The sequence below is a fragment of the Bradyrhizobium sp. LTSP857 genome (genome assembly GCF_000938285.1).
Classification (GTDB): Bacteria; Pseudomonadota; Alphaproteobacteria; order Rhizobiales; family Xanthobacteraceae; genus Bradyrhizobium.
The window spans coordinates 172,709-222,366 of record NZ_JYMS01000032.1; the positions used below are offsets into that span (position 1 = coordinate 172,709).

At 63.6% G+C, this 49,658-nt stretch carries 35 protein-coding genes (1 of these 35 cut by a window edge); 12 read left to right on the forward strand and 23 right to left on the reverse strand.

What is annotated here, in order from left to right; translation table 11 throughout:
* From UP06_RS21640 to UP06_RS21665, 6 genes are all read right to left on the reverse strand, one after another.
* Positions 1-41, reverse strand: partial view of an amidase gene (locus UP06_RS21640; protein ID WP_045005585.1) — the 5' portion only. The gene continues 1,375 nt to the left of window position 1, outside the view; only the first 41 of its 1,416 coding nucleotides appear in the window; its start codon is at positions 39-41; its stop codon lies off the left edge, out of view.
* On the reverse strand, positions 38-235 hold the full coding sequence (locus UP06_RS21645; RefSeq protein WP_045005586.1) for a hypothetical protein: 198 nt from the start codon (positions 233-235) through the stop codon (positions 38-40). The genes UP06_RS21640 and UP06_RS21645 overlap by 4 nt, the downstream gene beginning before the upstream one ends.
* Positions 232-1,293, reverse strand: a complete 1,062-nt coding sequence (locus tag UP06_RS21650; RefSeq protein WP_045005587.1) for an ABC transporter ATP-binding protein — start codon at positions 1,291-1,293, stop codon at positions 232-234. The genes UP06_RS21645 and UP06_RS21650 overlap by 4 nt, the downstream gene beginning before the upstream one ends.
* A 2-nt stretch (positions 1,294-1,295) precedes the next feature.
* Positions 1,296-2,201 carry an ABC transporter permease gene (locus tag UP06_RS21655; RefSeq protein WP_045005588.1) on the reverse strand — a complete coding sequence of 302 codons (906 nt, stop codon included), beginning with the start codon at positions 2,199-2,201 and terminating at the stop codon, positions 1,296-1,298.
* Positions 2,202-2,363: 162 nt separating this feature from the next.
* The gene (locus UP06_RS21660; protein WP_045005589.1) at positions 2,364-3,317 is read right to left on the reverse strand and encodes an ABC transporter permease; all 954 of its coding nucleotides are present in this window, start codon (positions 3,315-3,317) and stop codon (positions 2,364-2,366) included.
* A 198-nt stretch (positions 3,318-3,515) separates the two neighbouring features.
* A complete protein-coding gene (locus UP06_RS21665) occupies positions 3,516-5,171 on the reverse strand; it encodes an ABC transporter substrate-binding protein (protein ID WP_045005590.1) in 1,656 nt (551 codons plus the stop codon).
* Positions 5,172-5,372: 201 nt separating this feature from the next.
* Between UP06_RS21665 and UP06_RS21670 the strand changes: the two genes are divergently transcribed.
* Positions 5,373-6,968: an ABC transporter substrate-binding protein gene (locus UP06_RS21670; RefSeq protein WP_045005591.1), complete on the forward strand. Its 1,596-nt coding sequence runs from the start codon at positions 5,373-5,375 to the stop codon at positions 6,966-6,968.
* A 188-nt stretch (positions 6,969-7,156) separates the two neighbouring features.
* Here the strand turns inward: UP06_RS21670 and UP06_RS21675 are convergent, their stop codons facing one another.
* The gene (locus UP06_RS21675) at positions 7,157-9,391 is read right to left on the reverse strand and encodes a CHASE2 domain-containing protein (protein WP_045005592.1); all 2,235 of its coding nucleotides are present in this window, start codon (positions 9,389-9,391) and stop codon (positions 7,157-7,159) included.
* A gap of 160 nt (positions 9,392-9,551) precedes the next feature.
* Positions 9,552-20,291, reverse strand: coding sequence for a VCBS domain-containing protein (locus tag UP06_RS21680; protein WP_045005593.1), 10,740 nt, complete (start codon positions 20,289-20,291; stop codon positions 9,552-9,554).
* Between the two features lie 618 nt (positions 20,292-20,909).
* On the opposite strand from UP06_RS21680, the gene UP06_RS21685 reads away from it, so the two are divergent.
* Positions 20,910-21,662, forward strand: a complete 753-nt coding sequence (locus UP06_RS21685) for a transglutaminase-like cysteine peptidase (protein ID WP_045005594.1) — start codon at positions 20,910-20,912, stop codon at positions 21,660-21,662.
* Positions 21,663-21,853: 191 nt separating this feature from the next.
* Positions 21,854-22,978, forward strand: coding sequence for a lysozyme inhibitor LprI family protein (locus UP06_RS21690; protein WP_045005595.1), 1,125 nt, complete (start codon positions 21,854-21,856; stop codon positions 22,976-22,978).
* A 174-nt stretch (positions 22,979-23,152) separates the two neighbouring features.
* Here the strand turns inward: UP06_RS21690 and UP06_RS21695 are convergent, their stop codons facing one another.
* From UP06_RS21695 to UP06_RS21720, 6 genes are all read right to left on the reverse strand, one after another.
* A complete protein-coding gene (locus UP06_RS21695) occupies positions 23,153-24,352 on the reverse strand; it encodes an ABC transporter substrate-binding protein (protein WP_045005596.1) in 1,200 nt (399 codons plus the stop codon).
* Positions 24,353-24,427: 75 nt separating this feature from the next.
* A complete protein-coding gene (locus UP06_RS21700; protein WP_045005597.1) occupies positions 24,428-26,266 on the reverse strand; it encodes an AMP-dependent synthetase/ligase in 1,839 nt (612 codons plus the stop codon).
* A 91-nt stretch (positions 26,267-26,357) separates the two neighbouring features.
* A complete protein-coding gene (locus UP06_RS21705; RefSeq protein ID WP_045005598.1) occupies positions 26,358-27,146 on the reverse strand; it encodes an ABC transporter ATP-binding protein in 789 nt (262 codons plus the stop codon).
* A 4-nt stretch (positions 27,147-27,150) separates the two neighbouring features.
* The gene (locus tag UP06_RS21710) at positions 27,151-27,909 is read right to left on the reverse strand and encodes an ABC transporter ATP-binding protein (protein ID WP_045005599.1); all 759 of its coding nucleotides are present in this window, start codon (positions 27,907-27,909) and stop codon (positions 27,151-27,153) included.
* Positions 27,906-29,057 (reverse strand): branched-chain amino acid ABC transporter permease, encoded by a 1,152-nt coding sequence (locus UP06_RS21715; protein WP_045005601.1) that lies wholly within the window; start codon positions 29,055-29,057, stop codon positions 27,906-27,908. The genes UP06_RS21710 and UP06_RS21715 overlap by 4 nt, the downstream gene beginning before the upstream one ends.
* A 5-nt stretch (positions 29,058-29,062) precedes the next feature.
* The gene (locus UP06_RS21720) at positions 29,063-29,938 is read right to left on the reverse strand and encodes a branched-chain amino acid ABC transporter permease (protein ID WP_045005604.1); all 876 of its coding nucleotides are present in this window, start codon (positions 29,936-29,938) and stop codon (positions 29,063-29,065) included.
* A gap of 263 nt (positions 29,939-30,201) precedes the next feature.
* Here UP06_RS21720 and UP06_RS21725 point away from each other — a divergent pair, with 263 nt between their 5' ends.
* The 4 genes from UP06_RS21725 (at position 30,202) to UP06_RS21745 (ending at position 34,866) form a co-directional block, all read left to right on the forward strand.
* Positions 30,202-30,951 (forward strand): ABC transporter ATP-binding protein, encoded by a 750-nt coding sequence (locus UP06_RS21725; protein ID WP_045005798.1) that lies wholly within the window; start codon positions 30,202-30,204, stop codon positions 30,949-30,951.
* Positions 30,948-32,474, forward strand: a complete 1,527-nt coding sequence (locus UP06_RS21730; protein ID WP_045005606.1) for a hypothetical protein — start codon at positions 30,948-30,950, stop codon at positions 32,472-32,474. Before UP06_RS21725 ends, UP06_RS21730 begins: the two co-directional genes overlap by 4 nt.
* Before the next feature lie 400 nt (positions 32,475-32,874).
* Positions 32,875-33,687: an MBL fold metallo-hydrolase gene (locus UP06_RS21740; protein WP_045005610.1), complete on the forward strand. Its 813-nt coding sequence runs from the start codon at positions 32,875-32,877 to the stop codon at positions 33,685-33,687.
* A gap of 126 nt (positions 33,688-33,813) precedes the next feature.
* A complete protein-coding gene (locus tag UP06_RS21745; protein WP_045005612.1) occupies positions 33,814-34,866 on the forward strand; it encodes an amidohydrolase family protein in 1,053 nt (350 codons plus the stop codon).
* A 73-nt stretch (positions 34,867-34,939) separates the two neighbouring features.
* Here UP06_RS21745 and UP06_RS21750 read toward each other — a convergent pair whose 3' ends face one another.
* Positions 34,940-35,395: a cupin domain-containing protein gene (locus UP06_RS21750; RefSeq protein WP_045005614.1), complete on the reverse strand. Its 456-nt coding sequence runs from the start codon at positions 35,393-35,395 to the stop codon at positions 34,940-34,942.
* 236 nt (positions 35,396-35,631) lie between these two features.
* Here UP06_RS21750 and UP06_RS21755 point away from each other — a divergent pair, with 236 nt between their 5' ends.
* Positions 35,632-36,186, forward strand: coding sequence for a hypothetical protein (locus UP06_RS21755; RefSeq protein WP_045005616.1), 555 nt, complete (start codon positions 35,632-35,634; stop codon positions 36,184-36,186).
* Positions 36,187-36,200: 14 nt separating this feature from the next.
* On the opposite strand, the gene UP06_RS21760 is transcribed toward UP06_RS21755, so the two are convergent.
* Positions 36,201-37,457 (reverse strand): aminopeptidase, encoded by a 1,257-nt coding sequence (locus tag UP06_RS21760; protein WP_045005617.1) that lies wholly within the window; start codon positions 37,455-37,457, stop codon positions 36,201-36,203.
* Positions 37,458-37,570: 113 nt separating this feature from the next.
* Complete coding sequence (pcaB, locus tag UP06_RS21765; RefSeq protein ID WP_045005618.1) at positions 37,571-38,932, reverse strand: 3-carboxy-cis,cis-muconate cycloisomerase; 1,362 nt, start codon at positions 38,930-38,932, stop codon at positions 37,571-37,573.
* A 436-nt stretch (positions 38,933-39,368) separates the two neighbouring features.
* On the opposite strand from pcaB, the gene UP06_RS21770 reads away from it, so the two are divergent.
* Together UP06_RS21770 and UP06_RS21775 are read left to right on the forward strand one after the other, a co-directional pair.
* Positions 39,369-39,770 carry a BA14K family protein gene (locus UP06_RS21770; protein ID WP_045005619.1) on the forward strand — a complete coding sequence of 134 codons (402 nt, stop codon included), beginning with the start codon at positions 39,369-39,371 and terminating at the stop codon, positions 39,768-39,770.
* A 219-nt stretch (positions 39,771-39,989) separates the two neighbouring features.
* The gene (locus tag UP06_RS21775; protein ID WP_045005621.1) at positions 39,990-41,546 is read left to right on the forward strand and encodes a winged helix-turn-helix domain-containing protein; all 1,557 of its coding nucleotides are present in this window, start codon (positions 39,990-39,992) and stop codon (positions 41,544-41,546) included.
* A gap of 53 nt (positions 41,547-41,599) precedes the next feature.
* Here the strand turns inward: UP06_RS21775 and UP06_RS21780 are convergent, their stop codons facing one another.
* Together UP06_RS21780 and mddA are read right to left on the reverse strand one after the other, a co-directional pair.
* Positions 41,600-42,022 (reverse strand): GFA family protein, encoded by a 423-nt coding sequence (locus tag UP06_RS21780; protein ID WP_045005622.1) that lies wholly within the window; start codon positions 42,020-42,022, stop codon positions 41,600-41,602.
* A gap of 77 nt (positions 42,023-42,099) precedes the next feature.
* Complete coding sequence (gene mddA, locus UP06_RS21785; protein ID WP_045005624.1) at positions 42,100-42,888, reverse strand: methanethiol S-methyltransferase; 789 nt, start codon at positions 42,886-42,888, stop codon at positions 42,100-42,102.
* Positions 42,889-43,022: 134 nt separating this feature from the next.
* Here mddA and UP06_RS21790 point away from each other — a divergent pair, with 134 nt between their 5' ends.
* Entirely contained in the window at positions 43,023-44,573 is a 1,551-nt protein-coding gene (locus UP06_RS21790; RefSeq protein WP_045005625.1) for a winged helix-turn-helix domain-containing protein, read from the forward strand.
* A gap of 6 nt (positions 44,574-44,579) precedes the next feature.
* On the opposite strand, the gene UP06_RS21795 is transcribed toward UP06_RS21790, so the two are convergent.
* The 4 genes from UP06_RS21795 to UP06_RS21810 all read right to left on the reverse strand — a co-directional run bounded on the left by UP06_RS21795 (position 44,580) and on the right by UP06_RS21810 (position 47,746).
* A complete protein-coding gene (locus tag UP06_RS21795) occupies positions 44,580-45,419 on the reverse strand; it encodes an alpha/beta fold hydrolase (RefSeq protein WP_050031913.1) in 840 nt (279 codons plus the stop codon).
* A gap of 143 nt (positions 45,420-45,562) precedes the next feature.
* Complete coding sequence (locus UP06_RS21800) at positions 45,563-46,144, reverse strand: DUF2147 domain-containing protein (RefSeq protein ID WP_045005626.1); 582 nt, start codon at positions 46,142-46,144, stop codon at positions 45,563-45,565.
* A gap of 35 nt (positions 46,145-46,179) precedes the next feature.
* On the reverse strand, positions 46,180-46,842 hold the full coding sequence (locus tag UP06_RS21805; protein ID WP_045005627.1) for a DUF3313 domain-containing protein: 663 nt from the start codon (positions 46,840-46,842) through the stop codon (positions 46,180-46,182).
* Positions 46,843-47,092: 250 nt separating this feature from the next.
* Positions 47,093-47,746 (reverse strand): TetR/AcrR family transcriptional regulator, encoded by a 654-nt coding sequence (locus tag UP06_RS21810; protein ID WP_045005628.1) that lies wholly within the window; start codon positions 47,744-47,746, stop codon positions 47,093-47,095.
* Positions 47,747-47,962: 216 nt separating this feature from the next.
* Between UP06_RS21810 and UP06_RS21815 the strand changes: the two genes are divergently transcribed.
* Positions 47,963-49,513 carry an ABC transporter substrate-binding protein gene (locus tag UP06_RS21815; protein ID WP_045005630.1) on the forward strand — a complete coding sequence of 517 codons (1,551 nt, stop codon included), beginning with the start codon at positions 47,963-47,965 and terminating at the stop codon, positions 49,511-49,513.
* Positions 49,514-49,658 lie beyond the last annotated feature (145 nt).

The following is a 49,658-nucleotide window of genomic DNA, read 5'->3' on the forward strand; positions in this document are numbered from 1 at the left end:
GCAACCTCGGTGAGCGTCATCAATGCAGGCTCGGTGCTCATTTCGACACCTTGGTGGTCTGTGCGAGCACGTAGAGCGCGGGCTCGAGATCGAACGGCAGCGTGCCGGCGATGGCCGCAAAGCCTTCGAAGGCGGGTCCGATGGAATTGGAGATGCGCGTCGCAATCTCATCGTCGACGGGAATGCCGGCGACTTGCGCTGTCGCCTTGATCTCTTTGGTCGTGGGTCTCGTCATGCGATGTCCTCTCGGGGCGCACGGCTATGGCCTGAACCAGGGATTGCCATGTAGCACGCGGCCTCGTGGCCCATTCTATCGACGGCGGTGAGCTTTGGTGCAGCATTTGCGCAGAGCGGCTCCGCAAACGCGCAACGGGTGTGGAAGCGACAGCCCGGGGGCGGATCGATCGGATTGGGCGGATCGCCGGTGATCGGCGGTTTTTCGGTGCGGCGGTCCGGGTCAGAGGACGGCATCGCGGCCAGTAGCGCGCGCGTATAGGGATGCGCCGGCTTGTCCCAGACCTGGTCGACCGGGCCGAGCTCGACGACCTCGCCGAGATACATCACCAGCACACGATCGCTGATGTAGCGGACGACGTTGAGGTCGTGGCTGATGAAGAGATAGGTCAAGCCGAACTCGCGCTTGAGATCGGCAAGCAGATTGAGCACCTGCGCCTCGACCGATTTGTCGAGCGCGGAGACGGCCTCATCGAGGATCACCAGCCGCGGCGACAGCGCCAGCGCGCGTGCGATGTTGACGCGTTGGCGCTGGCCGCCGGAGATCTCATGCGGATAGCGATTTGCGAAGTTTGCAGGGAGCAAGCCGACCTTGCCGAGCAGCTCGCGCGCCAGTGCGCGCGCCGCACCATCGGCCATGCCATGGACTTTTGGGCCGAATGCGATCGATTCCTCGATGGTCAGGCGCGGATTAAGCGAGGCGTAAGAGTCCTGAAACACCATCTGCATGCCGCGGCGCAGTTCGCGCAGCGACAAAGCCTGCCCGACGGCCATGCCGTCATAGATGATGTCGCCGGTATCGCGCGGCATCAGATGCATCAGCAGCCGCGCAGTGGTCGACTTGCCGCAGCCGGATTCGCCGACGATGCCGACGGTCTCGCCCTTGGCGATGGAGAAGGAGACATTGTCGACGGCGCGCACGGTGCGTTTGGCGGCGAACAGTCCTCCGCGCACGGGGAAATGCTTGGTGAGTCCGTTGACCTGGAGCAGCGGCTGCGCGACGCCGCCGACGTCTTCGACCGGCTCCAGCATGGCGATGGAAGTATTGCTCTCGCTCATGGCTAGTTCCTGATGTCCATGGCGCTGCGCAGGCCGTCCGAGAGAAGGTTGAAGCAGATCGAGACCGCGAAGATCATCGCGCCGGGGAGAGCTGCGACCCAGGGATTGACGTAGATCGCGGTGCGCAAGGTGTTCAGCATCAGCCCCCATTCCGGCTCCGGCGGCTTGGTGCCGAGGCCGAGGAAGGAGAGGCCGGCGGCCAAAATCATCGAGACCGAGATCAGGCTGGTGGCATAGACGAAGATCGAGCCCAGCACATTGCCGAGGATGTGCACGCGCATGATGGTGAAGGGCCCGGCGCCGGAAGCGCGCGCGGCCTCGACGAAATCCATGTTGCGCACGCCGGTGGTGACGCTTTCGGCGACGCGGGTGATCTGCGGCACGAACACGACGGTCAGCGACACGATGGAGTTGAGGATGCCGGCGCCCAGCGCGCCGGAGATCGCAATCGCAAGCAGCACGGAGGGAAAGGCGTAGAACACGTCGATCGTGCGCATGATCGCTGTGTTGAGCTTGCCGCCGACATAGCCCGCGACGAGACCGAGCGAGGTGCCGATGCCGAAAGCCAGGACCACGGGCAGAATGCCGATAACGAGCGACAGCCGCCCGCCATAGATCAACCGCGCCAGCATGTCACGGCCGAGTTCGTCGGTGCCGAGCGGATAGCCTGATGTGCCGATGTGGCGCAGGCGGCGGATCATCGAGCCCTTGTAGGGGTCTTCGAGACCTAGCCACGGTGCGAGGATCGCGGAGAGGAAGATCAGCAGCAGCACCAGCGCACAGGCCATGCTGACCTTGTCGCGACGAATACGGCGGCCGACGGTCGCCCAATAGCCGCGCGCCTTGGTCGCGGGCGCGGCCTGGAGCGCGGCGTCGGTGGTGGTGGCGGACAACGGAAGCTCGCTCATTGCCGCAATTTCCAACGTCGTCCCGGCGAAGGCCGGGACCCATAACCACGAAAGGTCATTTGGCGAGGACTCGTGGTTGCCATCTCGTCCCACAACCGCTTACTGGGGTTATGGGTCCCGGCCTTCGCCGGGACGACACTGAATGTGTGGCACCTCATCCCGCTAGCCCCGCTTGATGCGCGGATCGATCGCGGCTTGCGCGATGTCGACCAGCAGATTGAGGAAGACGAAGAACAGCGCCAGCACCAAAATCGTGCCCTGCAACAGTGGCAAATCGCGCTGGAAAATCGCCGAATTGAGCAGGAAGCCGGAGCCCGGCCACGAGAATACGGTCTCGATCAGGATCGAGCCGCCGAGCATGTAACCGAGCTGGAGGCCCATCACCGCAAGCGCGGTGGGCGCGGCGTTCTTGATGATGTGGCGGAACACCCCTCGTTCGTGCAGACCCTTTGCACGCAGCGCTTCGACGAAATCCTGCGAGAGGATGTCACCAGTCAGCGCGCGCACGGTACGGGTGACGATGCCCATCGGGATCACCGAGGTCGTAATCGCCGGCAGAACGAGATATTTCAGATGCTCCCAGTCCCAGGCCCAGGCTGTGGAGCCGCCGGATCCGGCGCCGACCGCGGGCAGCCAGTTCAGCTCGACCGAGAAGATGATGACGAGCACCATGCCGAGCCAATAATGCGGCACCGAGACGCCGGCGATGGCAAAGGACGTCGCGACCTTGTCGATCCAGGTCTCGCGAAAGTAGCCGGCGATCAGGCCGAGCAGGATGCCCATCGTGAAGCCGATGATAGCCGCCGCAATCGCAAGCGTGACGGTGTTGCCGACCGCGCGCATGACTTCGGCGAGCACGGGGCGTCCCGTCGCGATGGAGTTGCCGAGATCGCCATGCAGCGCGCGCAGCAGCCACAGGCCGAACTGCACGGGCAACGGGCGGTCGAAACCGTAGGCTGTGCGCAACTGCGCCGCGAGCTCCTGCGAGGCATCGGCCGGCAGCACCGCAACCAGCGGATCGCCCGGCGTGATGTGCACGAGCAGAAAGCACACCAGCGCGACGCTGATGACGATCGGAATGACATAGACGATGCGTCTGGCGATATAGGCGAGCACGTCGGATTCTTTCTTCCCTTCTCCCCTTGTGGGAGAAGGTGGCGCGAAGCGCCGGATGAGGGGTTCTATCCGCGGATGAAATTGCTTCTATTGAGAGGTCCGCATCCGCGGAGAGAGACCCCTCACCCGGCTTCGCTTGCGCGAAGCCACCCTCTCCCGCAAGGGGAGAGGGTGCACTGAGCGTGTTGCGCGAGCTTACTACTGCATCGACACCAGCGAGAAGTCGATGAACCAGCTCTTCGGCTGGATCACGCCGGTGATCTTCGGGCTCATGGCGCGCGGACCGACGTCGTGGGCGACGTAGAGGAAGGCTGCGTCGTCGACGGAGGCCGCGTGCAGTTCGGCGAGCGCGGCATCGCGCGCGGCGGGATCGAAGGTCTGCCGCGCCTTCTTTACCAGCTCGTCGAACTTGGGATTGTTGATGAAACCCCAATTGTTCGAGACCGGCGGCGCCATGCTCGATTGCAGGAAGCGCACCAGCGCGAAGAACGGGTCCATCGCCGCGTAGGTGACGTTGGTCGCATTCGAGCCGTTGGCGCTCGGGTCCTTGGCGCCGCGGCGCCAATTGGTGAACAGCGTATTCCACTCGATGACGTCGAGCTGCACGTCGAAATAGCATTCGGCGAGCGCCTGCTGGAGATATTCGTTCATTGGCAGCGGCTGCATCTGGCCCGAGCCCGAGGCCGAGGTCTGGATCTTCACCGTCAGCTTCTTGTTCGGACCGAAGCCTGCCTCCTGCATCAGCTTTTGCGCAGCCGGCTTGTCGTACTTGATCTCGAAGGTCGGCTTGCCGCGCCAGGGATGGCCGGGCTCGAAGGTGCCGGTCGCCGGCACCATGAGCCCCGCAAGCAGGCCGTCCTTGAGGCCTTCGCGATCGACGCAGAGATTGGCGGCCTTGCGCACGCGGATGTCGTTCCAGGGCGAGCCCTCGACCCGCGAGAACTGCCACGGCCAGACATGCGGCTGTTCGTTGGCATAGAGCTTGAAGCCGCGCTGCTTGATCTCGGGCAACGCATCCGGCGCGGGTGCCTCGACCCAATCGACCTGTCCGGAGAGCAACGCTGCCGTGCGCGCATTCGCTTCCGGCATCGGCAAGAGCACCATCTTGTCGATCTTCGGCACGCGCGCCTTGTCCCAATAGCTCGCGTTCTTGACCAGCTCGAGCCGCTCGCGCGGGGTGAAGCTCGCCATCTTCCACGGGCCGGTGCCTGCGGCATCCTTGGCGAACGCAGTCCAGGCGGCCTGCGACTTCGCCTTGGCGTCGGCGCCGTCCGCCTTGTCATAGAAATGCTGCCACTTCGCCGGGCTCGCCATGAAGAGGTTGGTGAGGTTGATCGGCAGGAAGCTGTCGGGCTCCTTGGTGGTGAGCTCGACCGTCATGTCGTCGATCTTCTTCGCAGACGCCAGCGTCGGCATGCGCGAGGCGGTGACGCCGACCTGGCTCGGATCGAATTGCGGCGCGTCCTGCTTCAGCACCTTCTCGACGTTCCACACCACGGCATCGGCGTTGAACGGCGAGCCGTCATGGAAGGTCACGCCGGGGCGCAGCTTGAAGGTCCATTTGGTCTTGTCGGCATCATCGACCTTCCACTCGGTGGCGAGGCCGGGGATCACCACGCTGGCCTTGTCGGCGGAGGACAGGTCCCAGCCAGTAAGTGCGTCATACATGGTGACGCCGGTGAAGCGGTTGCCTTCAAAACCCTGATCAGGCTGGCCAAGCGTGCGCGGAATGTCGGCAGCGGTCATGCCGATGCGCAGCACCGTTTCGGCACTGGCCATGCGCGGCCATGCGGCCGCAGTCGTCAGGGCCAGCGCAGCAATCAGCGCCGCGCGGGTAGTCGTCTTGATAAACATTACTTTCGTCCTTTTACGGCTTTCGATGACTAATTTTGATGCAAACGTATGCAATGCCTATGCCAATGGGGAAACTTATTCTGCGAATTGGCCCTGCGACGACAAGTCCTTGTGATCAAATGGTCGCATGGGCACTTCGCTGCCTATTCTGGCATCAAGATTGCAGGTTCTGCTCCGATTTCTCCCTGGGAGCTTTAGGCCATGCGTATCCGATTATCGACCTGTCTCGCCGTGCTTGCGCTGGCGTTGTCCGCAATCTCGGCGCGCGCCGAAACGGTGGTGCGCTACGGCATCTCGATGGCGGACATTCCGCTGACGACCGGCCAGCCCGATCGTGGCGCCGGCGCCTATCAGTTCACGGCCTATACGATCTACGATCCGCTGGTGGCCTGGGAGATGGACGTCGCCGACCGGCCCGGCAAGCTGGTGCCGGGCCTCGCCACCGAATGGAAGGTCGACGATACCGACAAGACCAAATGGCGCTTCACGCTGCGCAAAGGCGTGAAGTTTCATGACGGCAGCGAGTTCAACGCCGATGCGGTGATCTGGAATCTCGACAAGGTGCTCAACGACAAGGCGCCGCAATTCGACAAGCGGCAGAGCGCGCAGGTGAAGACGCGGCTTCCGTCGGTCGCGAGCTACGCCAAGATCGACGACTCCACGGTGGAGATCACCACCAAGACGGTCGATTCCTTCTTCCCCTATCAGATGCTGTGGTTCCTGGTCTCCAGCCCCGCGCAATATGACAAGCTCGGCAAGGACTGGGACAAGTTCGCAAGCCAGCCCTCCGGCACCGGCCCGTTCAAGCTGACAAAGCTGGTGCCGCGCGAGCTCGCCGAGCTCACCAAGAACCCGGACTATTGGAACACCAAGCGCATTCCGAAGGTCGACAAGATCGTGCTGGTGCCGATGCCGGAAGCACTGACGCGCACCAATGCGCTGCTCGCAGGCCAGGTCGACCTGATCGAAACGCCAGCGCCGGACGCCGTGCCGCAGCTGAAAGCGGCCGGCATGAAGATCGTCGACAACGTCACGCCGCATGTCTGGAATTATCATCTGAGCGTGCTGCCGGGCTCGCCCTGGACCGACATCCGCCTGCGCAAGGCACTCAATCTCGCCATCAACCGCGACGAAGTCGTCGGGCTGATGAACGGGCTGGCAAAACCCGCGAAGGGACAAGTCGACCCGTCGAGCCCGTGGTTCGGCAAGCCGACATTCGACATCAAGTATGATCTCGCCGCCGCGAAGAAGCTGGTCGAGGAAGCCGGCTACTCCAAAGCAAAACCGCTGAAGGCCACCTTCATCATCGCGCAGGGCGGTACCGGCCAGATGCTGTCGCTGCCGATGAACGAGTTCCTGCAACAGAGCTTCAAGGAGATCGGCATCGACATCGACTTCAAGGTGGTCGAGCTGGAGACCCTCTACACGCATTGGCGCAAGGGCGCAGCCGACGAGATGAACGCCGGCATCACCGCCAACAACATCGCCTATGTGACGTCAGACCCGCTCTACGCCATCGTCCGCTTCTTCGCCTCCGACCAGATCGCGCCGGTCGGCGTCAACTGGGGCGGCTACAAGAACCCGAAGGTCGACGCGCTGATCAACGAGGCCAAGCAGACCTTCGACACCGCCAAGCAGGACGATCTGATCGCGCAGGCGCATGCCCTGATCGTCGACGATGCCGTGCTGGTCTGGGTCGTCCACGACACCAACCCGCACGCGCTGTCGCCGAAGATCAAGCAGTTCGTCCAGGCGCAGCACTGGTTCCAGGATTTGACGACGATTGGGGTGGAGTGAGTGAGGCCACAAACGCAGCAATCGTAGGGTGGGCAAAGCGAAGCGTGCCCACCACTTTAAGCCTCACGCGAGGAGAGATGGTGGGCACGGCGCTCGGGCGCCTTTGCCCACCCTACGAGAGCTATTGATGCGGCCGCACTGGCGCCAAACACTCCGCCGTCGTCCCGGCGACGGCCTCAAAAGCCCCACTACTTCGTCAGCAGCGCAAACGCCCCGTTCCAACCCTCCGGCGGCGGATCGAGCTGGAAATCCTTGATGCGCGCTTCGTAGAGTCCAAACAGCTTTTCCAGCGTATCGGCGTCCTCGCTCCGGCGGCCGCGCTCGATGGCGTCCAGCGCGCCCTGCCAGTAGCGGCTGCGGTAGCAGCCGAGCATCTCGATGGTGATGTTGCGCAGGCGCTGGAACGCGGCCGAATGCATCACGTCCTCGCGGCCGGCGATGGCGTAGATCACCTCCGGTTCGGTCTTGCCCTTGACCATGATGAAGTCGAGCTCGAGGATTGCGAACTTGTCCTTGGCGGCAAGCGCCGTCCGTGAACCGACGATGATCGGAAAACCGTATTCCTTGGTCTGGCCTTCCAGGCGTGAGGCCAGGTTGACGCTGTCGCCGAGCACCGAATAGTTCTTCTTCAGATCGGAGCCCATGTTGCCGACCACGCCGATGCCGGTGTTGAGACCGATGCCGACATTGAGCGGGATATAGACGTGGCCGCCGTCGGCTGCCTCCTGCTCGCGGTCCTTGTTGACCACGTCGATCTTCTCGAGCATCTGGATCGCGGCCTCGCAGGCGTTGACCTCGTGCGCCTTGTCGTCGAGCGGCGCGTTCCAGAACGCCATGATGGCGTCGCCCATGTACTTGTCGACATAGCCCTTCTCTTCGATGATCACATCGGTGAGCGGCGTCAGGAAGCGGTTCATCAGCGCGATCAGGCCTTGCGGATCGTGCTTGTAACTCTCCGAGATCGTGGTGAAGCCGCGCACGTCGGAGAACATGATCGTCATCTCGCGCTCTTCGCCGCCGAGCACGACCTTTTCCGGCGACTGCGCCATCTGCTCGACCAGAACGGGCGACATATACTGCGCGAAGATGCCGCGGATCTCCTTCCGCTGCCGCTGCTCGCGCACGAAGCTCGAGAAAATGAACGTCAGGTAGATCGCGGTGGTCGACAACAGCGGATAGGTGAAGTCAATGAGGTAGCGGTACTTCCAATAGAAGAACCAAGAGGTGCCGATCAGGATAGCGGCAAACATCGCGCCCGCGATCACCAGCCGCACCGGCCCGAGATTCGGCGTGAAGATGATGACGAGAATGCCGATGATCAGCGCGGCGAGCAGTTCGACGCCAAGCGCATAGTTCGGCTGGGAGATGACCGCGCCACTCAGCACGCTTTCGAGCACCTGGGCGTGGATCTCGACGCCGGGCATGGTCGAGGACACCGGCGTGGTCTTGAGGTCGTTCAGCCCGGCCGCGGAGGTGCCGATCAGCACCAGCTTGCCGGCAAGTTTGGCCGGCGGCACCGTGTTGTCGAGCACGTCGGCTGCCGACACATAGATCGAGGGATCGCGGCGGGCGTAATGCACCCAGAGCTGGCCGTTCTTGTCGGTCGGGATCTCGACGCCCTTGATGCGGATGGCCCGAACTCCGGTCTTGTCCGTCCTGACCAGCAGGGTCGGTGTGCCGGTGATGACGCGCAGGATCTCGAGGCTGAGCGAGGGCATGATGTTGCCCTGGGCGCGCATGATCATCGGCACGCGGCGGATAAAGCCGTCGCGCTCGGTCTTGATGGAGAACAGGCCACGACCGGCGGCAACCTTCTCAATGACGGGCACGTTGCGCAGCAGGCCAGGGAATTCGAACAGGAATTTTTCGGCATTCTCTTCGCCGACAGTCGCGACACCGGTGAAGGGAAGCGTCTTGTCGAGCTCGGATCCGACCTCCGGCAGTCCGGTTTCGCCGAGGACGACGCGCGAGCGCTTGATCGCTTCCGAGAGAATCTGGTCGTTGCTCGGCAGCTCGCGCAGCTTCGTCCGCGTGGCGTCGTCCAGATAGCGCATCTGGTTGGCGACCAGATCCGGGTTGAGCCGATCGGCCTCGGAGAACACGACGTCGAAGCCGATCGCCACCGCGCCGTTGTTGGTGAGGTTGATGATCATGTCCGCGATCCGCGTCCGCGACCACGGCCATTGGCCAAACTTGGCAAGGCTCTTGTCGTCGATGTCGACGATGGTGACCGGCCGCACCCCCTTCTTGTCGCGCGGGTCGATCAGCTGAAACATGTCGAAGGTGCGCAGCCGCAGCTCCTGGACCGGCGGCGGATCCCAGACGCGCAGGCCTGCAAAGACGATCAGCAGCCCAAGGCACAGCATCCGCGCAAAGCCGAACTTTCGCGCGAACCATCGCCGCCAGATACTGAGACGTTTCATGTCAGTCGAGCTTCCTGCCGCGCATCACGTCCTCGGGACCGATCATGGAGCGCCGGCGCGCGAATGGCTATTCCTCAGGCGAAGGATTACCGATTTTTTGCCACGGTCAAGATGCCCGCCGATCGCCGGGAGGCCAGCCGCGCGCCAGCGCCACGCGGCATCAGGTGATGTGGAAGATGAAATCGCTGGCCTTGAGCGTGGCGGTCACGCTCTTCAGCAACAACTGCTCATGCTCGGTCACCGAGTCCTCGCCGACGCCGACCTGCTGCTGCCACGCGACCAGCGTATCGCCGGACTGCTGGGTGATGGTGAGATTGTTGATGGAGCTGACATCCGAGAACTGCCGCAGGTCGATTTTGTCACCCGTTGCGAAATCGCTGACGGTGTGGGCGGCGTTAGTCCCGCTCCCGTCCGGCGAAAACACGAACTGATCCAGGCCGCCGCCGCCGGTCAGCGTGTCATTCGTACTGGCCGAGAAAATGACGTCCTTGCCGCTGGTGCCGGTCAGGGTGATGCCGTTCTCGGTATTGCCGTTCTCGTTGAAGATGAAGTTGACGGTATCGTAAGCGCCGGTGGTCTTGTCCGTCACCGTCAGAGTGATCTGGTCGGTGTCCGGCGGCGTTTCGCCGGAACTGTAGGTGACGCCGTTCTCGAAGGCCGTGTTGATGTCGTCGAGCAAGCCGGATGTCGGCGACAGATCGACGCTGCTGCCCGGCGCATGCGCGGTCGACGCCGTGGCGGTAAAGTCATCCGTCGACGCGCCGGAGTCGGTATCGGTGACCGAGAGATTGGTGATGGTGTCGGTGCCGAGCTCACGATCATGCGAGACGTAGAAATGGGTGGTGTCGATCACGGGCCCACCGGCGGGCGCGGCGGGAGCCGAAACGCTGGTGCTGATCGTGGCGGCGTTGGCCGACACCGGGGCCGTCCCATCGGGGCTCATGGCCGTGATGTCGATCGTCGCCGGCGATCCGGAAGCCGTGACGGCGCCGGTATAGGTGTTGTCGAGGGCATGGACGCCGAGCGGATCCGGCGTACCCGTAAAGCCGTCGGCCGGCACGAAGCGGATTTGCGTATCGGTGCCCAGCACCAGCGCACTCGTGTCGCTGACCGATTCGATATCGACCCACTGATGGGTGCCGGCAACTTCGTATTGCCAGACACCTTCGGTGGCCGTGGCAGCGTCCGACGTCACCGCGATGGCATGGAAGCTCGCGCCATCGTCGACGTCGTGGAACTTGTCGGCGAAGAGATGGCTGACGGTGTCGCCGGCCGGATTGCTGTCGTTGCCGGCGACGGAGCCCAGCGTCGCGTTGTCCAGCGTCGGCGCGTCGTTGCTGCCGGCGATATTGATGGTGACGGTCTCGCCTGTGCCGGTCGTGTGACCGTCGCTGGGCACGATGGTGTATTGCAGCGACAGCGTGTGGCCGGCGGCGAGGAAGTCGAAGGGCTGCTCGCCCGAATTGAAGTCCCACGAGAACTGGCCGTGGGTGGCGGTGCCGTTGAGGATGTCGCCGGACTGCACGGTCAGATAGTTCAGCAGGTCCGCATTCGACAGCCCGTCGATCCCGTCGGTCTGCAAGACGCCGTCGAGAGAGATGGAGACGTGATCGAGCGCCACCGTCACGTGATCGGTGGCGTCGGCATCGGACACGGTCAGCGTGCCGGTCTTGCTCAGCCCGGCGTTGGTCTCGGTCAGGTTCGCGCTGGCGGTGTCGCTGGTCCCGGTCGTGATCGACGGCGCGTCGTTCTTGCCCGTGATCGTGACGGTGACCTCGGCCGTGTCGGTCTTGTGGTGATCGTCGCAGATCGTGATGGTGGACACCACCGTCACGGTCTGGTTCTCGCCAAGGAAATCCAGCCCGCTGTCGGCGATCGAATAGCTCCAGCCGACCGTGCCGTTGTTGTTGCCGGTCTGCTGAAGCGACAGCGCGTTTTCCAGCGCCGTGATCTCGGCCGGCGTCAGCGTCAGCGGCGTGGTGCCATCGGCAGCAAACCCGGTCACGGTGTGGTCGGTGATCGTCGCCGTCGGCCGATCGGTCAGGTCGATGTCGGTGAAATGGATCGTGCCGCTCGCAGGCGTCGACTGGTCCATCGTCGCCGTGGCGCCGGTAAGATCCGGCTGCTCCGCCACGACCGCGCTCTGCGAGGTCTCGGCGGCGGTGAACGCAGGCGCGTCGTCATGGGCGTTGAGTGTGATCAGCGTACCGCCGTGGCCGTCGCTGCTGCCGGCGAAATGCGCATTGGTGTAATCCTCGCCGGTGAGCTTCACCGAGATGCTGTGACCGTAGGCATCGCTCACGACGAGATCGCCGGTCTCAGAGTCGTAGGTCGCCGAGGTGCCGCCGTCGAACTTGATGGTCGACAGATCCAGCTTGTCGGTCGCGGCGAAGCCTGCAACCGACCCGCCGAAGCTCGTGGTGTCGATCTCGAGTTCGCCACCGCCACCATTGAAGGTGATCGTCTGCGCCACCGTGCCGTCGACATCGAGCGTCGTGCCGGCATCGATCGTGACTGAACCTGAGCCCGACAGCGAACCGAACAGCGTCAGGGTCCCGCTATTGACCTCGATGGCGCCGGCATTGGTGATGGTGCCCGAGATCGACGCCGTGCCCCAGCTGTCGATGTCATTGTGATTGGCGATGCTCAGCCCGGCCCCGGAAATCGAGGCGCCATGCAGATCGATGACGCCGTCGTTTGTGATGGTGGACATGCTGCCGAAGACGCTGGTGCCGGAGACCGTCCAGGTGCCGTCAGCTTTATTGTTGAACGTGGCGGTGGCGACCGAGATGTTGCCGTCGATGTCGCCGGTGTTGTTGATGGTGATGGCGCCGCCGGTCTCGAAGATCGCGTAGGTCGTCGAGGTCACATGCGCGGCGTCGGGCCCGATCGTGCCGGAATTGTCGATCAGCGCGGTGCCCGCGGCGTTCTCTTGAACGTAGATCGCCGCATGGCCATCGGCGCCGACGACCGTGCCGGTGTTGGTGATGTGCGTCGAGCCGGTCGCGCCCGCAGAGTTTTGCGTGACGGTGATTCCGGTCCCGCTCGTTCCGGTGAGACCGCCATCGTTGGCGATGGTGACGTTGCCCGCGCCGGTGGCAAGCGCGGACAATCCAACAGCGCCGGTGGCGGAGCCTTCATTGGTGACACTGACATCGCCGCCGCCATGATCGAAGACGCCGATCGCGGTGCCCGCGGCGGTGATCGACGATGTCTCACCGGTCGTGACCGTAACGTCGCCGGCACCCCAGGTGAACGCCTCGATGCCGTAGCCCGCATCCGCGGTGATCGTCGCATCGCTGTCGACTTCAACGTCGCCATGGACCGCGCTCGAGAAGGTGGCGTTGCCGCCCGGCTTGTAGCCGGCGATGATCCCGCCCGGCGTCGTGCCGTCGTTGTTGGCGGTCGAACCGGAATGAATCGTGCCATTGACCTTGACGGAGATCGTGCTGTCCAGGCCGCTTGCGATCCCGGTCGCGTAGTTGACGGCCACGATACCGGAGCTGCCGGACGTGATGCTGTCGCCCTTGACCACGGTGACGCTGATGTCGCCAGCATCGATGCTGTAGGCCTTGATGCCGTAGGCCGTTGCACCCGAGATCGTGACATTCGTGCCCAGCGTGACCGCGATGTCGCCGGTGCCGCCGCTCAGCGCGGAGGCCTCGATGCCGTAGCTCTGGGTGCCGGCGACGGAAATCGTCGTACCGGCGAAGCTGTTCACCGTGACGTCGCCATTTCCGTAATTGTAGGCGTCGATGCCGGAGCCCGCCGCTGCGGTAATGTCAGCGTAGTTGTTGACGACAACCGTGCCGTTGACGTCGGTATTGGCGTTGGTGCCGCTCGTGGCTCCCGTGTAGCCGGCCTGGATGCCTGCCGGCGCATTGCCGCTCTGGTTCAGGCTGCTGCCGGAATTGATGGTCCCGTGCGTGTTGACGGTGATGGTGCTGTCATTCGTCGCGTCGAGCGAGATCGCCCGATTGACGGCGACGATGCCGGAGCTGCCCGCATTGAGGACGCTGCCGGCCTCGGTGGTGACGGTCTCATTGCCGCCGCCATAGCTGCGCGCGCGGATGCCGTAGGTCGAACTCCCCGTGATCGTGCCGCCGGCGTCGATGGTGACGTTGCCGTCGCGCTGGGTGGTCGCATCGATGCCAAATGCACCGCCGACGGCGCCGCCGAGCTGGGTGATCGAGATGTTGCCGGCATTGGCGGCATTCAAATTCTCGACGAGGATGCCCTCTGAATTCGCGCCGGTCCCGGTCGCCTTGCCGGTGAGATCATAGACCGTGATATCGCCGGCGCCGGTCGCACTGTCACGCAGCGTGATGCCGTTGCCGGCAAGACCCGTGATGTCCTTTGTCGCCGTCAGCGAGATGTCGCCGGTGCCGTTCTGGGTGACGACGATGCCATTGGCCGCGCCCTTCAGCGCGCCGGTGGGCGTGAGCACGACGTCGGCGGCCTTGGCGAGCGTGCCACCGGTCGCCGTGAAGTCGAGCGCGTCGCCGCTCGATGTCGTGACATCAGCTGCGCCCGTGATGGTGAACGTTCCGCCCTTCGAGGATTGGCCGGTGATGGTGCCCGTAAAGCTCTGGCCAGCAACCTTGTCGAGCTGAAGCGTGTCAGCACCGCCGGCAAACGTAACGGTCTGCGCCGTCGCGCCGGCCAGCTCCAGCGTCGCGTTGTCATCGATGACCAGCGAGCCGGCGCCGGTAAGGCCGCCGGAGAGGTTCAGCGTGCCGGCCTGCGCCTCGATGGTGCCGGTGTTGGTGACGGCGGCCGAGATCGTGTTGGAGCCGGAGACTCCGTAAAGATTGCCGGAATTGCTCAGGCTGCCGCCGTTGATCGAGGCTGCGGTCAGATAGAGTTTCGAGGTGCCGTCGACAGTGACCGTTCCGCCGTCGTTGGTGACGGAGAGGGTCGTAAGCTTCAGGATGCCGCCGTTGATCGCCTTGATATCCGCGGTATTGACGATCAGCTCGCTGGAAATGTCGAGCTCGCCGCCGCTCGCCTGGATCAGCTTATGATTGGTGATGGTGTGGAGCACGGCGGAATCGATCGTCAGTGTGCCGCTGGTGACCGTGATCGTGCCGGTGTTGGTGATGTCGGCTTCGGTAATGGCGCTCGTGCCGGTCGATTCCAGCGTGCCCGAGATCGTGACCGTGCCGCCGTCGATGGTCGCGCCGGTGAGATCGAGCGTCGAGCCGGACTCGATTGACACCGCGCCGTCGGTGTTGGCCACCGTCATCGAGATCAGCTTGAGCGTACCGTCGTTGATCGCAGCCAGCGTACCGGTGTTGGTGACAGCCTCGCCGTTGATGTCGAGCTCGGCGTTGTTGGCCTGGATCGTGCCGCCGTCATTCGTGATCGCCGTCGCCGAGGTCGTCGCCACCAGCGCCAGCAGACCGCCGAGGGTCGCCTCGATCAGGTAGGTGTTCGAGATGTTGGCGTCGGTGATCGTGGTCGTGCCGGACGAGTCCAGCGTGCCGGAGACGGAGAGCGTGCCGCCGGTCAGCTTCGAGCCGGCCAGCGTCAGCTTCTTGCTAGCGTCGACCTGGACGGTGCCGCCATTGGTGATGGTGCTGGCCGACACCGTCGCGTCATCGAGCGTCAGCGTGACGTCGCTTTCGACCGTGATCGCGCCCTGGTTCAGCGTCGCATTGCCGTCGATTTGGCTGTCACCGGTGACATCGATCGTGCCGCCCAGCACGCCGCTGTAATTGTTGATGGTGCCGCCGGTAATCTCGGTGCCGGACAACGTCAGCGTTTTGCCGTCGTCGACCTGGATGATGTGACCAGTGTTGGCGATGACATCGTTGAGCAGTGTCGCGGCGCCCGCGATCTCCAGCGTGCCGGTATTGGTGATCGCACCCTTGGCGTCCGCGGAGGCGCCCTGGATCTTGGCGCCGCCCTGGAGCTTGACGGTATTGTCGAGCTCGATGCTGGAATTGTCCGTGATGACCGTGCCGGACACGGTGACGCCGTCCAGCGTCAGCTTGGCGTCGGCCGTGACTGTAGCGACACTGAGTGTGGCGCCGCTATCGATCTTGCTGGCGCCGGCGACATCGATGCTGCCGCCACCCTTGACGGCTCCGCCGCTGATCGTGGCTCCGTTCAGGGTCAACGCGGCGTTGGCATCGACAATGACGTTGCCGCTGGCATTATCGACCGTCGAGCCCTGATCGATGGCCAGCGCGCCATTGGCAAGCACTTCGATGGTGCCGGCATTGGTGATGGTCTCGCCGTCGAGCGCATTGCCAGTGCCGCTGACCTTGAAGGTCGCGTTGTTCTTCAGCGAGCCGCCGCTCAGCACGCCGCTGCCGGTCAAATCGATCTCGCCGTTGTCCGTGACCGTGCCGGCGCCGGTGACGGTCGCGCCGTTGACGGTCAGCTTGCCAGTAGCATCGACCGTGACGTTGCCCGTATTGGTGACGACCGAACCCTGGTCGATGGTCAGCGCGCCGTTCGCCAGCACTTCGATCGTGCCGGTGCTCGCATTCGTGATCGTCTCGCCGTCCAGCGCGTTGCCGCTGCCGCTGACCTTGAAGGCCGCGTTATTCTTCAGGATCCCGCCGCTCAGCACGGCGTTGCCGGTCAGGTCAATCTCGCCATTATCGGTGACCGTGCCGGCCCCGCTAATCGTGGCGCCGTTGACGGTCAGCTTGCCGGTCGCATCGACCGTGACGTTGCCGGTGTTGGTGACGGCCGAGCCCTGGTCGATCGTCAGCCCGCCATTCGCCAGCACTTCGATCGTGCCGGTCGAACTGTTGGTGACCGTCTCGGTGTCCAGCGCGTTACCGGTGCTGCTGACCTTGAAGATAGCATTGTTCTTCAGCGTGCCGCCACTCAGCACGGCATTGCCGGTCAAATCGATCTCGCCGTTGTCGGTGACCGTGCCGGCGCCGCTGATCGTGGAACCGTTGACCGTCAACTTGCCAGTGGCATCGACCGTGACGTTGCCCGTATTGGTGACGACCGAGCCTTGATCGATCGTGAGAGCGCCGTTCGCCAGTACTTCGATCGTGCCGGTCGAACTGTTGGTGACCGTCTCATTGTCCAGCGCGTTGCCGGTGCTGCTGACCTTGAAGGTAGCGTTGTTCTTCAGCGTGCCGCCGCTCAGCACCGCGGTGCCGGTCAGGTCGATCTCGCCGTTATCCGTGACCGTTCCGGCGCCGCTGACGGTGGCGCCATTGACCGTCAGCTTGCCGGTCGCATCGACCGTGACATTGCCGGTGCTGGTGACGACCGAACCCTGATCAATCGTCAGCGCGCCGTTCGCCAGCACTTCGATCGTGCCAGTGCTCGCATTGGTAACAGCTTCGTTGTCCAATGCGTTGCCGGCGCCGCTGACCTTGAAGACAGCATTGTTCTTCAGCGCGCCGCCGCTCAGCACGGCGTTGCCGGTCAGGTCGATCTCGCCGTTGTCGGTGACCGTGCCCGCGCCGCTGATGGTCGCGCCGTTGACGGTCAGCTTGCCGGCCGCATCGACCGTGACGTTGCCGGTATTGGTGACGGTCGACCCCTGGTCGATCGTCAGAGCGCCGTTCGCCAGCACCTCGATCGTACCGGTCGAGACGTTGGTGATCGTCTCGTTGTCCAGCGCATTGCCAGCGCCGCTGACCTTGAAGGCCGCGTTGTTCTTCAGCGTGCCGCCGCTCAGCACGGCGTTGCCGGTCAGGTCGATCTCGCCGTTGTCGGTGACCGTGCCGGCGCCGGTGATGGTGGCGCCGTTGACGGTGAGCTTGCCGGTCGCATCGACCGTGAGGTTGCCGGTGTTGGTGGCGACCGATCCCAGGTCAATCGTCAGCGCGCCATTCGCCAGCACCTCGATCGTGCCGGTCAAGCTATTGGTGACGGTCTCGCTGTCCAGCGCGTTGCCGGTGCCGCTGACATTGAGGGCGCCGTTGTTCTTCAGGATGCCGCTACTGAGCACCGCATTGCCGGTGAAATCGATCTCGCCGTTGTTCGTGACCGTACCGATAGTTGGCCCGGTCGTCACAATGAACGTGCCGTCGGTGGTGTCGCCCGCAACACCATCGAACACCGGCGCTCCGGGGAGGATGGTGATCGCTCCGCCATCGATCGTTGCGCCATTGACGGTCAGCTTGCCGCTGGCATCGACGGTGACCGCACCTCTGTTGTCGACGCTGGAGCCCTTGTCGACGGTCAGCCAGCCATTTGCCAGCACCTTGATCGTGCCGCTGGACGTGTTGGAGACGGTCTCGTGCGCGAACTCTACCGCACCCTCGACGTTGACCACGCCCGAATTGTTCAGCGCGCCGTTCTCGATCAGGCTGATGCCGTCGAGCTCCAGCGTACCGAGAATGGTGACAGTGCCGCCGTCGACCGTCGCGGTGTCGACAATCAGCGTCGTGCCGGCGTCGGCCTTGAGCGTACCGCCGGCATTATGGATCTCGGCCAGCGTTTTCAGCGTGCCGCCAAACAATTCGATAGTACCGGAATTGGTGATCGAGGTCCCGCTGGCGAAATCGCCGCCGCCCGCGAGCGTCAGATAGCCGGCATTGGTGAACACGGCCGTGTCCAGGATCTCGGCCTTGCCACCGACGGACATCGTACCAGTCGCGGTGTTGGTGAAGATCGAGTCGGCGCTCATGTTGAGCGCGCCGGCGATCGTCAGCGAGCTCTTGTTGATCACTTCCGGCGGCGGGCCGCCGAAATCGTTCATCGTGATCGAGTTGGCGTAGGCCGCCGCGTCGATCGTCACCGGATAGGACGGCGTCAGGCCGTGCAACTGATCGGTGATGACGATGACGTCGTCAGTAATGGTCGGGACCGTACCAGTTTCCCAGTTCGCCGCGTCCTTCCAGAAACCGCCGGCCGGAGCACCATCCTTGTTCGTCGCGATCCACACCACCGCGGCCGCGTCGGTGCCCGTGATCGTGACGGTGATGGTCTGGTCCGAGGTCGCACCGTGCTCGTCCCTGACCGTCACGGTGTAGACCAGCGTCAGCACTTCGCCCCTAGGGATGAAGTCGGCGAGGTAGACCGGCAGATCGGCCAACGACCAGTTGATGGTGCCGGTGCCGCTGCCGGTCGAGTCGGCGCCATTCGCGATCGCGACCGACATCGCGCTTTCAAACACGGCGAGCGGGCCCGGGGGCACCGTGCCGTCCGGCAAGGTCGCGCTGGTCAACTTCACCGAAACCGCGTGCGTGTCGGTGAGGTCGACATCCTTGAAGGTCAGCGTGCCCGAGGTCGGGACATCGCTGGTGAGCGGGCCGCCGGGCACGCTGGTGCCGCCCGAGAAGGTAATATTCGGCACGCTCGAGGTGATGACCGGCTTGTCGTTGGTGCCGGTGATGGTGATGGTGAAGGTTTCGGTGGCGAATTCATTGTTGACGGAGAAGTTGTTGTCGACACGGATCGTGTAGGTCAGCGTCAACGTTTCGCCGGCCGCGAGAAAATCGAAGGCGTGGTCTGGAATGCTGTAGGTCCAGTGCACCACGCCGTGATTGGTGTTGCCGGAATCCGGAACGACATTGATGACGATCTCGGTCGCCGCGATATCGGCCTTCTGAAGGCCCGACAATCCCGCGGTGACATCCTGCTGGCCGGCGCTCTGGTAGGTGAAGGACGTGAAAGTGATCTGCGCCGTCGGCCGGTCGCCAAGATTTTGATCGAGGAAGGTGATCTGGCCGGAGATCGTGTCGGAATCCACAGTGTCGCCGGTCTGGTCCGCACGCTCGGTCAGCGCGAACGCCGTCTTGACACTGCCGCTTTGATCGAGGCTCTCCACCAACGGCTTGCCGGGAATGCGGTCGCTGGACTGCAGGGGAGTGCCGGGCCCCTGCGTTCCCGGCTGATTTTGGTTGGTAAAGGTCGCGGTCGCGGTGGCGCCGGTGTCCGTCTTGATGAAGACGATGTTGCCGTTCTGCGTGATCGTGTCGGTGAAGTTCTGGGTCAGCTTGGTGTTGGTGCCGTTGTCCGTGAACTTCAGCGTGAACACATCCGTGATCAGCTTCTGGACGTCCGGCGACATCAGCGCATTGGAGATCGAGACGTTGCCGCCGCTGATCTGGATCATCTGGCCGGCCTGGTTGACCGTCGCGATCGGCAGCAGGGTCGTCTTGTCGAACAGGATGTAGGAGCCGGTGGTGCCGTTCGGCTCGACCAGCACCTGGAAGCTCGCCTGCGGCTGCGGATCGCCGCCGCCGGCGGGCACAACGAAATTGATCTGGCTCAGCACCGCCGTGCCGCGGATGCCCATGGTGGCGACCGGCGTGTCGACCTTCATGTCGCCGTGCTTGGCGGTCTCGCCGGCGACGAAGGTGATGGTGCCCGCGACCAGGCTGAGCAGCGAGGAATTGTTCGACCCGTTGGGGTCGTAGACCATATCGTTCAGCACCATCCGCGCGTTGGAGGACAGACCGAACACGGTGCCGTCGATGAAGGTGATGCCGAGCGTCGAGTCGCCGCCGGTCGAGACCACGTCGCCCTTCTCGACATTGTCGCCATTGTTCAAAATGATCGAGACGCCGTTGCGGACCGCGGTCGCACTGCCGGCAAGCTTGGTGACGTGGCCGATGACCTGTGCCGCGGACGCGCCGGGCCCGGCCTGCGCATATTCAACGTGCCCCGTAAGCGCGTTGACGATGTCGCCGGTCAGGTGGGCACCATCGGGCGAAGCGATCGCCGCGCGCTTGTCGCCCCTGAAATAATCGTGAACGACGAACTCATGACCGTCATGAGACAGCACGAGGTCGCTGCCTGTGCGTTTGAACTCGCCGTTAAAGATCAGGTTGGGGTCGGGAACAACGACCGCGCCGTCAGGCACATGTCCGTGCCCCTTGGCGGTAAAGGAATCGACATGGTCATGGCCGGGCGAGCGGAAGCCCTGGCCGTCCAAAGAGAGCGCGGCGTCAAATTTGCCAGCGTAATTCAACCGGGCACCGTAAAAGGGTTAATATTTAAATAAGTATCGAGCGCCTAAGCTTGCATATCATTACCAAGTCCTTAGTGAAACCATCTATTGCTTGTGTGATTTCGCATCACTAGGCCATGGGCATGCGTGCCCACCACTATGCCTGAAGCGACACCAAAGTAATTCTTGAAATTTTTGTAAGTAGAGCTTCGCTTATTTGAGCGCATTTCCGGCCACCCCATGTATTCGGATGTACAAATCCGACGACGGATACTTGTGTCATCTTTTCTTCGTAGTGCCCCGCAACATACTGCGGCAAATACGGAGCTAAATCTGTGACCCAACTAACAGAACCCGCGAAATAGCGGGTCATTAGCCATAAGCCGTAGAATCGGCGTTCCCACAACTTCTGCCTGCAATTGGTTCCATTTCGCGGCGGCCGGGGGACTCCTAGTCCCCAATTCGTAAAATTTTACGAAACTTGAGGACCGCCGCTTCAGCCTGCTCCGCGGTTTTGGGGCCCCTGCCGGGCGCGTTAAGCAGAACAAAACGGCCCGTCTCGCACTATCTCCGCGAAAGCAACAAAGCCCGGCACGTACAGGTCGAGGGGGACCTGGCGAAGCCGGAAGGGGATGTCAGATGGAGACCGCTACTCACAGGCGCGCCTGGCGCGCAATCCTTGTTCTGTGCGGATTGATCCTGTTCGGATCGGCCGCCGATCTTCGTGCCGGCACGCTGCTGTCGCCGGGACCCGGCATCCTCGTGCGCAAATCCGCCGAGCCGTTCGGCGTGTTCGCCTTCGCCATTTCGACCGGCAGCCTGCGGCAGAAATGGTTCGCGCTGAAGGACAAGCTCGACGACGACATGGTGCAGCTCGCGCTGTGCGACGGCGACCGCGACAATTGCGCGTCGCCGGCGGCGCTCAAGCTGCTCGCCATTGTCGACCAGGCCCGTACCCGCGACGGCCGCGCACGGCTGGGCGAAACCAACCGCGCCATCAATCTCGCGATCCGCGCGGCGGATGACGGTGCCGACGACGTCTGGAGCTCGCCGCTTGCGACCTTCCAGCGCGGCGCCGGCGACTGTGAGGATTACGCCATCGCCAAGCTGGCCGCGCTGCGGCTTGCGGGCGTCGCGACCGACGACCTCCGCCTCGTGGTGGTGCGCGACACTCCGACCGGCGAGGAGCATGCGGTCGTCGCAGCAAAGCTCGACGGCCACTGGCTGATGCTCGACAACCGCCGCATGGCGATGGTCGAGGATGAGAACGCGCGCGGCTACCAGCCGTTGTTCGTGCTCTACCAGTCTGCCGTGCTGAAATATGTCGGGGAGCCCATGCAGTTCTCCGGGCTGGACAGCCCGCGCCTGTCGCTGGTGGCCGAGACGCGCTGAATTATCTTCTAGCCTCGTAGCCCGGATGGAGCGCAGCGAAATCCGGGGTCTCTCGCGTCTTGCACGAGTCCCGGATTGCGCTCCGCTCCATCCGGGCTACGGCCCTCACATAAACCGCACCGCCACAAGTCCATTCCTTCATGCCGTCTGAAACTGCTAGCATGGCTCCAACCATGCTGGGGACGACTGGAATGCGGTTGATCGTGCTGTCTGTGCTTGCGCTGCTGGCTTGGCCTGCGGCACTGGCTTCCGCCCAATCCGCCACGCCCGACCGCTCCATCGCCGACAAGCTGCCGCTGTTTGCCAAGAACAATTGCCAGCAGAACCGCGACCCCGCCAACCAAATGTTCTGCGGCGATGCCGAGCTTGGCACTGCCGCCGAGAAGCTGAGCGCGGCGATCGAGGCGCGGCTTGCCCGCCTGCCCGATCGCCTGCCCGCGATCGAGGAGAATGCGATCTGGATCCGGCAGCGCAGCCTCGGCTGCGGAATCATCGGCCAGGCCGCGATCCGCTATGACGACGTCGACCAGATCAAGGCCTGCCTGCTCAAGGTGACCGAGGAGCGCGCCGCGATCCTGCGCGATGCCGATTTCGACTGCCTCGCGGCCAACACCGCGGCCGGCGCGCTGATCTGCGCAGACCCGTCGCTGGCGCTTGCCGAGACCGAGCTGAACAGCCTGGTGCTCGGCCTGATCGGCAAGCTGGACCCCACCGCGGCGCGCTTTGCCTACGCCGAATACGGACGATGGACCCGGGAGCGCGATCGCAAATGCAATCTGGTCGGCAAGGAGAATGTGCCGCTTCAGGAGCTTGAGTCCGCGGAAGGCTGTCTCGCCGACTATCTGAAGCGCCGGACCGACGAGATCGCCACCGCCAAGGGCGATCCGAAGAAAGTGTTCGGCCGCCAGGTCGCGGCCAAATTGCCCGACACCGACGCGGTCGACTTCTGCGCCGCGCGGATTCATGCGGCCAATTCCTGCGGCAATTTCGTCCGCATCAACCGCGTCTACGCGCTCGGCAGCCAGGTCAGTGAGCAGGAGGCGCAGGTCACCGGCGAGATCGAGATGGTCGTGCTGGCGCCCTTCACCGCCTGTAGCAAGGTCGCCTCCACCTGCACCGGCACCTGCTGGGATCTCAGGACGGGTCGTCCGCAGCCGGCAACCGGCGGCAGAGAGCGATCCGGTGACGCCTTCAACGTCACGCGCCGGCTCAGGATCGAGCGGACCTTCGCCTTCGTGAAAGCCAATGACGGCTGGCGATGCCGGGAGGACGAGCTCGCGCCGGTGAGTTCGGGCACGTCGGGCGGGGGATCGTAGCCTCTTTCTTCCTTCTCCCCTTGCGGGAGAAGGTGGCGCGAAGCGCCGGATGAGGGGTGCTCTCCACTCGTAAGACCGTTCGTGAGGATAGAGACCCCTCACCCGTCTCGTCGCTGCGCGACGAGCCACCCTCTCCCACAAGGGGCGAGGGTGCACTGCTCGTGCGGCGAGAGATCAAAACATCAGATTGTCCTTCACCAGCACCCAGCGGCCGCCTTTGACCTGCTGCACCTGGGTAATGGTGTTGGCGAGGTGGTCGGTCTTGGAGAACTTCGTCGGCGGCGAGTTGAAGATGTCGAGGAATTTTTCGCCCGACTCCAGCGAATCTAGCATCTTCTGTCCGGTCAGATCCTTGCCCGCCTTGTCCGCATAGAACGCGAATGTCGTCACCGCGTTGTAGCCGATGATGGCCTGCGTATTGGCGTCGGTGCCGAACATCTTCTTGTAGTTGATGAGCCAGTCGTGGACCTTGCCCTTGGCGGTGTCCTCATACGGAATCTCGAAGCCCGACGCCGCATAGAGCCCTTCGACCGCCTCCTTGCCCAGCGTCGGCACTTCCAGCACGTTGGTCGGCGTGGCGCCGAGGAAGGTGACGTCCCAGCCGAGCTTCTTGGCTTCCGTCATCGCGCCGATGGTCTCGCGGATCACGGTGCCGAGCACGACGAGGTCGCAGCCGTCGGACTTCATCTTGGCGACCTGCGCGCTGAAATCGGATGCACCGCGCTTGTAGCTCGTCACCGAGGCCGGCTGCACCTTCATCGCAACCAATTGCTGATTGAAGCCGTCCAGCACGTTCTTTCCGTACTCGTCGTCCTGATGCATGATGCAGGGCTTCTGGAAGCCCTTCCACTCGATCATGTATTTCAGCGCTGCGCGCGTGCTCTCGACGTAGGGCAGCAGGTTGTTGAACTTCAACCGCTCCTGCGGCTTGGCCGGATCGAACTTGAAGGTGAACTCGGCGGCCGTGAGCGGAAACAGCTGGAGCACACCGGCTTCGAACAGGATGTCCTGCGCGGCCAGCGTCGGCGCCGATCCCATCGAGCCGATCATCACAAAGATCTTGTCGCGCTCGACCATCTTCTGCGAGGCCAGCACGCCCTTCTTCGGATCGTAGCCGTTGTCTTCCAGGATCATCCTGATCTTGCGCCCCTGGATGCCGCCGGCGGCGTTGATCTCCTCGACCGCCATCTTCATGCCGTTGGAGACCGGCACGCCCCAGACCTTGATCGGACCCGACAGATCCTGATGGGTGCCGATGACGATCTCGCCCGCCGAGATGCCTTCATTGGTGACCTTGGTTTGCGCCGCGGCCGGCAGACAGGTGAGCGCCACCGCGCCCATCGCAAGGCCGAACGCTCTCAACGATCTCGACATTGACGTCTCCTCCTTGGGCCCGTGTTGTACAAAGGGCGAGGGCCATCGCTCCTTCGCTGTTTTTTCAAACGAGATTCAGGCAACCGCCCGCGCGTGATACATCGCATCGATTTCCGCGGCATAACGCTTGTTCACGAAATTGCGCTTCAGCTTCATGGTCGGTGTCAGCTCCTCATCCTCCGGCGTGAGCTGGCGCTCGATCAGGTAAAACTTCTTGATGGTCTCGACGCGGGCGAAATTGCCGTTGACCGTTTCGATCTCGCGCCAGATCAGATCCTGGATCTCCGTCGCCCGGCACAGGCTGGCGTAATTGGTGAAGGGGATGTCGTGGTCCTGGGCGAACTTCTCGACGTTCTCCTGGTCGATCATCACAAGGCAGGTGAGATAGGCCCGCTTGTCGCCGATCACCACGGCGTCCGAAATGTAGGGCGAGAATTTGAGCTGGTTCTCGATCTCCGACGGCGTGATGTTCTTGCCGCCGGAGGTGATGATGATGTCCTTCATCCGATCGGTGATCTTGACGAAGCCCTCGTTGTCGATGGTGCCGACATCGCCGGTGCGCAGCCAGCCGAGCGGGTCGATGGTCTCCGCCGTCTTCTCCGGCTGGTTCAGATAGCCCATGAACAGGAAGTCGCCCTTGATCAGGATCTCGCCGTCGGTCGAGAGCGCGACCTCGCCCCAGGGCACGGCCGTGCCGACCGAGCCGAGCTTGATGCGCTCCGCCGGCATCATGGTGGCGACGCCGCAATTCTCGGTCTGACCGTAGACCTCGTGGATGTCGATGCCGAGCGCGAGATACCAGCGGATCAAATCCGGCGCGATCGGCGCTGCGCCTGTGAAGGCGATGCGGCAGCGGTCGAGCCCGATCATGCGGCGGATGTTGCGGAATGCGAGCCGATAAGCGATGCGGCTGGCGATGCGCAGCGACAGCGGCGGCGTCTTGCCTTCGATCCGGCAATCGACCATGCGGTAACCGATGCCAATCGCATGGCGGTAGACCCATTGCTGCAACGGCGTCGCGTCCTTCAGCGCGATGGTGATGGCGGAATAGAATTTTTCCCAGATGCGCGGCACCGCGAAGAAGACGGTCGGCTGCACCTCGCGTAGATTATCCGGCACGGTTTCCGGGCTCTCGGCGAAATTCATCACCGAGCCCAGCGCGACCGAGATGTAGTAGCCGGCGACCCGCTCGGCGACGTGGCAGAGTGGCAGGAAGATCAACCGGTCCTCGTCCTCTCGCGCCGAAATGAAATCGTTGGCGTGCCGCATCTGGTGCGTGACGCTGCGGTTGGCATGCATGGCCCCCTTGGGCGGCCCGGTGGTGCCGGAGGTGTAGACGAGAATGGCGAGATCGCCGGCGCTGCGGCTGTCGATCATCTCCTGCCACAGCGTCTCGCGCCCGACCATGTGGTTGCGGCCGAGGGCGCGAAACTCGTCGAGCGACATCACCATGTCGTCGGAGAAGCCGCTGAGGCCCTCCATGTCGAACACGATGATCCTTTGCAGGCTGGGGCAGCGCGCGCGGCAGGCCAGGAGCTTGTCGAGCTGCTCCTCGTCCTCGGCGAAGATCACCTGCGTCGCGGAATCATTGAGGAGATATTCGACCTGCGCCGCGGCATCGGTCGGATAGATGCCGGAAGAGACGCCGCCGGCGCACAGGATGCCCATGTCGGCATAGACCCATTCGGGCACGGCGTTGGCGACGATCGAGGCGACATCGCCGGGCCTGAAGCCGATCGCATGGAGGGCGTAGGCGATCTCCTTTGAGATTTGCAGCCATTCGCGCCAGTTTGTCGGTTGCCAGATGCCGAATTTCTTCTCGCGGATCGCAGGCCTGTCCCCACGCACCTCCGCTGCGCGTAGAAAACTCCTCGCGATCGTATCGGCGACCGTCAGCACCGCCGGTCGGGCCATGCGCGTTTCCTCCTTGTCGCTTTCCCTCCGCTGCCTGCCTTGCCGGCGGTCTATTGCGGATGAGCAGGTTCATCTAACGCCAAATCTTCTCCTAACGCCAAGTCTTCTTCTTTTTCCAGCGCCGCTCGCCTCGCGCGCCCTGTTCCTTGGCACCAAGGTAGAATTCCTGGATGTCCTGGGAATGCATCAAGCGGTCGCAGCTGTCGTTCATCACGATACGGCCGATTTCCAGCACGTAGCCGTAGTGCGCCGTATCCAGCGCCACCCTGGCGTTCTGCTCGACCAGCAGGATCGACATGCCCTGCTCCTCGTTGACGCGGCGGATGATGGTGAAAATCTCCTTCACCAGGATCGGCGACAGGCCGAGCGAGGGCTCGTCGAGCAGCAGCAGCGTCGGCCGGTTCATCAGCGCGCGTCCGATCGCGAGCATCTGCTGCTCGCCGCCGGAGAGCTGGCCTGCCGGCTGGTTGAGGCGCTCCTTCAACCGCGGGAAGTAGCCGTACACGCGCTCGATGTCCTCTGCGACGCCGTCGCGATCCCGGCGCGGATAGGCGCCCATCATCAGGTTCTCGCGCACCGAGAGGAACGGGAATACTTCGCGCCCCTCCGGCACATGACTCAAGCCGAGACGCACGATCTTGTCGGCCTCCATGCGCTGGATCGGCCTGCCCATGAATTCGATCGAGCCCTTCTGCGGATCGAGAATGCCCGAGATGGTCTTCAGCACGGTCGTCTTGCCCGCGCCGTTGGCGCCCAGCAGTGTGACGATGCGGCTGCGCGGCACTTCCAGCGAAATGCCGCGGATCGCCATGATCGGCCCGTAATAGCTCTCGATGTTGGAAAGCCTCAGGATGATGTCCGATGTCACCGCGGCATCCATTGCGTCAGGCTCCTAGATACGCAGCGACGACGTCGGGGTGCTGCTGCACATCGGCGGGCGAGCCCATCGCCAGCACGCGGCCATAGTTCAGCGCGATGACGCGATCGGAGACGCGGTTGACCAGCGACATGTCGTGCTCGACCATCAGCACGGTGACGCCGAGCTCGCTCTTCATATCGCGGATCCAGAACGACATGTCGTCGGTCTCCTCGACATTGAGGCCGGAGGACGGCTCGTCGAGCAGGATCAGTTTTGGTTCCGAGCACAGCGCACGCGCGAGCTCGATCACCTTGCGCACGCCGTAGGGCAGGCCCGAGATCAGCTTGTCGCGGTAGGGCTCCAGATCCAGGAACTCGATGACCTGCTCGACCCGGCGGCGATGCAGCTTCTCGTTGGCGCGCACGCTTGGCAAGAACAGGAGCTCCTGCCAGAGCTGCGTGGTCGAATGGCGGTGGCGTCCGACCAGGAGATTGGACAATACGGTCGCATTCTCGAACAACTCGATATTCTGGAAGGTGCGGGCGATGCCAAGCCTTGCGATATCGTAGGGCGGCTGCTCCGTGATGTCCTGGTCCTCGAAGAAGATACGGCCCGAGGTCGGCCGGTAGATCCGCGAGATCAAATTGAAGATCGAGCTCTTGCCGGCGCCGTTCGGCCCGATGATCGAGAGGATCTCGCCCTTCTCGACCGCGAACGACACCGCATCGACGGCCTTGAGCCCGCCGAAATGCAGCGACAAATTCTCGGCGCGGAAATAGCTCATCGGTTGCGCTCCGACTTCACGTAGATCTTCTGCCGCTTGAAGGTGGCGCGCTTGTAGAGCGGGAACAGCTGGAAGAAGAGTTTTATCTTGAGCCAGCGCCCATAGAGCCCGAGCGGCTCAAACAGCACGAACAGCACGATGATGATGCCGTAGATCGCCCCCTTCAGCCCGTTCAGCGAGGCGAACGCTGCGACCTTGGACTGGACGTTGGCCGCGCCTTGCGTGCCGGCCCCGAACGCGGCGGCAATGCCGGCGATGATGCCGGGCATGTCGTCCTTCAAATAAGTCAGGAACGGGTCGATCATCACGATGAAGATCGCGCCCAGCACGGCGCCGTGCAGGCTGAAGGTGCCGCCGATCAGGATCACGATGATGAATTCGATCGAGAGCTGCAGCGTGAACATCTCCGGCGAGATGAAGGAGAGCTTGTGCGCGAACAGCACGCCGGCAAAGCCGGTGATCGCAGCCGAGATCGCAAAGGACTTCACCTTGTACAGCGCAACGTTGATGCCCATGCTTCGTGCCGCCGTCTCGCTATCGCGGATCGCGACGAAGGCGCGGCCTGTCGGCGAACGCAGCAAATTCAGCGTGCCGACGATGGTCAGCACCAGCACGGCAAGGCAAAGGAAATAGAAGGTCGGGCTGTCGCGTGGCACCGTGACGCCGAGCAGCGACGGCGCCTTGATCCGCATCCCCTCATTGCCGTTGGTGACGCTCTCCCAGCGCGCCAGGATCTCCTCGACGATGAAGGCAAACGAGATGGTGGCGATGACGAGATAGATGCCCTGGAGCCGTAGCGCGGGAAAGCCGACCAGCGCGCCGATCAGGCCGGTCAGCGCGCCGGCAGCGAGGAAGTAGACTGGAAAGGGCACATTATATTTCTGCAAATAGGCGGCGGTGTAGGCGCCGATCGCAAGGAACGCCGCATGCCCGAGCGAGGCTTGCCCGGTAAAGCCGGTCAGGATCAACAGCGCCACGCCGACGGTCGCATAGATGCAGACGAAGACGAGCTGGCTCATCAGATAGCTGGAGAGCATATAAGGCGCGACCAGCAGCACGGCGAGCAGCAGACCGTATGAGACCAAATAGCCCGAATGCGGAAACAGCCTGATGTCGTCCTCATAGTCGGTCTTGAACAGGAACCGCATGGCGTTCAGACCTTCTTGCGGACGTGAAGGCCGAACAGGCCTTCGGGCTTGAGCAAGAGCACCGCGAGCAGCACGATATAGGGCGCGACGTCCTTCCAGCCCTCCGGCAGATAGAAGCCGGCCATGCTCTCGATCACGCCGATCAGCACGCCGCCGACGACCGCACCGGGGATCGAGCCGAAGCCGCCGAGCACGGCGGCGGGAAACGCCTTCAGCCCGAGCACGAGGCCGACATTGGAGTGGATGAAGGTGATCGGCGCGAGCAGCACGCCGGCGCAGGTCGCGACCGCTGCGCTGATCGCCCAGACGATCGACACCACGCGCTTGACCGGAATGCCCATGTAATAGGCTGCCAGCATGTTCTCGGAACTGGCGCGCATCGCGGTACCGAGCATGGTCTTGTTGAAGAAGAGATAGAGCAGCGCGCACAGGATGATTGTCGCCGCGATCACCGAGAGCTTGTCATGGGCGAGCACCAGCGAACCGATGCGCAGCACGCCCTGGCTGAACGGCGTGTCGATCTTGAAATCGTCGGTGCCCCAGATCATGCCAGCGACCGAGCGCAGGAAATAGCCGAGGCCGATCGTGGCCATGATGATGGAGAATTGCGGATAGCCGAGGATCGGCCGCACCACGATCCGCTCGGCCAGCATGCCGAACAGCGCCATCGCGGCCACCGCGCCGGCAAAGCCGACCCAGTAGTTCAGGCCCATCATGCCGATAAAGGTGAAGGCGAAGAAGCCGCCCAGCATCATCAGATCGCCCTGGGCGAAATTGACGACCTCGGTGGCCTTGTAGACAAGCACGAATCCGAGCGCGATCAGGCCGTAGACGCAGCCGAGCGCAACACCGCTGACCAGCTGCTGAACGAAATCCAGCATCGCCGCGCTTCCTCCCGATGCAACCAGCGGTTCTTCGTGACCGCCTTGCCGCATCTTGTGTCCAGCCGCTACGCAGTCGTTTCGCCGCGTGAGCGCCATTTGTCCCGGCGTCAATTCAGCCTGAACCGCCAAGCGCTGTCAACAAACGGTGACTTGCCTTTAGTCCAAGGCGGATGCCGGAATTTGTGGCAGCGCGATTCACCGTGCCGAAACATCTTCGGGTCATGGTCGCGAGCAATGCAAAACCGGATGGTGTGGCCGTCATGAAGCCCGACAGCTCGGCGCTCGAAGTTCTGGGGTTAACGAAGCGTTTTGACCGTTTGGCGGTCGATAGCCTCGATCTCACCATTCACGCCGGTGAATTCTATGCCCTCGTCGGCCCCAACGGCGCCGGTAAGACCACCACCCTGCGCATGGTCGCCGGCCTGCTGCGGCCCGACGCCGGGGGCGTCTCGATCTTCGGCATCGATGCCCTCGCAAATCCCGTCGCCGCCAAGCAGCTGATGGCGTGGGTCTCCGACGAGCCGATGATCTATGACAAGCTGACGCCGCTTGAGTACCTCGAATTCGTCGCCGGCCTCTGGGGCATTGCGCCGTCGGTTTCGGAACCGGTCGCCGAGGAGCTCCTCAGTTCGCTCGGGCTAGAACCGCACCGGCACGAACGCTGCGAAGGTTTCTCCAAGGGTATGCGTCAGAAAGTGGCGCTGGCCGGCGCGCTCGTGCACGATCCCCGCCTCATCATCCTCGACGAGCCGCTGACCGGGTTAGACGCCGTTTCCGCCCGCCATGTGAAGGGCCTCCTGAGCGAGCGCGTCCGTGCCGGCTGTACCATCATCATGACCACACATATTCTGGAGGTTGCCGAACGCATGGCCGACCGCATCGGCGTGATCGCGTCGGGACGTCTGGTTGCCGAAGGCACGCTGACCGAGCTGCGCCAGCAGAACGGCCATGCCGACACCAGCCTGGAAGATCTCTTCATCGCGCTGGTGACGCTCCAGGAAGCCGCATGAGCTCGGCGACGGCGCTTTCGTGGTTTGCCCGCCACGAGCTCCGGCTCGCCTGGCGCGAATGGTTGGCGATGATGACCGGCGGCCGGCGCCGGCGGACGCGTGTCGCGGTCATCGGCCTGCTGCTGTTCGCGGCACTCCTGCACGTGCCGGCCTGGGCGGTGATCGGCCGCTTTGCCGATCTGCAGCTGCCGCTCGACAAATCCTCATTGATCGTGATCTCGGCGACGATCTTCCTCGCCTGGACGCTGATGCTGTCGCAGGCGATCGAGTCGGTGACGCGGGTGTTTTACGCCCGCGCCGATCTCGACCTCATCATGTCGTCGCCGGCGACACTGGCCAATCTGTTCTCGGTGCGCATCGCAGCGATCGCGCTGACGGTCACAACGATGGCGCTGCTGTTCTCAACGCCCTTCATCGACGTGCTTGTGATCGGCGGCGGGCCGCGCTGGCTGGCAGCCTTCGGCGTGGTCGTCGCGATGGGCCTGTCGGCAGCGGCGATCGCGATTGCCGTCACCATCCTGTTGTTTCGCCTGATCGGTCCGGCACGGACGCGCTTCGTGGCCCAGATCTTGGCCGCGATCATCGGCGCCGGCTTCGTGATCGCACTCCAGGTCGCGGCGATCATCTCCTATGGTACGCTGTCGCGCTTCACCATCCTGACCTCCGGTGCCTTTGCCGAACACGCCCCCGATGTCGACAGCATCTGGTGGTGGCCCGCGCGGGCGACGATGGGTGACAGCGAGGCGCTGCTGCTTCTGCTGGCGCTCGGGCTGGTGCTGCTCGGAAGCGTGATGGCGATCTTCTCAGGCCGCTTCGCCGACACTGCGATCGAAGCAGCCGCCTACGGCAAGTCAGGACGCCGGATCGCGAAGGAGCGCCCGTTCCGCGGCGGATCACGGCAGCAGGCACTACGGCGCAAGGAATTTACGCTGCTGTGGCGCGATCCCTGGCTGATCTCGCAGACCCTGATGCAGCTGCTCTATCTGGTGCCGCCGGCGCTGCTGCTCTGGCGCAGCTTTGCCGACAGCTCCGCGGCGCTGACGCTGATCACGCCGGTCATCGTCATGGCCGCGGGACAGCTTGCCGGCGGACTCGCCTGGCTGACCATCTCGGGCGAGGACGCGCCCGACCTGGTCGCGACCGCACCGCTGACGCCCTCCGGTATCATCCGCGCCAAGATCGAGGTGGTGCTCATCGCGATCGCCGTCATCTTCTGCCCGCTGGTCGCGGTGCTGGCATTCGCCTCGCCGGCCCAGGCCGCGATCACCGCGGCCGCGGTCATCATCAGCGCGGCCTCCGCCACCGCGATCCAGCTCTGGTTCCGCGTTCAGGCCCGCCGCAGCCAATTCCGCCGCCGCCAGACCTCCTCGCGGCTTGCGACCTTCGCCGAGGCCTTCTCCTCGATCGGCTGGGCCGCCACTGCCGCGCTGCTCCTCGCACTCCCGATCGCCGGCCTCATCAGCGGCTTGATCACTGCGGGCCTGGTTGCGATTACATGGAAATTCAGCCCGCGCAGGGAGTGAGGGGCGACGTTTATTTACCCCTTTAAGGCGAGTGCATTCTGCCTTATTGATGGGCAATGCAAACATTCAAGGTGGCCGCTGACGGACAAGTGACGCTGACCGCCGAGTTGCTTGAGCACCTTGGTGTGCAGCCGGGCGATAGGCTCGTTGCAAGTGAACTTCCCAATGGAAGCGCCGAATTGAGAGCAGCCCCAAGGGGCAAGATTTCAGACGCTTTTGGCTTCTTGCACACGCAGAGGCAGGGCCCTCCTCTCTCGATCGAGGAGATCAATGAAATTATAGCTGCGGGATGGGCGGGCGAGCGGTAGACCTGCGGCACTGACGCGCTGTTGATCCTGATCTGTTGGCGATGTGCTGCATTGCACGTTAGACTTTCCCGAGCGTCATCGGGGACGGATCTATGTGGCGACTTGTTTCGGCGGTTCTGGCGCTGTTCGGCGCAACTCTCTCCCCTGCCCTCGCCCAGCAGCCTCAGCGCAGCGAATGCCTGGCGATGGCGAACGCGGCGCCCCGCGCGATGCCGGTCGCCTTCCGGCAGGCGGCAGCCGCGGCCGAGGTCGAGATCACCTATGCCGGCCATTCCACCTATTTCATCGACACGCCGGGCGGGGTGCGCATCGCGACCGATTATAGTGGCGCCTATCAGATCGGCCGACTGCCCGACGTCGTCACCATGAATCGGGCCCACAGCACCCACTACTCGCTAAATCCCGACAAGCGCATTCCTCATGTGCTGCATGGCTGGGGCGAGGACGGCAAGCCGGCGGTGGTCTCGGAGCGCATCGGCGACACCCTGATCCGCAACGTCACGACCGACATACGCCGCTATTTCGGCGATGATTCCGGCACCGACATGATCCGCGACGGCAACTCGATCTTCATCTTCGAGGTCGCGGGCCTCTGCATCGGCCATCTCGGCCATCTCCACCACAAGCTCGACGACAGCCATTTCGCGCAGATCGGGCGGCTCGACATCGTGATGGTGCCGATCGACGGCACCTATACGATGTCGCTCGACGGCGTCTCGGAGATCACTAAGCGGCTACGCGCCTCGGTGGTGCTCCCGATGCACCGCTTCGCCACCCCGCTCGACGAGTTCATGCGCCTGATCGGTCAGCAGTTCGAGATCGACCGCCGTACCGAGCGGTCCTTGCGGATCTCGCGGGATACATTGCCGTCGACGCCGACGGTGATCATCCTCGACGGGGTCTGACGCCCAGGAACCGGCAACCGCGCCCGCTGTGCTCGCACTGATGGGCGCGGTTGCGCGGCACGCGCTGCTGCGTACGCAGACAAGGTGCTAGGCTTCCTCCACAAAACATGAGGGGAGCGAACGCCAATGGCTGCAAGTGGTCTACCCGCCAACACGAGCGGGCTTTTCGTCGACCCGCGTGAGGATTGGCTCGCGCTGCATCAGGAGGAGATCATCGATCCCTTGCGGCCGATCGTCGATCCCCACCACCATCTCTGGAATCGCGGCCATCGCTATCTGATCGAGGAGATGGCAGCAGATATCGGCTCCGGCCACAACATCATCGCCACCGTCTATGTCGACTGCCGCTCGATGTACCGCGCACATGGGCCCGAGGCGTTCCGGCCGGTGGGCGAGGTCGAGTTCGCCAACGGCGTCGCTGCGATGAGCGCGAGCGGTGCTTACGGCACGGCCGCGATCTGCGCCGGCATCGTCAGCCATGTGAACCTCTTGCTGGGCGATGCGGCCAAGCCGGTGCTGGAGGCGGAGATCGCCGCCGGCAACGGCCGCTTCCGCGGCATAAGGCATTCCTCGGCCTGGGATGAAGATCCCGCCGTCGCCGGCATGTATGCGAACAGGCCGAAGGGGCTTTTGCAGGATCCGACTTTCCGCAAGGGCTTTGCCTGCCTCGCGCCGCTTGGCCTGAGCTTCGATGCCTGGCTGTTTCATCCGCAGATCGGCGAGCTGACCGAACTTGCGCGTGCCTTCCCCGACACCAAAATCGTGCTCGACCATTGCGGCGGACCGGCCGGCGTCGGCCGGTTCGCGGGGCGGCGCGAGGAGGTTTTCCCGCAATGGCGCGCCTCGATCCGCGAGATCGCGACATGCGAGAACGTGGTGGTCAAGCTCGGCGGGCTCGCGATGTGCCTGCTCGGCTATGACTTCCATCTGCGCGCGAGGCCGCCGTCATCGGAAGAGCTTGCCGCCGCCTGGCGGCCCTATATCGAAACCTGCATCGAGGCGTTCGGGCCAAAGCGCGCGATGTTCGAGAGCAATTTTCCGCCGGACAAGGGCCAGTGCAGCTATCAGGTGATCTTCAACGCCTTCAAACGCATTGCAGCGCCCTTGAGCGAGCCTGAGAAGACCGCGCTGTTCTCGCAGACAGCGACGGATGTCTACCAGCTTGAACTGCCGTCATGACGCGAAAGAGGGGCCGGGATGTTGGTCCCGTCCCCTCTTCCGTCGTGGCCGCTGGGAAGCGTCCTTGAAAGGGCTAGTTGGCACCCATCAGCGTCGCGGGGCGGCGCTCGCCGGGCGAGAGGAACATCCGCTTGAGCTTGTTGACGACGCGGACCATGAAGCCGATCAGCGCCGGGTTGGTCTTGCGGCAGAAGGCGATCTTCTTGACGTGGCCCTCGACGTGCCATTTGGCGTGCGCGCCGTCCCGGAAGAAGATCACGTCGCCGACGCCATAGCGCTTCGGCGCCATGCCGTCACTCTCGAGCACGATCGATCCTTCCAGGATCATGATGGTCTCGTCGAAATCGTAGTACCAGTTGAAACGGCCTTCGGTGCAGGACCAGATGATGGTCGAGGAGGTGCCGTCGGCGCTGGTCGACAGGATGTGCGAACGCGACACCGGGTTACCCTCGATGATCCAGGCCGGCTCAATCGGCCGCAGCTCCAGATCCACATTGCAACTACCGATTTCAATCAACGCGCGCGACATCTGTTTCCCCAGGGGATAGAATAAGTATGCCCGGGGCGGACCCGGATTGTTTCAAAAGGTGTTGAGAACGCTAGTAGCCGGCTTTTAATTCTTTCTTACGCAGGCCCCGACAATCAGCCGCAAGTTGCAAGCGCGAAGGGCCTAACGACGCGATTTGCCTGCAAATTCGCGGATATGAACCCATCTTTTCCTGGGTGCGACAAAATGCGCGACACCACCAGGAAGGAGCCACGCCGATGCCCCTCAGTCCGGAGAGCCTGAGCGCCAACAGCGAGGTCGTCACACGGCTTGGGACCTTCGATGTCGCCTTCGAGCCGGACGAAGAGCCCTGGTTCACCATCGACGGCATCGAAAGTCCCCGGCAGATCGGCAGCGACGGCTCCGGCGGCGCCTTCGTGCTGCTGCCGTCCCAGGAAGTGCTCTACGTCTCATCCGAAGGCCGCGCCGGGATCATCGCCGACAGTTTCGAGGCGTTCGTCCAGCTCGTCGTCGCCTGCCCCTATTGGCTGGACATCCTCAAATTCTCCGCCGGCGGCGACCTCGCGGAGATGCGGCGCGCGGCCCACGCGCTGGAGACCACGCTCGATGATAAGGATGAGGTCAACGAGGCCCGCGCGGACTTGCGCCGAGCGCTCGACCTGCCGCAACCGGATGATCCGGTTGGTGCGCTTTACGAGACGGTCGCGGCTTCCGACGCCATCGTACGGACCACCGACGGCAGTCCGTTCACGACGCTATTCAACCGCTTCAGCATCGACAGCAATCCGATGCTGCGCAACGCGGCGGCGTGAGGGGAGCGAGCGGACTACTTCGCCCACTCGCCCTTGCGGAACACCGGTTCCTTGCTGCCGTCGGCCAGAATGCCGTCGATATCGGTCTCGGCCGAGCCGATCATCCAGTCGATATGGATCAGGCTCTGGTTGCCGCCCTGCGCCGCGATCTGCTGCGGGGTGAGCTGCGCGCCGTTGACGAAGCATTTCGAATAGCACTGGCCGAGCGCGATGTGAGACGCCGCGTTCTCGTCGAACAGCGTGTTGTAGAACAACAGCCCGCTCTGCGAGATCGGCGAGGAATGCGGCACCAGCGCCACTTCGCCGAGCCGGCGCGACCCCTCGTCGGTGTCGAGCACCTTGTTCAGCACCTCTTCGCCGCGGGAGGCCTTGGCGTCGACGATCCGGCCATCCTCGAAGCGCACCGCGATGTTGTCGATCAGCGTGCCCTGGTAGGACAGCGGCTTCGAGCTCACGACATGGCCTTCGACGCGCCGGCAATGCGGCGTGGTGAAGACCTCTTCGGTCGGGATATTGGCGTTGCAGCTGATGCCGTTCTTGGACAACGAGGCGCCGCCCTCCCATTCATGGCCGTCAGCGAGCCCGATGGTGAGATTGGTGCCCGGGCCGGTGTAATGCAGCGCGCGGAAGCGCTTGCCGTTCAGCCAATTGGTTCGCTCGCGCAGCACCGCATTGTGGCTGGCCCAATTGGCCGGCGCGTCCTCGCGATCGACGCGGGACGCCGCAAAGATCGCGTCCGCGAGCTTGCCGATCGCAACGTCTTCGGGATCGTCAGGAAACACCAACTTGGCCCAGGCCGCGCTCGGATAGGCAATGATGTTCCAGTTGGTGTCGAAATTGACGATCTTTTCCAGCGCCGGCTGATAGGCCATGGAATTGGCCTTGCTGGCGCGCGCGACCTTGGAAGCATCTTCACCCGACAGCAGCATCGGATTGTCGCCGACGATGGCGAGACGCGCGGTGTTGTTCGAGAACGCTTTGGCCATGCCCTCGTAGAGCCAGTTGGCGGCGCGATCAAAACTGTTGTCGTGGCCGTGGCGATAGCGCGCCAGCGTCATCTCCTCGTCGGAGAGAATCGGCGTCACGATGCCCGCACCCGCCTTGTAGGCATGCACGGCGATTCGCCGCACCAGCGGCAGCGCGATCGCCGGCGCCGTCAAGAGAAGGTCCTGTCCCGGCCGCAAGCCCAATCCCACCTTCACCGCCACCTCGGCCAGCCGGTCGAGTTTCACAGGATCGATGGGCGTGGCGGAATTGCGGTGATCAGTCATGCGGGGTCCTCTGCCGAGCGTCTGTGATTCAATCTAAGTCTAGCATCACGAGACACAAGTGCGCGAGCGTCTTGGGGCCGGCGAAAGATACGCAGTTTCACGCATCTTGGTTTTCAACGCGTTGCCGATTTCAGCACCCGGTCGACCATGGCAGGCGCAAGGCCAAGGTAATTTTTCGGTGAAGTCAGCGCCTCGATGCTTGCGCGGTCGATTTGGGCCGTCACGCGCGGATCGGCCGACAGCGCATCGGCCAGCGTCAAACCCTTCTCGTTGGCGAGCCGGCAGGCGTCATAGACCACGTCATGCGCCTCCTGGCGCCCGATCTGCGGGGCGAGCCCCATCATGACCGCTTCGGCCACAATCAGACCGCGACTAAGGGCGAGATTGTCGTTCATCTTGGTCTCGTCCACGATGAGGCCCCCAAGCGCGAACTTGGCCTGGTGCAGGGAGCCTGCGGTCAGCACGAAACTCTCAGGGATAGCCATCCATTCGGCGTGCCACGGACCGGTGGCGCGCTCGAAATCCTGCACCATGGCATCGAGCATGAGGCCGGCGTGCTGGCGCACCGCCTTGGAGGCCGCGAGCATCAGCTCCGAAGAGATCGGGTTGCGCTTCTGCGGCATGGTCGAGGAGGCGCCGCGGCCCTTGACGAAGGGCTCGTAGACCTCGGCGAATTCGGTCGAGGCCATGATCATGATGTCGAGCGCGATCTTGCCGAGCGAGCCGGTGACGAGCGCGAGGAAGTTCACGGCTTCGGCAAAGCCGTCGCGCGCGACGTGCCAGGTCGAGGCGGGAACGCCGAGCTTCAGCTCGGCGCAGAGCGCCTCCTGCACCTCAAAACCCTTGTTGCCGAGGGAGGCCAACGTGCCGGCGGCGCCGGCGAACTGGCCGACCAGCACGCGCGGCTTCAATTGCGCGAGACGCTCGGCGTGGCGATCGAACATCGCAAGCCAGATCGCGGTCTTGTAGCCGAACGTCACCGGCAGCGCCTGCTGGAGATGGGTGCGGCCGGCCATTGGCGTGTCGCGATGGCGCTCGGAGAGGTCAGCAAGGATTTTACGCAGCTCGGCGATGTCGCGTTCGATGATCTCGAAGGCGGCGCGCAGTTGCAGGACCACGGCGGTGTCCATGATGTCCTGCGTCGTTGCGCCCCAATGCACGTAGCGGCCCGCCTCACCGCATTGCTTCACCATCTGATGCACCAGCGGCAGGATCGGATAGCCGACGATGTCAGTCTCCTGCCGCAACAGCTCGAAATCGAGCGGGGCGACATTCGTCCGCGCCGCGATCGCGTCGGCGGCCTCCTGCGGGATCACGCCGCATCGTGCTTCCGCCTTGGCCAGCGCCACCTCGACCTCAGCATAACGTGCCACCAGCGCGACGTCGGAGAACACCTCCCGCATCTGCGGCGTGCCGAAGGCGTCGCGGAAGAGGATGGAATCGAGCACGGTGGTCGAAGCGGGAAAGGCGGTCATGGGCGTTTCTTTATGGTTGGCGTTTTGTGTGGAAGATAGCTTACGCGGGCGGCGGTGTTCGGCAATGGACATTCACCGTTTGACACACATTCGATGGCAAGCGAGGACATCACCACCGCGCATCAGTCGCCCCCGTCATCCAGAGGCGCGAGCCATGCGGCGCAACGCGTCGCATGGAGAGCCTCGAAGGATGAACGGCCACGCTGATGCCGTGCGGAGAAAGCCGGGCTCGTCGCCCTTCGAGGGCCGCCGAAGAAGCGGCCACTTCCAGCGACAACCGCTTCGCGGTTGCGCGGGGTGACGGTGATAGTTGGTCGCTCGCAATGACAGCGGCGCGAGTCTCCTTCCTGTCCAAATTTTAATTCAACGCACTTCTCGAGTTGCACTATCACTTGGACTGCGGCGCGCAGAGCCGCCGCATGACGAGGAGACCACAATGTTGAAATCGTTTCGCTTCGTTGCTGGAGCTTGTCTGCTTGCGGGCCTGTCGGCTGCAACACTGACTGAAGCATCGGCGGCGCCGATCGGCCAGCCGCTCGCGATGACGCAGTCTGCGCCCAATCAGATCGAACAAGTGCGCTGGTACGGGCATCGCGGCTGGGGCGGCGGCGCGTTCGTCGGCGGCCTCGCAGCCGGCGCGATCATCGGCGGCGCGGTCGCGGCGCCCTACTATTACGGCTCACCTTATTATTACGGGCCGGGCTATCCGCCCCCGCCCGTCGCCTATGGACCGCCGCCGGAGGGTGACGTGCAGTACTGCATGCAGCGTTACAAGTCGTACAATCCGAACACCGGCATGTATCTCGGCAACGATGGTCGGCGCCATCCGTGCCCATGATGACTGTCGCGGCATCCGGGTCACGTCCGGATGCCGCGACAATTTGACCGACACGCGCCACATTCTAATTCAGGTTGTATTCCTCCCCGCAAATGGCATAGCAGCCATCCTGCTGTTGCGATGAACCGGACCGACTTCCCGGCGGACTCACAGACTCGGTTCGAAATCCATTTTGATTTCATGATTGCCTGATGTCGTAGTGAGGTCTGAGTTTTCGACGTGCAGTTTTTGTTCCGGGATCACCTTCTCGATACCGACCGGCGCGAGCTGAGCCGCGAGCAGGTTCCTGTGTCCGTGGAACCGCAGGTTTTCGACCTGGTCGTGCACCTCATGGAAAATCGCGACCGGGTGGTCAGCAAGGACGAGCTGATCGACAAGATCTGGCACGGCCGCAGCGTTTCCGAATCCACCCTGACCAGCCGGATCAACGCGGCGCGCAAGGCGGTCGGCGATAATGGCGCGAACCAGGCAGTGATCCGCACCATCGCGCGCAAGGGTTTTCGCTTCGTCGGCAACGTCGAGACCAAGCTCGGTGCGGCGGCGGAACCGGACCGCAGCGTCACTGCGCCGCAGATCACGCTCGCGCTGCCCGACCGGCCCGCGATTGCGGTGCTGCCCTTCACCAATATGAGCGGCGACCGCGAGCAGGACTATTTCTCCGACGGGATCAGCGAGGACATCATCACCGCGCTGTCCAAGCTGCGCTGGTTCTTCGTCGTCGCGCGCAACTCCTCCTTCGTCTACAAGGGCCGCGCCGTGCACATCCACGAGATCGCGCGCGAACTCGGCGTGTGCTACGTGGTCGAAGGCAGCGTACGGCGGAGCGGCGATCGTGTGCGCATCTCCGCGCAGCTCAACGACGTCTCGACCGGCAGCCATCTCTGGGCAGAGCGCTACGACCGCGATCTCGCCGACATTTTTGCCGTGCAGGACGAGATCACCGAGGCAATCGTCGCCGCGATCGAGCCGCAGCTCTACGCTGCCGAGAATTTTCGCGCGCAGCAGAAGCCGCCGGGCAGTCTGGACGCCTGGGACCTCCTGATGCGAGCGCTGTCGCATTACTGGCGCATCACGCGCGAGGACAACGCGGTGGCACAAGCGCTGCTGGAAAAGGCGATCGCGATCGATCCCGCCTATGGCAAGGCGCTCGGCCTGCTCGCCACCAGCCATATCTTCGGCGCGCATATGGGCTGGGCCGACATGGTCGCGACCATCCCGGTTGCCGAACGCGCGGCGCTTGCGGCGGTGGAAGCCGATCGCGAGGATGCCTGGGCCCATTGCGGCCTCGGCTATACTTACCTGTTCCGCCGCCGCTTCGACGACGCGCTGGCGGAGTTCGAACTGGCGCTGGAGCTCAATCCGAATTTCGCGATGGCGCACGCCTTTCTCGGCGTGACGCTGTGTTACGCGGGACGATGGCAGGATGGCGATGCCGCGGCGCGCCGCGCGCTGCGGCTCAGCCCGCGCGATCCGCTCGCGGCGATCTACTGTGGCGTCGCCGGCTATGCCCAGTTCATCGGTCACAATTACGAGGAAGCCATGCAGATGGCGCGCGAATCGATGCGTCAGCGCGGCGATTTCGTCGGCGCACATCGCGTGCTGACGGCGGCCGCCGGCATGCTGGGTGATCGCGCACTTGCCGCTTCCGCGCTGGAAGGACTACACCGCGCTCAGCCCGGCGTCTCACTCGCCTGGATCATGCGCGAGCTGCCGATGCTGCGGGAAGAGGATCGCGGGCATTATCTGGAAGGATTTAGGCGCGCGGGAATGAAATGAAAGCTTCCTCTCCCCGCTTGCGGGGAGAGGAAGAACTCCTACTCCTGTATCATCTACTCCTGCATCATTTCGCCACTACCGCCGAACTCGGCGGGAAAATCCTTCAGCTTGGGCAGGCCGTCGCGCATCGGCAGCACCGTCTCGGCATAGTTGACATGGACGCCGGGGGTGAAGGCGAGTGTCGGGATGGTGGCGGTGAAGACGTCGATCAGATCGAGCGGCGGATGATTGGTCATGAGATGACCGCCGCACTTCCCGCAATATTTACGCTGGCTTAGCGGCGTCTTGGCAAAGGTCTCGACGTGCTGGGCGCCTTCGGTGATGCGCACGGCTTCCGGCTTCCACAGGCTGAAGGCATTCACCGGCCCACCAGACCACGAGCGGCAGGAGCGGCAATGGCAATAGCCCATCGCCGCGGGTTCGCCCGTGACCTCGATCGTGACCGCGCCGCAGAAGCAATTTCCGACATGTTTCATTTGGGTTTCTCCTGAATGGAAATGAAGTTCGGGAGCGCATCCTCCGTTCGGCGGACGCGCGCCGGGAGAGGCGACGCCTATACTGACCTGCGCCAGGGAATAAGCATCGACACACGTTGCTTGTACTGCCGGTATTCGTCGCCAAAGAGATCGACGAGGTCGCGCTCCTCCAGCGCGATGCCGAGCAGGATATAGATCGTGGTCACGGCCGCGAACAGCAGATGGCCTGCGGTCATGGTCGGTGCCGCCCAGAACGCGATGATGAAGCCGAGATAGATCGGATGCCGGACGAATTTGTAGAGCAGCGGCGTCTTGAAGCGCACCGGTGCCGCTTCCTTGCCGACCAGATGATTGGTGACCTGATGCAATCCGAACAATTCGAAATGGTTGATCATGTAGGTCGAGGTGAACACCAGCACCCAGCCAGCCAAGGACAGCGTGACCAGCGTCACGGCGAGATCCGGATTCGCGACGTCCCATATAACTGACGGCAACGGACGCCACTGCCAGAACAGGAGCAGCAATGACAGGCTCGCGAACAGCACATAGGTCGAGCGCTCGACCGGCTTGGGGACGAATTGCGTCCACCACGCCTTGAAACGCTGCCGCGCCATCACGCTGTGTTGAACCGCGAACAGCGCCATCAGGAGGAGATTGATGATGACGGCCTCAGCCGTCGGCGTGTCGGTTCCGGTGTCGATGGTCTTCGGTACCACCAGGCCCATGACGAAGCCGATGGCGTAGAGAATAGTAACGAAAAACACGAGATATGCCGCAATTCCGTACAGAAAGGCGATGAACTTGAAAACTTTCGAGCCCGAGACTTCGGGGCCCAGGGAATCAACATGATGATCAATTTGGGTCATAAACAGCTCCGTTGTGCCAAAACGTCGGCACTTCATTGGTCGCTGCACCATGCCGCATCGGACGTCCCCTGACTTTCGCAGACGGTTGATTTTCGCCTGAGACGACTTTGATTTTTGCTTGAGACGACAGAAACGTGCGATTTCTCTTTGAAAACAATGTGCTCGACGGCGACCTGCGCGAGCTGACGTGCGACGGCACGGCTGTTCCGTTGCAGCCGCAGGTGTTCGATCTGCTGCTTTATCTCGTCGCGCAGCGCACCCGTGTGGTCAGCAAGGATGACCTGATCAGCCAGATCTGGAGCGACCGCATCGTCTCGGACTCCGCGCTGAACAGCCGGATCAACGCCGCGCGAAAGGCGCTCGGTGACGATGGCGCGACGCAGCGGCTGATCAAGACGATCCCGCGCAAGGGCTTTCGCTTCGTCGGCGAAGTCCGACAAGAGGTGGCACCTTCGCCTGCGCCGGCCGAGGCCGCGCCGGCCTCCGCGCGTGTCGTGACGGAGCGGCCGGGGATCGCCGTGCTCGCCTTCGAGAACATGAGCGGCGATCCCGCCCAGGAATATTTCGGCGACGGCATCAGCGAGGACATCCTCACCGCGCTGTCGAAGCAACGCTGGTTCATGGTGATCGCCCGCAACTCGTCCTTCACCTATAAGGGCCGCGCCGTCCACATCAAGCAGGTCGCCGAAGAGCTCGGCGTCCGCTATATCGTCGAGGGCAGCGTACGCAAGGTCGACAACCGCGTGCGCATCACCGCGCAGCTCAACGACGCCACCACCGGAGGCCATCTCTGGGCCGAGCGCTACGACCGCGAGCTGGTCGACGTCTTCGCCGTGCAGGACGAGATCACCGAGCGGATCGTCGCGGCGATCGAGCCGCAGATCCATGCCGCGGAGAATTTTCGTAGCCATCGCAAGCCGCCAGCGAGCCTGGATGCCTGGGACCTGCTGATGCGGGCGCTGTCGCATTACTGGCGGGTGACGCCGCAAGACCACATCGCGGCGCAGGCGCTGCTCGAACGCGCGATCGCGATCGACCCGGATTACGGCCAGGCGCTGTCGGTGCTGGCGGCGAGCCACATGTTCGGCGTGCATCTCGGCTGGGCCGAGCTCGCCACGACGGCACCGATCGCGGAAACCGCCGCGCTCGCCGCGGTGCGCTGCGACCATGAGGATGCCTGGGCCCATGCCGCGCTTGGCAGCGTCTGCTTCTCGACGCGACGGCTCGCGGACGCGCTGTCCGAGTTCGAGCAGGCGCTCGCACTCAATCCGAACTTCTCGCTGGCGCAGGGCTATTACGCGCTGGCGCTGTCCTATGCCGGGCGACCGAACGACTCGTTCGAGGCGGCGCAAAAGGCGATCAGGCTCTCACCGCGCGATCCGTCGCTGGCGATTTATTACGGTATCGCCGGCTATGCACGCTTCACCGAACGGCACTATGACGAGGCGATCACGCTTGCGCGCGAGGCGATCCGCCATCGCGGCGACCTCACCGGCGCCTATCGCGTGCTCGCCGTCTCCGCCGGCATGACCGGCAACAGCGCGCTTGCGGAGATGGCGTTGCAAGAGCTCCGCCGCACCCAGCCCGGCATCTCGCTGCACTGGATCGCGACGCAACTGCCGTGGGCCAATGATGCCGATCGCGAGCATTATCTGGAAGGATTTCGGCGGGCGGGGCTCCGCTGAAGAAAATCACACGCTTGCAGCAAATGCGTCGAGCATTTCGTTGAACGCATCCGCCTGCTCCCAGTGCGGGGAATGGCCGGCGCCATTGATGACCTGGACAGTGCCGCGCCACAGGGTCGGCGCGGGCAGGCGCTGGAGATAGCCGAGATCGACGATCTGCTCCTCGCGGCCCTGCACGATCGCGATCGGGATCTTCAGGTTGCGCACGATCTCGACCTCGTCGACGAGACCGCCACTTTGCGCGCTGGCGCCGAGGCAGGCGCGGGCGTTGCCGTCGGTCCTGCGAAAATCCTCGATGAGGAAATCGGGAATCGGCTTGTAGCCGGGCGCGAACGCCGACCGCGCCCATTCCTGAATCTCGGCTTCGCTCGGCGAAGCCGTGAACACCGTTTTTGACAGTCCCTTGAAGCCGGCGAAGCCCTCGGGCCCGCGGCCGATCGGCGGCGTCCCGAAGATCATCAGGCCGGCCGCCATCGGCAGCGAGCCGGCAGCATTGAGTACGGAATGGCCACCCAGGCTCCAGCCGACGACGATGGTGCTCCGGAGATCGAGTTCGCGCGCCACGGCCGAAATCGCCGCGGCATAGCCACGGCCGGAATAATCACTTTCCGGATGGGGCGGCGGCGAGGAGGCTCCGTGGCCGGGCAGATCGATCGCGATCGCGCGGTATTTGGCGCCGAGCGGCCCCTGCAACTGCTTCTGCCAGATGTGGGACGAGGATGAGTTGCCGTGGATCAGCAGGATCGGGCGTCCCGCGCCCGCGCTCTCAAAGCCCGCAATGGTCTGCGCGCCGATCTGCAAATTGAGCGGGCGCAGATCCGGGCCCGGAAACGGCTGGTCACTCATGAGGCGTACCGATCTGGTTCTCGACAGAGATCACGAACCAATCTGCCACGCCGCGTGAGACGGCGCCACCCATCAAGGAAATCGGCATGGTTAGTGCGCGATTGCCTCCACGTCGTCATTCGGGCGCACAGAGAAGCAATCTTCTACTTCGTCTTCACTTCCGTCTTGGCCTGCATCGGCTTCGGCGCCGGCACGGCCGCCCATTCCTTGTCGGCGCGGGGACCGTTGAGATCGCCGGTGAGACCGACGAGCTGGCCGGGCGGGGCGTCGAGGGTCTGCTGCCAGGTCTGGGTCTGGCACAACAGCTTGATCAGGCAGCCCTTGAGCTTGAGGCGGTCGCCGGATTCGCGCCACAGCGAGACCGAATAGAATTTACCGTCTTCGGCATTGTAGATGTCGCCGGCAAACCGGCCCTCCGGCGTCGCCTGCAAGCCCATGATGAGCTGGTGGCCGAGCAGCGCGCGGGCGCGCCTGTCGGGGTCTGGATTTTCCTTGTCGCGATAAGGCTGGCCGCGCTTGTCGGCCGGCTCCTTCATCCAGACGATGAAGCCGCAGATGCGGTCGCGCGACGGTCCGCAGCGCTCGAGACGGACACGGGCGCGGCCGTCCTCGACGAGCCAGGTGCCACTGGGATCATTGGGCGTGACGGCGCCGGCGCGACCGCCGAGGACCATCATCACAATGGTGATGGCGACGCGCAGCACGAAGCGAAGGACAATGTTCATCAGCGGCGCCTTTCGTTGGCAGGGCTTTAGGGGTGTCAGTTCAGTTGCGCCATCAGCGCGTCGGCGCCCTTGTCGACGCCGGCATTGGCAGCCGCGAGCGCACCGACGCTGGCCTTGATGTCGTAGGCGCCGGGGTATTGCTTGGTGACGTAGGCGCTGATCAGGCGCGAGGTCGCGGCGTCGAAGATCTCGACGCCGTAGATGACCGAGCCTGTCATCATCCCCTCGCCGTCCCGCGCGGCCTGCACGCCGTTGTAGGCCGCGCCGGCCATGTCGAAACGCGAGAGCGTGCCGAGCACCGGCGTGTTGGTGACGGCGCCGGTGAGCGTCAGCCGGATCCGCAGCGTGTTCGGCGCGCGCTCCCGCACCAGCATGAAGCGGCCGCGCAGTCGCTCGGCGAAGCGAGTCTGCATGTAGGCGGCGAGCGCCGCCTTGTCCTTGTCGGACATGTCGCCGAACTGGTGATCTTTGCCGCGGTAGACCACGACGGGTTCGAGGATCACTTTATTATATGCGCGCCAGTCGACGGGCGTGGAGTAGCGGTAGGGCACGCGGCCGGAGGCGTCCGACTTGTCCGGCGCCATATAGGCTGAGGACGCCATCTCCGAATAGGGCACGGGCGCAACCGAGGCGCAGCCGGCGACGGCCGCGCCAAGCACCAGCGTTCCCAGACCGCGCAGGGCGATCGAGCGATCCATTCCAAAACTCCTCTGGCTTTTCGAAATGCGATGGCGGCCGCAACCACGTGTGGGACCAGACGCGGTTGCGGCCTTCACCATTGCCAACCCAAGGCATCGTCCGGGGCCATGTCAGACGCCCTGGGCCGCTTCAGTGTTCCCACATATAAAACCGACTAGTTGGTTTGTAAAGTGCGAAAACGACGGCCTGGCGCATTTGGCCGCAGGCGCGGCTTTGGGCAGCGGCCGGTTGGAATTTGTTAACGATGAATCAGGGGCGCTTGCGCGAGGTTGCAGCCTTTGCCGGCGGCAGCGCACCGGATTTGGCGGCGCGCGCCTTGGTAAGCTCAGCCCTGGCCGGCTTTTCGAGGCTTGTCCACTGCGCGTCGTCGAGCAGGCGCGCGAACAGGCGATCGTGCTCCGCCTTGCTGAGCGGAGACATGCCGAACAGGCCACTCAACAGCAGCCCCCGCGCCGCCGCCCAGCGCAACAGCGCCAGATCCGGATCAGCGGCTTCGGCCTTGATGGCCGCGACCCGCTTCATTTCGCTGTCGCGCGGCAGCGACATCAGGCCTGGATTCTCGACCATGGCCGCGACCAACGCCAGCGCCGCCGAATTCGGCGCAGTCGCCGCTTCGCGCACCGTCGCGAGCTGGGTGGCGAGCTCGGGATTCGCAGAGGTGGCGCTCACCTTCGCCTGATAGCGGCTCGAAAACTCCTCGAAATGCGCCATCTGACGCTCGAGCAGCGCCTTCAGCACCGCCTCCTTGGTACGGAACTGGTGCATCACACCGCCCTTGCTCAGCCCGCTCTCGCGCGCAATCGCATCGAGCGTCAACCGGCCGGGCCCGTCACGCGCGATGATCGCGATGGCCGCTTCGAGCGCGGCATTGCGGGATCGTTCGGAGCGTGTGGCATTGTCCATGGCCGACTTGTCTCCGTGACAGGACCATGAATCAAGTGAAAATAGGACGCGCTGTACATTTTTTGTGCGAACACTGTTGAGACTTTCATCTTGCGGCGCCGAATGAGACTATGTGAGCCTCGATGGTGGATGGGGACTGGGATGGGCCGGCCGTCGTTTCGCGCGCGAGGACGTTGCGAAGCGTTTACGGCTGGTCTCGCTTGAGAAAGATACGACATGTCGAAACGAGTGTTGCTTGGTGTCCTCCTGGCTTGCGGCCTCTCGGCCTCGGCGCTGGCGCAAGAGCCGAAAATGGGCGGCGTGATCAATGCCGTGATCCAGCCCGAGCCGCCCAGCCTGATGCTCGCGATGATCCAGAACGGCCCGACCCAGATGGTTTCGGGCAACATTTTCGAGGGCCTGCTGCGCTATAGCCCCAAGCTCGAGCCGCAGCCGGAGCTCGCCGAGAGCTGGACCGTCAGCGAGGACGCCAAGACCTACACTTTCAAGCTCAAGAAGGGCGTGACCTGGCATGACGGCAAGCCGTTCACCGCCGCCGACGTGCTGTTCTCGATCGAGATGCTGAAGCAGACGCATGCGCGCGCCCGCGCCAACCTGGTGCAGGTCGACAAGGTCGAGGCGCCCGACGACTATACGGTCGTGTTCACGCTGAAGCAGCCGTTCGGCCCGTTCCTCGGCATCTTCGAGGTCGGCTCAATGCCGATGGTGCCGAAACATCTTTATGAAGGCACCGACTGGAAGACCAATCCCTACAACAACGCACCGGTCGGTACCGGCCCCTTCATGTTCAAGGAATGGCAGAAGGGCTCGTTCATTCGTATGGTCAAGAACCCGAACTACCACGAGAAGGGCAAGCCCTATCTCGATGAGGTCTACTGGCAGATCATCCCCGACGCCGCCGCGCGCTCGGTGGCGTATGAGACCGGCAAGGTGGACGTGCTGCCCGGCGGCTCGGTCGAGAATTTTGACGTGCCGCGGCTGTCCAAGCTGAAGGACACCTGCGTCACCGGCGCCGGCTGGGAGTTCTTCTCGCCGCTGGCCTGGCTGTGGCTGAACAACCGCCAGGGTCCGCTCGCCGACAAGCGGGTGCGGCAGGCGGTCATGTATGCGATCGACCGCGATTTCGCCAAGGACGTGATCTGGAACGGGCTCGGCAAGGTCGCCACCGGTCCCTCCGCCTCGTCCATCAAGTTCTACACCGACGACGTGCCGAAATATCCGTACGATCCGGCCAAGGCCAAGGCGCTCCTGAAGGAAGCCGGCTACAAGGGCGAGAAGATCCGCATCCTGCCGCTCGCCTATGGCGAGACCTGGCAGCGCTGGGGTGAAGCCGTCAAGCAGAACCTCATGGACGTCGGCATGAACATCGAGACGATCTCGACCGACGTCGCCGGTGGCAACCAGAAGATCGGCGACTGGGATTACGACATCGCCTTCACCTATCTCTACCAGTACGGCGATCCCGCGCTCGGCGTCGGCCGCAATTACGTCTCCAGCGCGATCGCCAAGGGCCAGGTCTTCAACAATGTCGAGGGCTATTCCAATCCGGAGATCGACAAGCTGTTTGCCGACGGTGCGGTCGCAACCCCGGATTCCAAGCGCAAGGAGATCTACGAGAAGGCGCAGAAGATCCTGGTCGAGGACGTGCCGGTGGCCTGGATGCTCGAGCTGCAATTCCCGACCATCACGCGCTGCAAGGTCAAGAACCTGATCACCACGGGGATCGGGGTCAATGACGGCTTCAAGGACGCATGGCTCGACAAGTGAGGACGCGCTTCGCGTCTGATCTTTCTTGCTATAGCTTTCGCCGAATGATTGCCGCTCCGGCCACGGAAAAGGTGCACCTCTCCCGCTTGCGGGGGAGGTCGACGCGCGCCGGGCGATGCGAAGCATCGACCCAAGCGCGGCGGGT

What these genes read in the sequence shown, in the direction of transcription:
- UP06_RS21675 (WP_045005592.1), bottom strand. Translation starts at nt 9,391, where the DNA reads ATGAAACGTCTCAGTATCTGGCGGCGATGGTTCGCGCGAAAGTTCGGC.
- UP06_RS21725 (WP_045005798.1), top strand. Translation starts at nt 30,202, where the DNA reads ATGAAGCCCGACAGCTCGGCGCTCGAAGTTCTGGGGTTAACGAAGCGT.
- UP06_RS21810 (WP_045005628.1), bottom strand. Translation starts at nt 47,746, where the DNA reads ATGGACAATGCCACACGCTCCGAACGATCCCGCAATGCCGCGCTCGAA.
- mddA (WP_045005624.1), bottom strand. Translation starts at nt 42,888, where the DNA reads ATGACCCAAATTGATCATCATGTTGATTCCCTGGGCCCCGAAGTCTCG.
- UP06_RS21690 (WP_045005595.1), top strand. Translation starts at nt 21,854, where the DNA reads ATGCGGTTGATCGTGCTGTCTGTGCTTGCGCTGCTGGCTTGGCCTGCG.
- UP06_RS21750 (WP_045005614.1), bottom strand. Translation starts at nt 35,395, where the DNA reads ATGTCGCGCGCGTTGATTGAAATCGGTAGTTGCAATGTGGATCTGGAG.
- UP06_RS21645 (WP_045005586.1), bottom strand. Translation starts at nt 235, where the DNA reads ATGACGAGACCCACGACCAAAGAGATCAAGGCGACAGCGCAAGTCGCC.
- UP06_RS21740 (WP_045005610.1), top strand. Translation starts at nt 32,875, where the DNA reads ATGTGGCGACTTGTTTCGGCGGTTCTGGCGCTGTTCGGCGCAACTCTC.
- UP06_RS21795 (WP_050031913.1), bottom strand. Translation starts at nt 45,419, where the DNA reads ATGAGTGACCAGCCGTTTCCGGGCCCGGATCTGCGCCCGCTCAATTTG.
- UP06_RS21805 (WP_045005627.1), bottom strand. Translation starts at nt 46,842, where the DNA reads ATGGATCGCTCGATCGCCCTGCGCGGTCTGGGAACGCTGGTGCTTGGC.
- UP06_RS21715 (WP_045005601.1), bottom strand. Translation starts at nt 29,057, where the DNA reads ATGCGGTTCCTGTTCAAGACCGACTATGAGGACGACATCAGGCTGTTT.
- UP06_RS21650 (WP_045005587.1), bottom strand. Translation starts at nt 1,293, where the DNA reads ATGAGCGAGAGCAATACTTCCATCGCCATGCTGGAGCCGGTCGAAGAC.
- UP06_RS21695 (WP_045005596.1), bottom strand. Translation starts at nt 24,352, where the DNA reads ATGTCGAGATCGTTGAGAGCGTTCGGCCTTGCGATGGGCGCGGTGGCG.
- UP06_RS21685 (WP_045005594.1), top strand. Translation starts at nt 20,910, where the DNA reads ATGGAGACCGCTACTCACAGGCGCGCCTGGCGCGCAATCCTTGTTCTG.
- UP06_RS21705 (WP_045005598.1), bottom strand. Translation starts at nt 27,146, where the DNA reads ATGGATGCCGCGGTGACATCGGACATCATCCTGAGGCTTTCCAACATC.
- UP06_RS21815 (WP_045005630.1), top strand. Translation starts at nt 47,963, where the DNA reads ATGTCGAAACGAGTGTTGCTTGGTGTCCTCCTGGCTTGCGGCCTCTCG.
- UP06_RS21710 (WP_045005599.1), bottom strand. Translation starts at nt 27,909, where the DNA reads ATGAGCTATTTCCGCGCCGAGAATTTGTCGCTGCATTTCGGCGGGCTC.
- UP06_RS21755 (WP_045005616.1), top strand. Translation starts at nt 35,632, where the DNA reads ATGCCCCTCAGTCCGGAGAGCCTGAGCGCCAACAGCGAGGTCGTCACA.
- pcaB (WP_045005618.1), bottom strand. Translation starts at nt 38,932, where the DNA reads ATGACCGCCTTTCCCGCTTCGACCACCGTGCTCGATTCCATCCTCTTC.
- UP06_RS21720 (WP_045005604.1), bottom strand. Translation starts at nt 29,938, where the DNA reads ATGCTGGATTTCGTTCAGCAGCTGGTCAGCGGTGTTGCGCTCGGCTGC.
- UP06_RS21730 (WP_045005606.1), top strand. Translation starts at nt 30,948, where the DNA reads ATGAGCTCGGCGACGGCGCTTTCGTGGTTTGCCCGCCACGAGCTCCGG.
- UP06_RS21800 (WP_045005626.1), bottom strand. Translation starts at nt 46,144, where the DNA reads ATGAACATTGTCCTTCGCTTCGTGCTGCGCGTCGCCATCACCATTGTG.
- UP06_RS21745 (WP_045005612.1), top strand. Translation starts at nt 33,814, where the DNA reads ATGGCTGCAAGTGGTCTACCCGCCAACACGAGCGGGCTTTTCGTCGAC.
- UP06_RS21770 (WP_045005619.1), top strand. Translation starts at nt 39,369, where the DNA reads ATGTTGAAATCGTTTCGCTTCGTTGCTGGAGCTTGTCTGCTTGCGGGC.
- UP06_RS21670 (WP_045005591.1), top strand. Translation starts at nt 5,373, where the DNA reads ATGCGTATCCGATTATCGACCTGTCTCGCCGTGCTTGCGCTGGCGTTG.
- UP06_RS21665 (WP_045005590.1), bottom strand. Translation starts at nt 5,171, where the DNA reads ATGTTTATCAAGACGACTACCCGCGCGGCGCTGATTGCTGCGCTGGCC.
- UP06_RS21655 (WP_045005588.1), bottom strand. Translation starts at nt 2,201, where the DNA reads ATGAGCGAGCTTCCGTTGTCCGCCACCACCACCGACGCCGCGCTCCAG.
- UP06_RS21760 (WP_045005617.1), bottom strand. Translation starts at nt 37,457, where the DNA reads ATGACTGATCACCGCAATTCCGCCACGCCCATCGATCCTGTGAAACTC.
- UP06_RS21780 (WP_045005622.1), bottom strand. Translation starts at nt 42,022, where the DNA reads ATGAAACATGTCGGAAATTGCTTCTGCGGCGCGGTCACGATCGAGGTC.
- UP06_RS21700 (WP_045005597.1), bottom strand. Translation starts at nt 26,266, where the DNA reads ATGGCCCGACCGGCGGTGCTGACGGTCGCCGATACGATCGCGAGGAGT.